The following is a 57671-nucleotide window of genomic DNA, read 5'->3' as shown; positions in this document are numbered from 1 at the left end:
ACATGGCCCGTCCGATCACCTTGGAGGCCACGGCAGTCCGGAAAATGGCCTCCCCACGGAATGCCGCTCGCACTGCATCCACCAAATCTTCCGGAGCGGCATCTTTGAGCAAATAACCAGCCGCACCGGATCGGATTCCTTCATAGACATAGTCCTCTTGATCAAAGGTAGTTAAGATAACAACTTTGCACTCCGGATCAATCTCCAAAATACGGGGTGTTGCTTCGATTCCGCTGCCACCTGGCATCTGAACATCCATCAGCACTACATCAGGTCGGATATGCTGAATCAGTTCCACGGCCTCTGGCCCACTCTCCGCTTCGCCCGCCACCTCCATATCCTCCTGCGCATTAATAATGTATCGCATGCCGTGACGAACCAACTGCTGGTCGTCAACCAGCATGACTCGAATCATTGATTCCGTCATCGTCTCTCTTCCTCTCTGCCTTGCTCTTCACCCAGCGGCACTGTAACTATCAGTCTCATCCCGTGCGGCTGAACCCCTTCTATCTGCAGCATGCCGCCCGCACGCACACAGCGGGCCTCCATACTGGCTAGACCAAAGCCGGGCTGCGTCGCAGCGGTAGGCTGCCAGATCCCGTTATCTGCAACAGTCAGGATCAGTTCTCTGCTATGGCTAGTAATAACCACTTCAACATGAGAAGCGTGCGCATGTCGGATCACATTCGTAAGTGCCTCCTGCAGCACCCGATACAACAGCTCGGAAATCTCTGTTCCCCATTCCTGATCATCCCCGTCAACGGACATTCTGATGATAAGTCCAGCCTGCTCTTGCACCTGCTTGACAAGACTTTGCAAAGCCACAAGGCCAAGCCGGTCCTCATCCGTCGCCATCTGCCGGACGACAGATCGGACATCCTGCAAACATCGACGGGCGACGTCAAGAACCGTCCGCAGCGCCTTTTCACCTTCAGCAACATCACTTTTCATCATAAAGGGCAACGCCTGAAGCTGCACGATCACGGAAGTCAGACCGTGGCCGATACTATCGTGAAGATCACGGGAAATGCGGGTTCGCTCCTCCAGAACAGCATAACGAAGCAGTTGGACCGTTGCCTCCTCCAACTCCTGGTGAGTATGTTGCAACTGATGATGCGCTTGCTCCAGCTCCGCATGAACCGCCTGCAATTGCTCATAATGGAGCATACTGGACCGGGTAGCTTCCCTGCGGACCCGCACTCCCCAAAATATAATGTACGTACCCATGTGGAGAACAGAAGCGACTAAAATATCATTCTTCTGCACCCCGTACAGAAAGAAAATGAGAGCATCACCTGATATCATCAATACGCCCAGCAGGATCGAAAAAAACAACGGAAGCCGCAGCGTAGCATAGCCTATAAGATAGAAAACAAAGACAATCAGCGGTGCCGGGGTACTGAACATCTGGCAATAGAGCAATGTCAGCAGCCAGCTAAGCAGCACCATAATGCCACGCCAGGAGGCCTTGACGCTCGACCCTGGCAACCACAAAAGGACCAAATAAATCAGCACCGCCAGTATTCCCACAGCCGGGCCTGCTGCGGGGAATCTGGACGAAGGCACTATGATTTGGGGAACAACATTTAGCGTATATAACAGTATAAGACTAAGGACGATCTTTCGCTGGTGGGTCAGGAGAAAGCCTGCCAATGGACCGAGCTTTGGTTTGATTTTCATAATAGAATCCTTGCCATTTGGAATGATATCTCATTATAACACCTTTATCTCAATCTGCCGGAATATCCTGCCAACTGTTTGTATTTCAGATATACAAAATAGCGGCGAGCAAAGACGTTAGCAATCGAAACAAATAGCAATCCGGTGCTTATAGACAACACAGCATGATGCGCACCCCAGTACTGCGCAAGATGGCGAATCAGCATCACGGCCAGAAAAATCACAATGCCGGCTACCGAGCCCTGCGACGTGATTTTGCCCGTATCAGGATTCACCCGCACCTTCTGAAGCTTGCCTCTCCAGGCGCCCAGAGCAAGACCTAAGACGATGCAGATCAGGTAGACCAGCAAACTGCCAGGAGTAAGGTCGATTGTGGTCATACTGGACAACATCAAATATGCAAAAAGAATCGGGGTAATCCATAAACGGGAGGGTCTGATTTCTTTTTCCCGCAGATTTAAAATTACAACAAGGATCACCACAATCACATAGTTGGTCATACTCATTTGAATTCCTCTTTTCTGTGGCAATTTGTAAGGCATGGCATAATTGTACCGAAATTACGGTTCTATGGAGTCCACCCACAGGTTGATGCTCACGCTCCACCCGGAGATGGATCTTGGGAAAGAGTCCGAAATGCCTGATGCAGGCATTTTGCCCTCTCGGCCCTGCATTAATACCTATAGAACGTCCCGCCTTATGGGACAAAGAAAAAAGACACAGCCTGTTAAGGCTATGTCTTCATGGAAGCTCGTCTTAGTTATTTTCGGGAATAGAGAGCCAGGCCCGCTGATTTTGCCAACTCACCTGAACCGGGGTTTCAAAGAAAGAGGTCAGGTTGGCGCTGGTCAAAACCTCTTGTGAATGACCTTTAGAGTATACTTCGCCCCGCCGAATCAGCAAGGTCTGGTTAAATACAGGCAGGATCTCTTCGATATGATGGGTAACGAATAATAGCGTTGGAGCATCCGGCTCCTGAGCCAACTCACTGATGCTTGCAAGCAGCGCTTCTCTGGACAGGAAATCAAGTCCGTTCGTAGCTTCATCCAGAATAAGCAGTCTTGGCGAAGCCATCAGTGCCCGGGCAATCAGAATCTTCTGCTTCTCTCCCTGTGAACAGGATTGATAAGCGCGATCCAGCAAATGAAGGCAGGACAAACGCTCCATCAGCTTCCGGGCCTGTTCATAATCTTCCTCACTCGGCTCGGCGTATAATCCGATGGAGGCATGTTTTCCGCTGATCACCACATTCTGGGTCTTGTCATTGGCATGCAATCTCTCCTGTAATGAGGAGCTGACCCAGCCGATGGACTTGCGCAGCTCCCGAAGGTCCACATCCCCGAATCTGTGCCCAAGCACAGATACCTGACCCTTGGTCGGCCAGATATAACCGTTGATGACGTTTAACAGCGTCGTTTTGCCCGAGCCATTAAGTCCCAGGATCGCCCAATGTTCTCCTTTGGTCACGGTCCAGTCAATTTGCTCCAGGATCGTCTTGTTGTCCCGGTTCCAGCTTACATTGTTCACTTCGATCACATTCGTCATCTGCTTAATCACTCCTTGAAGGAAAATGGGCGATATTCATCATATCATCTGATGTTTGACTTCAAAAAAATTTAATCCTGATTCAGAAATTTCTTGAGTTGCCCCACGGTGCCGTTCAAATTTTGCAGTGTCCAGTGCTCGGCCGCAGCCACATCCTTGTCCCGGATCGCCAGATACAGATTCTCATGAAAAAGATGATGCGGGTCATGTACTTCCTGATCTTTGGCCAGCGTATGCTGCGAGTCTAGCAGCACGGACGAGAACGTTCTGTACAAATCAGCAGCAATGCTGTTATGACTCGCTACCGCCACTGCCAGGTGAAAAGCGATATCCGCATTCAGGTAGGCGGTCGTATCGTCGTTGTCCAGTGCCTGCACCCTCTGATCCAGTGCGGTCCGCATATGCTCTAGGTCCTTCTCGCTCCGCCGCTGTGCAGCCAGCCGGGAAATATCCAGCTCCAGCATCTTCCTTACTTCGTATACCTCCAGTAATTCAGCTCTCCGCAGCCGGTGAACCAGCGGTTCATGAATAATAGGGTCGGCTGTCAAAAACGTGCCAAAGCCCTGCCGCTTCTCCAGCAGACCTGCATGCACCAGCACCCTGACCGCCTCGCGGATCGTCGAGCGTCCAACGCCGAACTGCTCCATCAGCTCTGGTTCCGTGGGGATTTTATCACCGTGCTTGAGCTCTCCGTCGGAAATTTTCTTCTGCAGTTGATTGACCACATCATCCACCAGCTTGGGACGATTCAATGCCTTGAATGAAACTTTAGAATTCATCAGATCATCTCCTGTTTATTGGATAATATCACGGTGCGGTTATGGGGGCAACCTCTTTTTTTCCAAATTCGCATGTAGAAAAACCCGGTGATAGCGTCTTTTCAAGGCCTCACCAGGTTTAGGATTAGAACAAATTAACTCTGTTTGGGACCCACGATTCCTTGCATAAGCCCGCCTCCCGCCATAGCATGACATTACCGCGGTGTTTCTTAATCCTTTTCAGAAATTGCTCGGCGACGTTCCCTCCAGCCTTTTCCTGACGAATCCACCAATATGATCTATCGCCTGTTGTGCTTCGGGTAGCATATGAGCCAGGAATTGAAACACGCTCCACATATTCTCCCAGATTTCCAGTTCCACCTTAACGCCGGCCGCATCGGCCCGTTCCTGCAATCGGATTGCATCGCTTAGCAGCACCTCATGATCTCCCACTTGTATCCATAAATGAGGTAAACCGTGTAGATCCATCCTTAGCGGAGAAAGTAACGGGTGCTCTGCTTCCTTGATACTTGCATAGTCTTCCAGTATCCTCTCATTGGCGGCCCGACTCCCTGTTGGATCAAGTGCTGCACGACTGCTGTACGATTCTCCATCCAGATGAACCAGATCTGTGTGCGGGGATAGCAAAAAAGCTCCGGCCGGCAGCTCCTCGCCTTGATCCCGCAATGATAATAGGGTCATCAGGACAAGCGTGCCTCCTACAGAATCTCCCCCCAGTATAATATCTCCGGCAGCATAACCTTGATTCCTTAACCAGCGGTATGTGTTCAGACAATCGTCATTGGCGGCGGGAAAAGGGTGTTCAGGGGCCAGTCGGTATTCCACAGCGAGTATCTTAATCCCGCTGGACTTTGCGATTCTAGTACATAGATCCCGGTAAAAATCGCAAGTTCCAGCAACAAAGCCTCCTCCGTGGAAATACAGAATCGCCTTGTTCTCCATATCAGGAACCAGGTTGCCAGGAATAGCCCATTCGCCCCGCAGCGATCCGATGCTTTCTGTCCGGTAAGTTATCTCATCGTGCCTCGGCATTCCCGCTGCCGAATTTGCCATGCTCCGCCTTATCTCTGCCACCGTCTGACTCGCATAATTATTGTTTTGCCGCAAATAGTCTTTAATAGCCTCTAGCTGCTCTACACTGGTCCTTAACATATTAACGCCCTCCTACTGGTCTTGTTACAATTACTTTAAGACCTGTAGTTAGGTACAGGGTCAACTAGGAATCCATATTGAGGATTTGCAGTGTCGCCTGCACGCCAGGATGTCTATCCGTGGCCTGTAAGTTGCTTTTCAACTGAGTCAGCGCCAGCAGTGTGTCCTCTTTTTTCGAGATCTCGGATCTGATCTTCTCCTGTTTTCGATCTATGGTCATTATGAAATCATTAATGTTTATTTCACTATTTCTTGATTTGGTTAAGGCCTTTCTTATTTCCTTCAGCGTGAATCCGCAGGTTTTGGCGTTATGGATAAATGTCAGTCGGTCCAGCACCTCTTCTGAATAGATACGGTAGCCGGATTCTGACCGCTGTAGCGGAGGCAACAACCCTTGTTTCTCGTAATATCTTAACGTTTCCATATTCACATTAGCTATTTTCGCTACCTGTCCACGTAAGTATCCCGTCATCACCGTGACTCCTCTCACCATCCATCTGCTCTTATTCTAGCAAAAAAATTCCAAGACCTGAACATCAGGCCTTGGAATCATGCGAAGTCTCTCTCACTCTGTCAAATATAAATCTCCGAAGGCGTCGATATCCTTGGCAGTCCCTATGCCACTGTTGTATTCTACCCAGCCTCTGCGCCCGTCTCCGTCGTTGTCATTGACCAGGATTGAGAATTTCAGCTTCAGGCCCTTCTTCACCAGTGCGGTATCACGGCTTAACTCTTCCCATGGAATCGCCATCTCATAGGTGGTTTTTGAATCTTCCCGTTTGATGACGTATTTAAGATCTATGGCATCGCCCACTGAAAAGCCGCTTGGTGCGATCCAGCGCCACTTGTACAACGTTCCGTCGTCACCTCTCGCGGCGCCTAATTCATGATACTCTGACGGAACCGTGCCATCCGGTTTCGCTATGCCAATCCCGATCTGGATACTGTCCCCGCTCCAGATGGCATCCCCCGATGCCGTCTGAACATGCTTGTCGTCGGTAACCTCTACCCCGAGATAAAGGTTATTCGCATCCCATGAGAGTTGGCCGTTGGCACTAAGATCTTGTTCTCCCTTCCAATCTCTAATCTTAACATCCTTTACCTCAAAGCGAGCAAAGTCATTCCAGTCTGACAGGTTGCCATCGATCTTCAGCGGCTTACCGAGCTTCGGAATAAGAAGAGCATTCAAAGTATCCATCGCTGTCTGTACCAATGTACCCTGATCGTTAGTAGCCTTCAGTGTGCGCTGACCTCTTGCCAGTTCCGGGAGATCAACACCCACCTTCTCGCCTGGTTGCAGTGCCTCCACTGCAGTTGTAAAAGTGCCTGGAGTAGACCGTGCTGTCTCATAATCCACTTCCAATAACCCGCTGAATTTGTTCTTGGACCGGTTGGTGACATCCATATGCGTTCTTATCGCTTGGTGTGATGAATCATAGAAAGTCATATAATGTACCTTCAGCGGATCGGCGACATTCACATTAACGGTAAAGCCCTGGGCGGTCTCACGGACCGCTCCTTGCCACACATCAACGGATAGATTCCCTCGCTTGACGGCATCTGGAGTCTGGATCTGCAGTATGTGGTTCTCTTCTCCAATGAGCTCCCACCCATCTGGCAAAGAGACATGTAGCTGCTCTCCGGTATTACCTCTGTAAGCTTCGGGCAATTTGATGTCAAAAACATCACCGGATGCAACGGAGAGACTGGAGTTTTCCGGTAACCGATCAAGCTCGCGGGTGTTCCTGAGGTTCCATATGAAATGCGAAGTTGTCTCTACAATCTCGTCGATATACTTTGCGTTCTTGTAATCGTGGCCTACGCCCTCCATCGTAAGCAAATTATGATAAATTCCCTGCTCCTTCAATTGATTGCCCAAATCCACACTTAGCTGGTATGGAACCAGCTTGTCTATGGTCCCATGGATAATAAGAAACGGTGGAAGCTTGCTATCCGGAAGCCTTGTCAGATCCCCGCCATAAATATCCACAATGGCAAAGACAGACTTCACAAGAGCCGGATCACTGGACAATGAGAGATTGACAAAATTTATAGAAAGATGGCCACCAGCAGAATCTCCTCCGATCACAATATGATCGGCATCCAGTCCGTAAGTCACTACATTATCGTTAATCCAATGGATCACATCCCGTATATCCTCGCAAGCATCGGTAAGCGTTCGGCTGAAGTTTATAAACGGGTCTTTTTTCAACCGGTAATCCACGGACAGGACCACATATCCCCGTTTAGCCATCGCCGTTGCAAAATCTGCAGCATCTTCCTTACCTCCTCCTGAATAACCGCCTCCATGAATGAAGACGAAGACCGGCCTCAGCTTGTTGTTGTCGCCAGTGGGCTGGTACAGGTCAAGCTTCAACCCTTCCTCCGCTTCTGTCTCATTCTTCTTCGTGGCGTACAAAATATCACGTTTCACATCAACCTCATAAGCCGGGGTCAAATACTGCACCGGCTCTTGCTCGTGAATCACCTTAACGTTGAGCGGTGTTACACTGTTATTGGCAGGGTTCTCCACGGATACCACCTCCTTCTTTTGATTATCAGAAACTTTGTTATCCTCACGATCATACAGATATAACCAGGCAGCTAGAACAATAAGCAGAATCGGAATCACATAAACAAGCCTGCGCCTCACTGTGACAACCTCCTAGAATGATTTTAGCTGTATGATCCATACCCCGCGCTGACTCGCAGAATTAGCCGGCAGTAAGATAATACCAAATCTAATTTCATTCTAGATTTCCAATCAGCATTTAACAATCCTGCATTCTTCGTAAAACAAGTGTAATATTACGTATTTAGCTTCAAAAAACACACTATCGCCACCAATATCTGTCTACAAATAGCCAAGCTTAGATTCCCACTTCAAAGTTAGAGCCTTATTCTTTAATGGAACCTAACATAACCCCTTTGACAAAATATCGCTGTAGGAATGGGTAGAGCAGCAGGATCGGTACTGTCGCAACAATGATCGTTGCATATTTGATCGTCTCCTGAATCAGACCTTTGTCAACGTCCGCCACGGTACTCATCATGGAGTCTGTGCTGTTCGTGATCAGAATTCCCTGCAGAACAAGCTGCAGCGGGTACAAATCCTTGTCGCGCAAGTAAATCAGCGCATCCATATAGGCATTCCAATGCCCCACACCGTAGAAAAGGGTCATTACAGCCATAATCGGCAGCGAAACCGGGATGAAAATCTGGAACAGGATACGAAAATCATTAGCCCCGTCGATCCGCGCCGATTCCTCCAGCGCTGCGGGAATACCTGCAAAGGAGGTACGCATGACCAGCAGGTTCCAGGTGCTGATCGCAGATGGCAGAATCATCGCCCACCGCGTATCAAGCAACCCCAGATGTTTCATATTGAGATAGGTGGGAATTAGCCCCCCTGAGAAGAACATCGTGAATACGATGGCAAACATAATGGGTCCGACGAATCGAACACCCTTGCGAGATAGTGCATAGGCAGCGAAGCTAGTAAGCGTCAGATTCAGCGTCGTACCGACGACGACATAAATCAGAGTATTAAGATATCCGATAGAAATCATTGGATTCTGGAATACCAGCTTATAGGATTCAAGACTGAAGCCCGTTGGCATCAACAGCAGACCCTGATGCCGAATCAGATTGGTAGGGTTGCTGAGAGAAGCGAACAGCACATACAAAAATGGATACAGGGTAACAGCCATCAGCACCACCATAAAGACATTGATGCAGATATCAAACAGCCGTTCACCCCAGGAAATAGAAGCTTTCAAGGATAATACACCCCCTGGAATGGACTACCACAGACTTGTTTCATTGATCTTCCGGCTAATCTTGTTGGCCGAGACGAGCAACAGGAAGTTAATTACATTGTTGAACAGGCCGATTGCTGCCGAAAAACCATAGTCCATCTGAAGCAATCCTCGCCGGTAGACGAACGTGGAGATAACATCCGCCGTTTCATAGGTTGTCGAGTTGTACAACAAAAGAATCTTTTCCAGACTGCCCCCAGCCATAAGCGTACCAAATCGCAAGATCAGCATAATGATGATCGTCGGCATAATTCCTGGGAGTGTGACATGCAGAATTTGTTTGAAACGTCCAGCGCCATCCGTCTTGGCAGCTTCGTAAAGACTGGGATCAATCCCTGTAATCGCCGCCAAATAAATAATCGAGCCCCAGCCTACGCCTTGCCAGATCCCGGAAGAGACATAAATGGTCCGGAACCATTCAGGTACAATAAGGAAAGAAACGGAAGGAATACCGAACAAGCCAGTCAACTGATTGATCAGACCGTTCCCGGACAGAAAGTCGACCATCATTCCCGCCACTACGACAATAGAGATAAAGTGTGGGAGATACGTAATGGACTGCACCACATTTTTAAATACACTGCTTCGGATTTCATTAAGTAGCAGCGCCAGAATGATGGGAGCTGGAAAGCCGAAAATCAATTCATAGAAGCTAATCAGCAGTGTATTGCGAATCAAGCGCCAGAAATAATAACTGTCATAAAAAGCTATGAAATGCTTGAACCCGACCCAATCGCTGCCCAAAATTCCTTTGACGGGTGAGAAATCCTTGAAGGCAATCTGCAAACCATACATCGGAAAATAAAGGAACACCAGATAGTAGAGCACAACGGGAAGCAGCATGATATAGATGTATTTATGACGGGACCAGTCTCGTAGCAGCTTCAACACATAGACCTCCTTCATATACAGAGTAAAAAACAGCGGGTCCCAGGCCGGCGCAGGTAGCGCGACGATACCATTAGGAACCCGCTCAAATCAGCGTTACCGTTTCAAATATCGCTCGTAAGCCGCTTGCTGAATATCAATAGCCTCTTGAATGCCCATGCTTTCAATGGTTTTTACAAAGGTATCGAAATTATCGATTGGCTCCACTCCCATAACGAACCTGTCGAACATCTCATCACGATAAGTAGTCACGTCCGTCATAATCGCAGCCAATCGTGCCGATTCGTCATTGGTCAGCGACAGCGTCGGAAGCCAGTTGCTATTTTCCACATCCATCCAGGTACTGAGTGCTTCCTTCTGCTGAGGCAACGCAACATTCTGCTCTTGATAGCGTTTATCCTGTACAAACGGGCCACCGAACGGAATAGCATATTGGCCGAGCGCAGTAGCGAAAGCCATACCATCCGGATTCTTCATAATTTCATTGGTATAGGTAGGATAACCATCCTTCATCTCATAGCTCTTACCCTCAACACCAAAGTTGAACAGCATGCTTCCCTCTTCACCGTACTTGAAATCCAACCATTTCACTGTCTCTTCAATATGCTTATTGCTGCTAGTAATAGCCGCCCCCACACTGTTGAAGATTGGGGTGATTTGACCCAGAACCGGCTTGTCGCCTTTCTTGAGCGTTGGATAAGGGGCACCTACCAGGTTAAATTGGGGCTCTTTCTCAGACATCGCGGTCATATATTTTCCGATTCCGCCGCCAACCGCCATTTCAGATGCAGCTAGCAGTCCACCGGTCCATTTGGCGTCCTTCTGCTTGTCGTCTGTCGCTGCGTAATCGCGGTCAATGAGGCCTTCTGCATACCAGTTACGCATCGTGTTCAGGAACTCTTTATATTCCGGCTGAACTGGACCGTAAGCCACTTTTCCGTCCTTCAAAAAGTATTGGCTGTTAATTCCCCAGGCATTGAGGAATACGTTACTGAAATTCAGCATCGTGTCCTTTTTAATCAGGAGTGGAATTTCATCGGCTTTGCCGTTTCCATTGGGATCTCCTTCCTTAAGCGCTTTCAACACAGTGTGCCATTCATCAATAGTTGTTGGTACCTGAAGTCCTAGCTTATCGAGCCAGTCCTTACGGATGCCAAGGCCAAAGTACGTACGCAAGAATGGATCAGCCCGCAGGAAAGGAAATGCATAAATCCGTCCGTCATCCGTAGAAACCTCTTTCTTGATCTCCGGATGGTCTGCCAGCAGTTTGGACAGGTTTGGAGCATATTTTTCAATGTAATCATTAAGTGGAATGATCACACCGCTGTTCATGGCCCCTACACCGCCGCCCGGATAATCATTCCAGCCCCATTCGATAACATCTGGATAAGAGCCTGAGCTCATCAGCAGATTGAACTGGTTCTTCTCCTGACCGGTAGTTGGGCTCTGGAATTCAATATGAATTCCTGTCTTCTTCTCTGTCTCTTGGAAAGCAGCAATATCATTCTGAGTCTTAATCCCCGGCGCCGCACTGCCCAAACCTTGGATGTAGTAAGTTAATGTAAGCGGGCTGGACACGATCTTTCCATCCTTTGGCTCTTCCACATTCCCGGTTCCCGGCGCCTGCGAATTCGTCGGTTCTTCTGCTTGATTTCCATTTCCCCCTGAACAGGCCGATAAGGAGACGGTCAGCGCTGTTACAGCCGCCAGCATGGTGATCATGCCCTTTTTTCCATAACTCATGAATCTAATCCCCCTTTTAGTTGATGAATGGCGTGCGTCTACTCGCAGCCTCGACATCATCATACTTCTGGCACTCAGCATCTGAATATGGTCTGGATGTTACATCTCCATCCCAATTGATAGATCCGGGACTACATATCTCTAAGATCGATGTTCCGTTTGTTTGTTCGTGCGATATTGACCAGGGGTAATTCCCTCATGCTTCTTGAAAAAACGTATAAAACCAATGTCGTTAGAATATCCGACCGCACGTGCCACATGGGCAACGGTACAATCCGTATCCGCCAGCAGTCGCTTGGCCTCCTTCAGCCGGGTCTCCGCAATAAATTCAAGAATTGTATGCCCGGTAACCTTTTTGAAAAAAGAAGATAGATACGGTTGAGTGATTCCCAATTCATCCGCAATAAGGTTCACACTTAACATGTTCTCGTTGTAACGTTCATTAACAATTCGTTTGATGGTCTCCAGCATTCGGCTGCCCTGATCGCTTCGCCCTTCCCGCCAGAGTCGGCAGACGGTCTGAAACTCCCCTTTTAGCTGCTGGAATGTGTGGTGAGTATCCCCGCTGCGATCGGACTGACTCTGCAGTAGCCGCATGGCAAGCTCCGCATCCGCATTCGGCGTATTCTGGACAATCCGGAACAGCGTTGAGGATAGATGCAGCAGAAAATAAGAGCCGATTAGCGGATTATTGCCGTCAGCACTGTAATGATCGGAATACAAGGCATTCAAGAGCTGCTCTGTTTTCTCTTCCTCGCCTGATTTCACATAATTGGACAGCTGCTGTTCGATATCCAGCGGATAATAATACACCGGAGGTCGCTCCCGCAATTGATCAACTGCATAATCTTTGGCCTGCCGCTTGGCGTCCTCATCGAGCCGCTTAAGAGCATCGCGGAAGGCTTCGCCGATCGATTTTATTTCCCGCGCAATGAAGCTGGACCCTACAGCCACTTTTAGGCGGAATCGCTTACACAACATATGTTCCAATTGCTCTGTGATCGCCGCCAGTTCTGCTCTGCATGCCGCCTCTTCGCCTTCACTGAAATTAATCAGAAGAGCAATTCTGCCCTGATCCAGCTCAGTAGTGTAGGCGGTATGGCGTTCTCCCGCCAAATCGGTGGCAATATTCGAAATGACGAAATTGATAAAGAGCCATTCTTTAGGATCATTTTCACTAGAAAAAGCACTCATATCCTCAACATCGATCAACAGGATCGCAAACATATCGGAAATGAAGACAATATCCATGAATTCCAAGGCTTCCGGCTGCAGTTCATGAGGATCTGCGTAACCCTTGATCAGCCGGTTCAGGAAATGATGGCGGATAATAGGTGTCTGCTGCGACAAGCGGCCCCTGAGTTCAGTTTCTGTTATTCGGGCTGACTGAATCGATGTATGTATGAATTGATATTCCAGCGGTCCCTCTTTGCCCGGCAAGGCGGTACTGTTGCCTGTTACAACCGACAGCAGATCACGTAGTGGGCGGAAGTTGCGATAGGAAAGGTAGACCGATACTGCCGCCCCTGAAAGCGCTGCTAAAACCAGCAGCAACAAGGCCCAACTCCGTACCTCGTTCACTTCCTTCAGAAAAACAACGCGGGGAACTTCCAGCACATATTTCCACCCGAAGACACTTGAAGTTACATAGGATACAATCATCTCTTTCCCCTCACGCCGGGTCTCCAGCTTGCCCTGCTCGCCTTGCATGTCTCCATATGTAAAAGATAACGGAACTTTACTGGCAGCCGTTGTGCTGATCATCCGGTTACTGCTGTCCACAATGTAGATGCTACCTTGTCCGGCATCCGCCAGGCCCTGGAACATCTTGCGTATCTCATCCTCATTAATCATGATAAACAGTGTTGCTAATCCATTGGAACGGTTGCCTAGCGGAAGGGTCTGCATATATGCAAGAATGTCGCTCGACTCCCCGATACTGCTTCTCGCATGCAGCGATGGCTCGAACAGACGGAAATGGTATCCGCTTTCAAATTTCTGCACCCACTCAGCGGCACTCAATCCGTCAAAACGAACCGCCTGATCAAACAAAATCTCTGGTGTTGTCTTCACGCCTGGTCCCAGCATGGTTCCGGTTTTGGGCAGATATATATAGTAATCATTAATGAATGGTGTCAATTGCTTGTAGCGCTTCAAATCTTCGGATAGTCCAATCATCTCGTACTGCTCCTTATCAGACAGGGGCGCCCTACTACTCATTAGCTGCAGCAGCTTGGGATGATTGGCGATCTGCTGTTCCAATTGCTCGATCATTTGTAATTGCCCATCAGCGAGTTCCCGCAGCTGCCCCAGCATAGCCGAATTGCTGCGCTCCACGGATTTCACCACCACTTCCCTGGCGCTCCAATAAAGTATGCTGCCGAGAACAAGCAACAGCAGAAGTATTGAGATATAGGACCAGAACAACGCAGGCCACGCGCCTTTGAACCTAAACCACTTCCAGCTTTTCATACCCTTCATCCCCATCGGCTCTCCTCCGCCTCCGCTCTATTGTTGTGACCTTGAGCTCCATGCTCACTCTACAATCAGGCTTTAGTATACCATCATTATAAGTGGGCAGGACCTAACCATTCGTTCACTGGAGTATCCATTTGTATGATCTGTAAGGAGATACCACATATATTCAATTGTAAAAATCATGAAAAACCCATCCTCCAATGAGTTACGGAGAATGGGTCTGGATCTAAAAGTGGTACTGGGGTACAACGGTGACAGGCAACTCCATGGATCTATTCCATTAAAAACACCTGATACTGCCTGCGGTACTCCCCTGGCGTGAGCGAAGTTTGACGTTTAAATAAGCGTGTAAAATAGTTACTATCCTGCAGGCCACACAACTCCCCGATCCGTTTCAGTGACAGCTCGGAATGCGCCAGCAACCGCTTAGCCTTCTCAATCTGAAGATGGTGCCTGTATTGCAACGGGCTCATCCCCGTGTACTGCTTCAGACAACGGGCCAGATAATCAAAATGATAGAGCAGATCACGCTCCATTTGCACGGAATCAAAGGGCTGCTCTAAATGCTGATTCAAGTAAGCTGCCACCTTCTCGCTGAGGAAATAAGAACGCGCCTGTGGACTGCTGCGCCGCATCCCGCTCTGCAGTTGCAGAAGAAATTGGCCGAGCAGGATATTCAATTCGAACGAACGCTGTAAGGTCAGCACATGGTGCAGCTCAAGCATCTCAGTCAATAGGGGCTGAAGCGAGTGCAGATCCACAGTAGAGAATTTCGGAATCTCAATGACTCCCGGAGGAGCCTCCGTATCTTGATCACTCCGCTGGAGCAGAGGCTGCTGCCAATGAGTCTTCTCCTTCAACATTGGATGGGTAGACACTGGGAACTGGAAATGAATCCAGTAGACCTCGGTCTCTACCTCGGTCGGCCGTAAACCGCGATGGGTTTTGCCAGGCTCCAGAACCAGCATCATACCTTCGGCTACCTCGTAAGCAATACCATCCTCCTCCATGTGTAGCAACCCTTTGGCGCATATAATGAGGTCGAACACCTCAAACTGGCGCTGAGCATGCTGCACGCCGGGCTGCCATAGTGTGTGACCGATTGCCGCCAGCAATGGAAAGGGTGGGACCGGTATTTCAAGCACAAGCATGTAACGTCCTCCTGATTAAAACATACAGAAATTGTACTATACAAAGTCGGAATTGTCGGCTGTATATCATCTAATATTCCATTAGAGTGGTAGATATAATATGATTCTATCATTTAATGACCAGGGGGACGCAAGCATGAAATTTCGTCAGGTTCATCTCGATTTCCATACATCCGAAGCTATTGAAGGCATTGGCCAGGACTTTTCCAAACAACAATTCCAAGAGATGCTCAAGACCGGGCATGTCGATTCCATCACCATCTTCTCCAAATGCCATCATGGCTGGGCTTATCATCCAACAACCGCCAATGAAATGCATCCACATCTGGACTTTGACCTTCTGGGCGCCCAGATTGAGGCTGCTCATGAAATCGGTGTGAAGACACCGGTCTATCTGTCCGCCGGACTGGATGAGCGACTCGCCCGCAAGCATCCACAATGGCTAATTCGCAATCAGCAGGAGGTTATCAGTTGGACAGGTAACTTCATGACGCCAGGATATCATCAATTCTGTATGAATACCCCTTACCTTGACGTTCTGGCCCAACAGGTCGAGGAAGTCGTGAAGAATTACGATGCGGACGGCATCTTCCTGGATATCGTTGGCGTCCGGGAATGCTACTGTCAATACTGTGTGGCGGAGATCCGGGAGCGGGGCTCAGACCCGCGTAACCTGCAGGACATGCGGAAGCTATGGGAAGAGACCTATGCCCGGTATGCCAAAAGAATGAATGATACTGTCCACGCGGTGAAGCCCGGACTGCCAGTGTTCCACAACAGCAGCCACGTTGACCGCGGGCGGCGTGACCTCGCCCATGTCAATACCCATCTGGAATTGGAGTCACTGCCGACAGGTGGTTGGGGCTATGACCACTTCCCTCTCTCCGCGCGTTATGCGCAGACACTGGGCATGGACTTCCTTGGGATGACCGGAAAGTTCCATACCTCCTGGGGCGAGTTCGGCGGATACAAGCATCCGAATGCACTGCGCTATGAAGCCGGGCTGAGCCTTGCCAATGGAGCACGCTGCTCCATCGGGGATCAGCTGCATCCCGGTGGCCGCATGGATCTCGCCACCTACACGCTGATCGGCGAGGCTTACCGCGAGGTAGAAGTTAAGGAAGAGTGGTGCCGGGATACCACTGGCATAGCTGATATCGCCCTTTTATCGCTCGAGGCTGCATCATGGGCTGCTGGCAATGGTCCCATCCCTCAGCACAACAAGCATGATACGGGAGCTGTGCGGATTTTGCTTGAGGGCAACTATCTATTTGATGTCGTGGATTTGGAGGCCAATCTGGCACCATACAAAGTTCTGATTCTCCCGGACGAGATCCTGATCACAACGCAACTTAAGGCTAAACTAGATGAATTTATTGCTGGCGGCGGCAAAATCCTGGCTACCGGACGTTCCGGCCTGTCGGTGGACGGAAGCGGCTTTGCACTGGATTTGGGCGTTGCATGGCAGGGGGTATCAGCGTTCCGCCCTTCGTATTTACGACCGTCTTTCGAGCTTCCTTCCCTGCGCACAGCCTCCTTTGTCATTTATACCGAAGGTCAGGATACAGTGCTGACACCGAACGGTACTCTGCTCGGCAGCAAGGAGAATTCATACTTTAACCGTGACTTGTTCACCTTCTGCTCGCACCAGCATACACCTTCCGATCTACAAGAGGCAGGAGCGGGCATCGCAGAAGGCCAGGACGGTATCTATGTAGCTTGGCATGTGTTTGAGGATTATGCAGTGAAAGGCAGCCTACCAGTGAAAGAAATCATCTGCTACGTGCTGGATCGCCTGCTAGGAACTCATAAATCACTGACGACCAACCTGCCTGCGCAAGGCGTCACCACCTTACAGGCACAGCCAGCCTCCAATCGCTGGGTGAATCATCTGTTATATGCTTCTCCGGTCCGCAGAGGGGAAGGTGTAGAGATTATCGAGGATCTGCTGCCACTCATGAATACAGAGGTCACCCTTGCAGCAGCACCGCAAGTTAAGGATGTATATCTGGCACCTCAGAATGAGAGTCTTCCATTCAGCCAAGTAGACGGTAACTTGAGCTATACCGTACCGCTCTGGTCCTGTCATCAAATGGTTGTAATTCAGTTCTAGTGCGGATGTCTAGAAAATAGTGCGTTTTTATACAGAGTATCCCTGCGCCCATGCTGGTAGCGGGGATACTCTTTTTTAAGGAGAACTTATGTTAGTAACGTAAGGCTCAGTTGTCGCTACGGTGAGGGTTGAGACTTACGATCCTTTTAGCAGTAAAATCCTCAGAAAACTCCTGCTTACGGGTGCGAGCTTTCCTGAGGAAAGCTTGCAGGCGATCGCTACGCGCCTACAGTTCTAAATCCCCCCGTTCCTTCTCGCTCTATGCTTTCTACTTTACAATTGAACGTACATCCGCTATATTTTCATTGGATATACTTTCCAAGTTGGGAGTGGTTGCGTAGTGACAGAAAAAGTCAAAGCGAAAATTGAAAATTCCCTTACTGTTTTGTTAGTTTCAGATTTAGAAAAGTCAATGAAATATTATGAAGAGGCTTTGGGATGTAAGGTCAACGAACACTGGGCAAGTCGAGATCAGTTCGCTTTGGGTTTTAAATTAATTCAAACAAAAAGTGTTGTTAAAATCAAATGGTGCGAGGATTGTATCCGAACCAAAGATATCCGAATTTGACTGGGGAGCCTGGAAAGATTTTTCTGTTAGAGACTTGGATGGATACGTAATAGGTTTCGGTTCGGGAAATAAAAACAGCTGATGAACGAAGCTGCCGAGAACGATAGCTCAAATAGCAGATTGCACATGCAATCTGCTTTCTTCATTAAAGTACTGAGCAGCATACCTCCACTGCAGGCCTTGAGTTCAGGCCCGCTACGTGAACGGACATGCCCCAATCTACTCCTGGATCAGCGCCATGCCCAGCGCCCATATCTTCTCTATGTTCTGCTCCTCCGCAGCATAAGCGGGATAGCTGTGTAGTCCAAAGATGTTCCTCAATTGTGCAAGTCCTGTCTCCTTTGTCGCTGGTTGCATAATCCCTCGCCTGTGGTTAATTAGGCGCCCGCTAACAGACTTGAATTCGGCAGAGGTGCAGATATAAAAGTAATTGTCAGCCATGCCGGATGGCGCGGGATTGCTCAGATTTTGGACTCGTGCCAGCACTCTCCACATAGGGCTCATTTTATTAATCGTCGCTGGGGATAGCTTCACCCGATTAATCTGCAGGGCATTGACACTAATCCCTCGGCTTTTATACTCTTCGGCCAGCTTGAAGCTCAACAGCAATAAGGCCATTTTGGAATCTCCATACCGCTTGTACATGTTGAACGGCCGGCTGTCACGGAACTCACCGCGCAGATTGTCGAACTCAATCGTCCGCTTAGGTTCAAAGAAATGCTTGATGTTGGTTGTGCAGGCATGCAGAATCCGCGGGTCTGGCGCTTGTTCAAGCAGGCCACTCAGCAAATGAGACATTAGCAAAGGCCCAAATGTGTTGGTCGCAAAGGTCAGCTCGACATGCTCGGGGCTGAGCTTATACTCTTTTTCACCATGATTCAGGTAAGCTGCGTTATGGATGAGGATATCTAGACGGGGGTACTTAGCTGTAAAAGCTGTACAAAATGCACGGATAGATGCAAAAGAAGATATATCGAGCTCCATGAGATCGACGTTAGCATTACTGGTGAGACGTTTGATTTCCTCCTGAACAATCCTGCTGCGCTGCAAGCTACGACAGGCCATCACCACATGATAGCCCTCACCCGCGAACTTCAGCGCGGCCGCTCTGCCGATACCCGAATTTGCCCCAGTAATGATCACAATTCGCTCTTTCATACCCGGCCTCCCTGACACTTTAATTTTGCCTTGGACTGCTAGCCTTAGATTACCCAATTCTTTCTATCAAGTTTATAGTGATTATAGCTTTCGTTATCCAGCTCAATAATCCTTTGCAATTGAAATCCGGATTTTTGAATGACTCTATTGGACGGCAAATTAATTAATAGTGCAACAGCATTCAGCACCTCAACGTTCGTATGTTCGAATAAGTACTTGACCATCCCTTGTACAGCTTGTGTTGCATATCCTTTACCCCGATAATCCCTGGATATTGCGTACATGATTTCCCGGTTTGTTGGCGGCAATTCGTCCTTGATCCCTGAGGCGCACCATCCGATTAACTCTCCCGTCTCTTTCAAAACAATACCCAGTCGAAGACGGAGTTCACCAATATCTCCACCCTCCGCTACATCCTTCAGGAACTGCCCGTTTTCTGGAATTTCGTAGTGTATGAGCCATTCTTCCCGTTGCTCCTTCGATACGTTCCAGCCTGGCAAAAATACATGTATTTCAGGTTGCCAGGTAAGCGAATGAAATGTATCTAAATCATGGGCTATGTATTCTCTTAAAATGATGTCCTTACATTCAATCCGAAATGTGTTGTCTCCTGCATGATAATGAGTATAGGTGTCCATGAACTATCTCCTTCTGGAAAAAATGTCCTTTTTACTCATCTTAATGATTTATTAGATTCTATGACTTGGATAAAATAATTATAGCTAAACTATACTATCCATGTAAGCAGAGGATGCTAAAGCTTTTTCTTTAACATTACTTCATCATCCTTCACATAGCCGCTTAGTTCATAGGTCTTAATGGCTGGATTGTTGTCTCTTCCCGTTAAAATCTTAACCGTTTTGACGCCACGGGTATGAAGTTGGTCTTCCAGAAAAGAAATCAAGGAAGTAGCTACTCCGTTCCGCCGAGCAGATTCCTGAACATACATTTCAGTAATTTCGCCGTAAGCTTCATTGTAACAAAACGATTGCATACTTTGAGCACAGGCAAAGCCGACCACTTCGTCCATTATCGTAGCCACGGCTACCAATTCATTGTTGCTATTCAGACACTTAATGATATCTGACACAGAACGCTGGTCTCCACCGTTGAACTCATGATTTAGTCTAGACAATGACTCTGCATCGTGAAGCGTCGCCAACCTTACATTCGTAGACACTCATCTCACCCATTTCTAGAATTTTTATTAGCCTAAAATCAATCCAATAGCTTGTTCTTAATAATCTCCACAAATTTTGTCGATGCTGGCGATAAGGATACACTTTTCAAAAAAGAGATGCCGATACTTCGCTTGGGTATTTCCTCGGTTAGTGAAACTTGATGTAATACTCCATTATTCAAATACTTCTGGGAGAATTCCTTTGTCACACAAGCTACGCCTAAATTGATCTTGGCAAATTCCAATAACAAATGATGTGAACCCAGTTCAAATTCGGGAGAAATTTTAATCCCTTTAGACAGCATATAGTCTTCCACATACTTTCTGGAGTTGGACTTCGACTCAAGGAAGATTAACGGCAATTTGACAACCTGATCCAGGGTGACCATTCCGGATAAGTGACTCTTAAATTTCTCGCCATATACAAAAATATCATGAATATCAATGCAGGGAATTAAGGCTAGTGCCGGATCTTCCAGTGGAAAATTACAAATACCAATATCTACACTGCCTGATTTAATTAGCGCACAAATCTCAAGGGTAGTACCATTCACCATCTTGAACTTAATATTGGGGTAACGATTATGAAACTCTTCTAGGTAAGGAAGTAAAAAATACTTGGAAATCGTATCACCTACTCCTATCTTCAGCTCGCCTGTCGTTAAATTTTTCAATTCGAGTAATTTTTCTTCCCCGACGTTAATTAAATTCATGGCCGAATTGGCATAATCAAATAAGAGGCGGCCTTCATCCGTTAAAAATACACCTTTTGATGTTCTAGTGAATAATCGAGTATCGAGTTCTCTTTCTAATTGCATAATCCCCTGGCTGACAGCCGGCTGTGTCATGTAAAGCTCTTGAGCCGCTTTGGAAAAGCTTGTGCTCTGAGCCACCGTACAAAACACTTTATATAAATCTAACTTGCTCACTGCTATAAGCACCTCTTATATCCCATATTCAATATATTAATTTCATTTATACCACTAGATGGGTGTATATTACAAATAGGAATCCAAATCATGCAAGGAGCGATTATATTGGAAAGAGTCGTCGGAACAGTTGTAAGAGGCCTCCGTTGCCCTATCATTAATCAAGGGGACAGCATCGAAGACATCGTTGTAGATAGCGTTCTAAAAGCTTCCGAAGTGGAAGGCTTCAGCATTCAGGATAAAGACATCATTACCGTTACGGAATCCATCGTTGCACGCGCCCAAGGCAACTATGCTACCATTGACCATATTGCACAAGATGTAAACTCCAAATTTGGAGAAGATACAATCGGCGTTATTTTCCCAATTTTAAGCCGGAACCGCTTTGCCATCTGTCTGCGTGGCATTGCTAAAGGTGCTAAAAAAATTGTGCTCATGCTCAGTTATCCGTCGGATGAAGTGGGCAACCACTTAGTGGATCTGGACGAGCTTGATGAAAAAGGAGTTAATCCTTGGACAGATGTATTGACAGAGCAACAGTTCCGCGAGCTGTTCGGATATAAGAAGCATACCTTCACCGGCATCGATTATATCGATTACTATAAATCATTGATTGAAGAATACGGCGTGGAATGTGAAGTTATTTTCTCCAATAATCCAAAGACTATTCTGCAATATACTAAACATGTACTGACTTGTGATATACATACAAGATTCAGAACGAAGAGAATTTTGAAAGCCAATGGCGGAGAAAAAGTATATAGCCTGGATGACATTTTGGCTGCATCGGTGGATGGCAGTGGATGTAATGAAAGCTATGGTCTGCTTGGTTCTAATAAATCAACAGAAAATAGCATCAAGTTATTCCCACGCAATTGCCAACCTATCGTGGATAATATTCAACATAGAATCAAGGAAAAAACGGGCAAGACCGTCGAAGTGATGATCTACGGGGATGGAGCTTTCAAAGATCCTGTCGGAAAAATCTGGGAACTGGCTGATCCGGTTGTATCGCCTGCTTATACAGCGGGACTTGATGGCACACCAAACGAAGTAAAATTGAAATACCTTGCTGATAACAACTTCGCTGATTTGAAAGGTGAGGAATTGCAGCAGGCTATCTCTCAATACATTAACAATAAAGAAACTGATCTAGTAGGTGCCATGGAAGCACAAGGTACGACACCTAGAAGATTAACCGATCTGATCGGCTCTTTATCAGACCTTACTTCCGGAAGTGGAGATAAGGGCACGCCAATTATCTTTATTCAAGGATATTTTGATAACTATACGAATTAGAGTTTTTTGGGGGCCTGCTCCCATCATAAAAGACTATTCGCAAAAAAGCTGGACACCTCTACAGGTGCCCAGCTTTACTTCATTTATGGGATATGACACAGTGATTTCACTGAAAGTCATCGCTTGAAGGTTTATTCTATGCCAAGGGCAAATGCTGTTAACTTACCGTCAGCTGCTCACTATTTGCTTGTACAAGCGCTACAACTTCCTGCGAGGTTGCACAGTTCAGCGCCTTCTCCGCCAATTGCTGAGCCGATTGGAAAGACAGCTTCGTCAATTGACTTTTGGCTGGAAGAATCGAGCTTGCGCTCATACTAAACTCATCCAATCCCAGACCGAGCAATAACGGGATTGCTACTACATCCCCTGCCATCTCTCCACACATACCAACCCATTTGCCTTCTGCATGCGCAGCGTCAATCACCATTTTGATTAGTCGCAGTATGGAAGGATTGTATGGCTGATACAAGTAGGAGACCCCTTCATTCATGCGATCAACGGCAAGTGTATACTGAATCAGATCATTGGTGCCGATACTGAAGAAATCAACCTCCTTGGCGAACAGATTCGCCAGGACAGCTGTCGAAGGAATTTCCACCATAATGCCTAGTTGAGTATCCTCCGCAACCGGAATACCTTCACGCACCAGTGCGTCCTTCTCTTCCAATAAGATATCTTTCGCTTGTCTGAACTCATCCAGCGTAGCGATCATCGGGAACATAATACGCAATTTGCCACTAACACTGGCCCGAAGAAGTGCTCGAAGCTGTGTTCGGAATATATCCTCCCGGTCCAGGCATAGGCGGATGGCCCGCAAGCCTAGAAACGGATTCATTTCCTTGGGAAGCTGAAGGTAAGGCAGCTCCTTGTCTCCGCCGATATCCAGCGTCCGAACGACAACGGGCTTATCCCCCATTTTCTCAAGGATTGTTTTGTACACATGGTATTGCTCGTTTTCCGAAGGCATAGTGTCTCTGCCCATATACAAAAACTCTGTCCGGAACAATCCTACCGCTTCTCCGCCGTTCGCTAGAACTCCCTCTACATCAGATAGAGAACCAATATTCGCTGCCAGCTCTACCCCATGACCATCAGCCGTTACGCTTGGCTCATGCAGCAGCCGTTTCCATTCCAGCTTCTGCGCTTCGTATGCAGCCTGCTTGTCACAATACAAAGCAACCGTTTCCTGATCGGGATTGACAAACACGCTTCCTGTTAATCCATCCAAAATCAACAGGTCACCATCCTGCACCTGGTCAATAATGTGCTTGGTTCCGACAACAGCAGGGATTTCCATAGATCTCGCCATAATGGCAGAGTGAGAAGTTCTCCCTCCGATATTCGTCGTAAAGCCTTTTACATAATTCCTGTTCAGTTGTGCGGTGTCAGACGGGGTTAAGTCTTCTGCAACAAGAATGACATCTTCATGAATAGAACTGAGATCTGTCGACTTGGCATACAATAAATGGTTCAATACACGCTTGGTCACATCTCGCATATCTGCTGCCCGCTCTTGCAGATAAGTGCTCTTCATATCTTCAAACATTTTAATGAACATATTAGAAGTTTCTTGCAGTGCAAACTCGGCATTGCAGTGGCCGCTGCGAATCTGCGCTTCTACCGGCTCGATCAGTTCAGGATCACTCATGATATGCAGATGTGCTTCAAAAATTTTAGCTTTTTCCTCGCCTAGCTCCTGAAGTGTCCGCTCTTTCAGAGCTTTCAGTTCGTCCCTAGAGACGGCCAGTGCCTGATGAAAACGAGCGACTTCCGCTTCCGGATCTGGAACAGCCCGCAGTTCAATTGTTAGCTCAAGCTCTTTAATAACAAAGGCTTTAGCAATTGCTATTCCTGCGGCGGCAGCTATCCCGGATATGTTATTCATGAACTGTGCCCAGCCCTTCCTGCTCAAATACCGCTTCAATAGCAGAGATCACAGCTGGCGCATCTTCTCCTGTAGCCTGAAAGGAAACATATTCTCCTGGCCCGACACCTAGTGAAAGCACGCCAAGGATCGATTTAAGCGACACATTACGACCATTAGAAGCAACAGTTACCTCTGATTGAAATTTCTGTGCTACGTTTACAAGAGCAGTAGCGGGGCGCGCATGAATGCCTTCCTTACTTGTAATAATAAATGTCTTGTTCATCCGGCTTCACTCCATCTTTATAAATTCAATAATGCCTTAGCCTGTGCAACTACATGTTCCACTGTAAATCCAAACTCTTTCATTAAGCGGTCTCCCGGTGCAGATGCACCGAAAGTCGAAATCCCAAGAATAGCACCTTCTGTTCCCGTAAACTGTTCCCAGCCAAACGGAAGTGCCATTTCGATTGCAAGTCGTGCGTGAACTTCCGGATGCAATATAGCATCGCGATAAGCCTGATCTTGTTGTTTGAACAGTTCCCAACTCGGTAAACTTATGACGCGTGCCAGGATGCCTTCTTCAGCAAGCACTGCCTGCGCCTGAACGGCAAGCTGTACCTCCGAGCCTGTGGCAATTAGCTGCACATGCGGCTTCCCTGTAGATACATCCGATACGATATACCCGCCCCGATTCACACCTTCAGAGACTTGTGCCAGGCTCTGCTTCAGAATCGGCAAATTTTGTCTTGTCAAAATCAATGCGGTCGGTCCTTCTTGCTTGTTAACCGCAAGCGCCCAGGCTGCAGATGTTTCATTGCCGTCGGCAGGCCGAATCACCGTCAGACCAGGAATAATCCGTAAAGAAGCCACTTGCTCAATCGGCTCATGTGTTGGCCCATCTTCACCCACAGCGATACTATCATGTGTGAACACATAGGTAACCGGGAGCTTCATTAGTGCCGCCAGTCGAATGGCCGGACGTAAATAGTCAGCGAATACGAGGAACGTTCCCCCAAATACCTTTAACCCGCCATGCAAAGCTATACCGTTCATCACAGCAGCCATGGCAAATTCACGTACGCCAAAGTAAATATTCCGGCCCTCATAGCTGGAAGGAGTGAACATGGCTTGACCCTTCAGGTGCGTCATCGTCGAGCTCTCCAAATCAGCAGACCCGCCTAATAGGAAAGGAATTGCCTGTGCCAAGCTATTTAACGCATGACCTGACGCTACTCGCGTAGATACAGCAGCATCCCCTTGTTCATACACTGGCAGTAGTTGCTCCCAGCCCTCAGGCAACCCTCCCGACACCGCCGTTTCAAGCTGGTCAGCCAGCTTTGGATAAGCCTCCTTATACGCCATAAGCAGCTGCTCCCATGCCTGGTATGCTTCGATGCCACGCTGCTTCACTTGTTCAAAGTGTTCCCGGACTTTATCCGGTATATGGAAAGGCTCTTCAAACTCCCATTGATAGAAATCCTTCGTTAACTTGGTTTCCTCCTGACCAAGCGGAGAACCATGCGGTCCTCCATGTCCGCCTTTGCCCTGCTTGTTCGGGCTGCCATATCCAATCACCGTCTTGACTTCGATTAAAGTTGGGCGCTCGCTGTCCTGCTGTGCCTCTTCTATGGCAGCAGTTATACCTTTCAAATCATTCCCGTCTTCTACGAGTATGGTTTGCCAGCCATAAGCTTGGAATCTGTCCCGAACCTTCTCTGAGAAGGAAAGTCCCAACTCGCCGTCAAGCGAAATATCATTGGAATCATACAGCACGATCAGCTTACCCAGCTTCAAATGGCCTGCAAGCGATGCAGCCTCAGAGGCCACACCCTCCATCAAATCACCATCGCCGCAAATCGCGTATGTGAAGTGATCGATAATCGGGAATTGTTCTTTATTATACGTCGCGGCCATATGCGCCTCGGCTGCAGCCATGCCGACAGCCATACCAATCCCCTGACCGAGGGGACCTGTCGTTGCATCAACCCCAGGTGTGTGTCCATACTCCGGATGACCCGGAGTTTTGCTGCCCCATTGCCGGAACTGCTTAATCTCGCTAAGCGGAAGATCATAACCGCATAAATGCAGCAGACTGTACAACAGCATTGATCCATGTCCTGCTGATAGTACGAAGCGATCACGATTCAACCAACCCGGCTGACCTGGATGATGCTTCATAGTGTTGGCGAATAACTGATAACCCATAGGTGCTGCCCCCATCGGCATACCCGGGTGCCCTGAATTAGCCTTCTCTATCGCATCGATCGCTATCGTGCGGATGGTTGCAATCGAAAGATCGTCTATTGTCTTATATTGACTCATGCATTTCGCCCGTCCTCTTCTCAAAATATATATCAAGTGGCTTACGCTGTAGTTCCTTTATTCTTCTCAATTGTCTCAAGCAGTTCTCTTAAATTTGGATCATCAATATAATTGCTGATCGTCACAATGTTCTTGCCTTTATGTCTGAGCAACGCTCTTTCATACAAGTCCTTATGAACAACAATAATATCGGAATCATCCGGTACGTCTTCGATTCTGAAATGCTTAACCTCAATACCGGTAATGCTTTTCTTTTGCAGTCTCTTTCTAAAAGTGGTAGCTCCTAAAGCACTGCTTCCTGCTCCGGCATCACATGCAAAAGATATCTTGTTAATTTCTGTTGTAGCAGGTGTATCCGTTATAATCTCATTAAGCAGTTCCTTACCTTCAGCTTTCATTGCTTTGGATTTTTCCTGAGAGCTGCTGAAGCTTTCCTCATCATCAGACTTATTGTCCAGCTTCAAAATAATAGAGGTGATCACAAAAGAAACGATTGTCGCAGCAAGCACGCCCAGAAACATGCCGAGGAAGCTTCCTTTTGGCGTTAACGCCAAATATGAAATAAAAGAGCCTGGGCTTGGTCCTGCTACCAGACCGGCATGAAACAGATTAAAGACTGTAATGCCTGTCATGCCGCCTGCAATCATTGCAATAATCGTCAGAGGTTTCATTAATACATAAGGGAAGTACAATTCATGAATCCCGCCGAAGAAGTGAATAATAATAGCGCCCGGCGCTGTTTTCTTCGCTGCTTTTTTCCCAAAGAATGAAAATGCAAGCAGAAGGCCAAGACCTGGTCCCGGGTTGGAGGCAACTGTAAAGAAAATGGATTTGCCTGAGCTTAACGTATCCTGCATACCAAGTGGATAATAAATGCCTTGATCGATAACATTATTCAGGAATAATACTTTGGCCGGTTCATTAATGAGAGACAGCAACGGCAAGTAGCCGCCTGCAACCATGGCTTTAATCGATGTTGTGACAAAGGCATTCGCTCCCTCGATCACCGGACCAATTACATAGTAAGAGAACACCATTAAGATAAAGCCCAATATTCCGATAGAGAAATTGTTAATGATCATTTCAAAACCAGCTGGCATTCTGTTCTCCAGGCTCTTATCGAATTTCTTAATGACCCATCCGCCCAGAGGACCAATAATCATAGCCCCCAAAAACATGGGTATATCGGATCCGACAATCAGACCAATCGCCCCGATTGCACCCATTACCGCACCCCGATTGCCTGCTACCATTCTTCCGCCGGTAGATGCAAGCAGTAAAGGCAGTAAATACGTGATGGCCGGACCGACGATTTCCGCCAATTTTTCATTTGGGAACCAGCCCGTGGGAATAAATAGAGCGGTCAAAATCCCCCAAGCAATAAACGCACCAATATTAGGCATAACCATGTTGGTCAAAAAACCGCCTACAACTTGAATCCGTGCACGTATTGATGATTTCTGCTTTGCAACACTGGACATTGGAATCGTCCCCTTAGTTCAAATTTTCTGCTGCTCAACACCACTTGCAGGTGTTATTCCACTTCTTCGATGAGGGATATTAATTCTGTCTCACTGCTCACTTGCAGCAGCTTCACCATTACATCCTCGTCTATAAGCATAGAGGAGAGGTCTGTAATAAGCTCCAAATGTCCGGTACTATCCTCAGCTGCAAGCACAAACAGTATGCTCACTTCCTTGCCTTCCGGGAATATCACTGGTGTTTCCAGCTTCAAAAAGGACATTCCTGTGGCATTAATATTTCCTGTATTCTTAGCATGCGGCATAGCAATACCCGGTACGATTACGATGTACGGACCATTCTTATCCACATTATCTATCATGGCCTGGACATAAGCCGTTGTAATGGCGCCTTGATCCAGTAATGGCTGGGCCGCTATTTGAATGGATTCCTCCCAGCTAGGAACCGATTGAAGGAATTTGGTGTTATTTTTCAAAAATTGACTTAACATGATGTTAGCCCCTCTTCATTCATTTGGATACTGCTATCAATGCAGAAACATGCTGTCTAATGACTTCCTGTACTTCCGGCTCGGTAATGTGTGAAAAAGCTGCCAAAGCGCTTATCAAACCTTGTTCTGCGATATAGTCTTGCAGCTCAACCGCCTCTTCATCCCTCGTATTACGGAATAAATAACCGGCGGCAATTACTTTGGCAAGCTGGCTGTAAGGAAGACCTCGCTTATACAACTCAGTTGCTGGTTTTACAAGCCGCTCATCCACACCAAGCTTCCGAATCGGGGACCTGCCAACCCGAAAAATATCATCGCTCACCTGTTCGTTTCTGAAGCGTTTACATGTTGTCTCGATAAAACTTTTTAACTCTTCGGCAGACTTACCATAGGCTGCTTCAAAATAACGGGCCACCTCATACATCGCCCCCTGTACCGTAGCTTCGATGTCGGGATGAGTAAGCGCACGCTGAATAGTCGGCTCGTCAAACAGGAAGCCCAGGTAGGCTGCAGCGGCATGACCCATATTTACAATAAATAGCTTTCTCTCAATATAGGGCGTCAAATCATCTACATAAATGACTTTATCCAATAAAGGCAAAGAATGATTCAGCATCTCCGAACGATTAATGATCCATTCAAAAAATGGCTCAACCTGAACCAAATCCCCCTCGCTAGTTCTTCGGGATAATGCAAGCCGGTCGACTGCCGCATTAGGAAAGCCTGCAATCGAAAGGATCGTTGCCATTTCTTCTGCAGAGGCGAGCCTTTCAATTTCCTGACGCAATGTAGTCGATGCGTTGATTGCATTTTCGTTAGCAATGATATCTATTGAGTCCTTGCGAAGTTCTGCTCTGGCCAGCAGAGCCTTGAGTAGAATATTGGCAACCTTAGACAGGTTGGGAACACCTACAGATAGCGTAATAAGGTCGGCTGCTCCGATATTCGCAATGACCTCTTCCTCTTGTGTCATGCTGTTGAGCGCTGACACCGGCGAGATGACTTCAATCGTATGATCCGCATCGAGAAGTTCAACCTTATAGCTATTCGTTTTGTTGATGGTGTCGATCATCTCTTGATTGACATCAACAAAACATACCTCAAACCCGGCTTTGCTAAGCACATTCCCTATGAAACCTCGGCCGATATTACCGGCACCAAAATGAACCGCTTTCATCGTAAGCCCCCTTCTACCTCTTATTCCAGGTTGGCATGATACTGCCACAGAGCGTGCATATCGACATTGTTTTCTTTGACAATCATTAGTGAAATCGTATCGCCGAGCAACAACAGACTTTGCTCAAACAGGCTGGTCATCGGTTGGATCGACGGGATTTCACCCGGTAAATTCAGCTTTGTGCTAACTGGAATTCGTACAAATACATCAGCATACTCCCTCATAGAGCTCTGCGGGTTAGCTCCGATATGTGCAACAGTAGCTTTGAATTGCTTCGCCTTCTTGGCAATGATAAGCGGGAAGGCCGTCTCTCCGCTGCCAGATCCCACAATAAGCAGATCTTTTTCCGTAATCGCCGGCTCCGTAATTTGACCAACTACGTAGGTGTTCACACCGAGATGTGCTAATCGTTTGGCAATTGACTTTAGGGACAACAGTACTCTGCCAACACCTACAAAGAAAACCTTATCCGCCTTTTTGATCGCTGCTGCCAACGCTTCAACCTGCTGGGGCTCGATACTGTTCAATGTCTCAGAAAGCTCGTTAGCAATGGCCTTGGATACCTCATTGAATGGACTCATTTACTTCACCCCCGCTTGAAGCCCTTGATCAATTGCTTCCTCAACCAATACTTTGTTGTCAGCCAAGCTGCGGTGTGGGATAAACAAACTGGTTGAGCCCGCGACCAAAATGTCAGCCCCTGCCTCTACAAGTGCAGGAATCGTATCCAGGGATACCCGACCATCCACTTCAATTTTTGTGTTCAACTGCTTCGCTTGGATCAGTTGCTGCAACTCCTCTACCTTCTTCACAGCATAAGGCACTTGCTTCTCATTCTTATCTGTTGCAAAGCCTGGATTAATAAGCATGAGCAGCACTACATCACATTCCGGCAGGATATGATCCAGCACAGACAACGGCGTAGAAGGATTTAAGGCTACCCCTGCTTTAATGCCACTTTTTTTAATAAGCTGGAGGCAACGATCAACATGTATACCGCTTTCAACATGAAAAGTAATTTGTTGTACCCCGATATTGATCATCTCTTGGATAAAAAATTCGTTATTATTCGACATAATATGAACATCAAAATTCATATTTGTAATTTTGCGGAGTTGCTTGATTGTATCGATTCCCAGCGGCATGCTTGGGCTGAAGCTTCCATCAATAACATCAACATGCAAGGTATCCAGTCCGACCTGCTCGATTTCTTTAATTCCTCTTTCCAGATTGCAAAGATCCGCACACATGATAGATGGTGCAATTGTGATTGCTCTGTTGCTCATGTTTATGTCTCCTTTTATGCGTTTATATGCTTCTTTGTACGAGTATAAAACAAAAAATATGCATAGTAAAGCGTTTATTTCTGCATTAACCAAAATAACAATTATAAACGCGCATAAAAAAGGCATTACATTTATCATTCCATGCATATAAACTGCATCAAAAACGGCAAATTACGCGAATAATTTAGGCATAATAATGATAAACATGCAAAACAAGGACCTGTTTATTGCAGTTTTTTTGAAAATTGTGCTACACTAAAAAGAAAAGAAGGGTACGGACTACATGTTAAAAGAAGAACGTCAGCAAAAAATCGTGCAGATTTTAAACACTGAGCACAAGGTCATCGCCAGCGATTTAAGTAAACGCTTAAACGTATCTGAGGATACCATCCGCAGAGATTTGAAGGATCTTGACATACAGGGGCTTGTCAAACGAGTTCATAGCGGTGCACTCCGCATAGGCCCACCTGTTGAGGATTTTTCCACGAGGCAAAATGTGTCCAGTGACTTGAAGACGAAGCTGGCACTCAAAGCGCTGGATTATATCAAAGACAATATGGTCATTCTTATTGATGGAGGCACGACCAACCTGTATCTTGTGAAGCAGCTTCCATTAACATTAAAAGCTACTATTATTACCAACAGTCCTCCTATCGCGATGGCCTTGTCCAACCATAATTCAGTAGAGGTCATTATGATCGGCGGCACCTTGTTCAAGGAGTCTATGGTCAATTTAGGCATTGATACCGTGGAAACACTTAACACCATGCGCAGCGACTTATACATTATGGGCATCTACAACATTGATCCGTATATTGGCATAAGTGTTCCGAGTCTGACAGAGGCGTTGGTCAAACGCAAAATGATATCTATTTCCACCGAGGTGCTGGGAATGGTAACCTCTAATAAACTTAATACGATTTCTAATCATATTGTATGTCCGTCCAACCAACTGACTTATCTCGTTACAGAGCATGTGCATCCCGAAATTACAGGGTTGTACGCTAATCAAGGTATCATTGTAACGGAATAGCCGCCCTCCGATATACTCCCCCTAAATTGCACCTGATTGTATTAACCTGTAATTGAGCATACAAAGACCTCCTTATACGAAGATAACTTTCTTTGTATAAGGGGGTTTTTACGTGTTGACCAGAAGAACTTATCCTTTAAAAGTACCTACATAAATAACACAAACAGGACCACCTCATTCGGGAGTCCTGTCTGCATGCAAATGCTGCAGCTATTTTATTCCTCTTTCTCCACAACGTAATCTAGTAGACGTCCATTATCATTCCATTGACCGTACATTTTATTTTCTCTAGTATTTGTTATGAATTTGTTTAATCTGCTCTGAAATAACTCTGGCTGATACTTATTGCTTTGTATCGTGTCGATCCGAACTCTTTTATAAAGATCTGGAAAGGCCATGTAATTTTTATATAGTTGCCTTTCCTCTTTGAGCCTTTCCTCTATAACTTCATCTATTCTGAAAGAATCGTAATCCATATCAGGAAGAACCTTTCTTCCTTCGTCTGTCATGAGTCCCAACTTTTCGAGGCGGCGGACACGTTCTTTATTCAATTCAGTCCATGAGCTTTTTTTGCTTCGGGGAGACAGTCTCTGAGCCAGCTCCGTTTCAGATATTTTCTTCTTGACTCCATCGATCCATCCAAAGCACAAAGCTTCCTCGACCGCGTCCAAATATAAGAGCGTATCCGGTTTGGGCGTCATACTGACCAAGACCCAACAAAATTTTTTAGTCCCACTATTTCCCTGTAGCCAGAACCTAAGCTCTTCTCTCGATTTTACGGGAATCAAATTATCTATTTCCATAGAAAGATACATTATCCTTTCTTCATTGATTCATTTACGTTATCAAGAAACTGATCTGCGTCACTATTAAATTTCCAGTGTACCCCAAACTTATCAACCAGCGTTCCAAAGCACGAAGACCAAGGATAATTGGATAACGGCATGGTGACATGTCCGCCAAGGGACAAACCATTAAAGTATTGCTCCAGTTTTTGCTTATCGTCAATGACCAGACTAATCAGAATATTATTCCCTTGCACCAGCTCACCTGTTACCACCTTCATGGAAGGCAGAATGTCCGACATCATGATCTTCCCGCCTGCGAATTCGATGGAAGACTCCATGATCATATTTAACTCATTTTCCGGCATTGGGTAGTTTGGATCTTGCGGAATATCCCCAAATTTCACTTTCTTTACTTCAATTGCGCTTAAAGCCTCCGCGTAAAATTCAATCACTTCTTCTGTGATTCCATCAAAATTCAAATATGCGATAGTTGACATAAAGTAATCCCTCCTTCTTGTGATAAATGTAGTATAATCTACAAAAGGTGACAACTATATGTCACCGTTCTCAGATGATGTAGAGAAATAAGAGGAGGAAATATGGACAAGGTTGAGCGACTTATTTCTATAATAATGATTTTGCTGAAAAAAAATATCGTTTCGACTAGTGAATTCGCGCAATTATTTAATGTTTCCAAAAGAACGATTCTTCGTGATATGGAAACACTGAGTCTATCAAACATCCCGATCTATGCTACCCATGGAGTTAATGGCGGCTACGGTATTATGGATGAATACAAGGTTGATAAACGTCTTTTAAGCAACTCCGACTTAGAGAATATATTAACTGCGCTCGGCGGGTTGGAACAAATTCTAATTAGCGAGGAAGTTGAAATTACTATAAAAAAAATAGAAGCGATGGTTAGCCCCTTATCTCTGAAAAGTTCAATTCAACTGTCATTTTATGATTGGGAGGGGCGGTCTGAGATCCTTCAAACCTTGAGGACATGTCAAGAAGCCATATTAATGAGAAGGTTAGTTTCATTTGATTATATAGATAAAGATGGCGCTACTTCGAATAGAATTGTCGAGCCCTATCAGCTTCATTTTAGCGAAAGAAGTTGGTATCTGAAAGGATTCTGTTTAGATCGTATGGGATATAGAACGTTTAAATTATCTCGAATCGATAAGCTTACTATGGATGAAAAAACATTTAGCCCTAGAGAATATTTATTAGAACAAGAACGTGAAGCAAGTTATCAACCACAATTAGTCGCTATTAAGGCATTGATTTCGCCTAGCATAAAAGATCAATTCATTGAACGGTACGGTCGGAAGAGTATTGAAAACTATAGTGCTGAATACTTATTAGCAACCATTTATGTCCCTCAAAACAGTACGGGATTTGATTTTTTAGCAAGTTTCGGCACAAATCTAACCATCATAGAGCCCAAAGCATATGTTGAAGACTTTCGAAATTATTTAAATAAAATGATGGGTAATTATTCTGGCTGATAGCAGAGAGGATAAATTCTATTTCAACCGTTGCATCTACGATGATCTTCTCACAAAACGACCATAAACCAATGACTTTACTGGCGATGCTTGGCGAAGCTTTTAACAAACAGAGGATGGCGCAGCAGCTTATTGTGCAATATGAGCAGAAAGCTGAGAGTCACAGAACTGAATTACGAAGATTTATATCCAAAGAAGAAACGGTATCTGTTATCGAAATCCGCACCGATTCCATTTATGTCTTCGGCAACTTCTGGTGCCGTGGAGCTTATAATTTATACGATGGACTGGGCATGACAGCCCCTCCCATTATTGAGCAAGAGATGCTTAACCGTGAGGCTTATCGCCTGATTACGGAGGAGCAACTTTCCCTATACGCAGGCGACCGGTTATTTGTGAGCATTATTGATCCGGTTCGATTCATAGTGCTGGAGAAAACTTTCTCCTGGAAGCAGTTAAAGGCTGTGCAAAATAATCGTGTCTATTCCATAGATCCGGAGCATTTCGCTGTCAGCGACCCCATCACTATGCACAGCCAAATGGACGTGCAGATGAAGCTGCTGCTTGATCGGTAGTTAGGAAACAATCTGGCTAAAGATTCTCTCTACTCTATAAAACGAAACCAAGATCATGCTAAAAAGCCAGCTATAATAGCTGACCTAATTTGTATTGTGAGGATATAGGTTAGAGCCATAGATTTATAACGTAGACTGGATGAACACCGTAAACGTAAAATAGTCCCCACCTAACGATCAGATGGAGACTACTTCACACTTACTAGGTAAAACCCTTCTGCTTTGCGCCAATGGCGGTTGTGCCTATCCGAAGCCCGACCGTCCCTGTTGCGCCGACTACGGTGGCCGAGTTAGTTCGTGTGTGCGACGGCACTTATTTCAACCAATTGCTCAGGGGACGCAAGATAGGTCACGCCAATGAGACTGCCGGGGTATTTTCACTAGCTATGAGAGGCGGATACTCAGAATGATAAGTTCAATAGTGTCCTTGTTTTGCTCGTAAACGTCCTTCGTCATGTGGATGTTCCCGCCTAAAGCTCTTGCATTGTATCCATGATTACTTAATTGATTCTGATCAAAGACATAATAAATGGAGATCGTATCTTGATCCTCACTGGTATATTTCTTACCTTTTAATCCGGTTTGCGTGACAAAGTCTTCTACAACAGCATTACCTGCGGGGTCCCAAGACAGTGGTCCTTCTTGGCCATACAAAGATATTTTTTGTTCAGGATCGTTCCCGGCATTTATAACAATTCCTGCATCGGGTATGGCTTCTCTCGTTGCGGTAGCTTTGTAATTTTCAGTTCCTTCAACTCTGTAATCCCAATTACCGGGAAAATCCACACTAAAGTTAAAACGCGAACATGCACTTACCTTTGCACCAAATAAAGCATTGAGCAGGGACATGGTAGTGACCATTCTCGGACGATTGGCAGAAATGGATGCTGCAGCTTATACGTACGACCAGGGCGAACTATGTTCCGAAACGTTAGTAACGAGTGTAGCAATGGACCCGGCGACGTGAAAAAGCCGTCCGGTGCCGGACGAGCTTCGTCATATTTTCGGCTAGATCCAGCCAACGCAAAAAGCTTTTCAATACGAGCCACGTTGCTGGTCCGTTTCGGAAAGCTTTTTGCGTTCAATAAGTGATCTTCCCAAATAGATTGAAATTTCCAAATCATAATTTCCGGTAGTCCCTTGGAACTTTTATGCATCCATTGCGACTCGAAAACCACAATGACCGCTTGAGCTATCCGGTGTATTCGAGCTTCGAGCAGCAACCCTGTAGCGATTACAGTAGGAACGGTGACAAAGGTAAGATCCTCCTCTCATCGATTTATGTCCTGTATCGATGTTAAATATCGGATTCACATTTTGCGTCTGTTGGTGATAAGCCGGGCTGAACCAGTCTGCGCACCACTCCCATACGTTTCCTGCCATCTGATATAAACCATAGCCATTCGGTTCGAATGTATGAACCGGAGCCGTATCGATATAACCGTCGCTTGCATGGTTTTTAACAGGAAACTTTCCTTGCCAAATGTTGCACATGTGCTGGTAGTCAAGCTTCAGTTTGTCTCCCCACGGGTATCTTTTCCCTTTCAATCCACCACGTGCTGCGTATTCCCACTCCGCTTCGCTTGGCAGCCTTGTCCCTGACCATTTGCAGAATGCTATTGCATCATTCCAAGTGACATGAACGACCGGATGATCCATTCGATCCGTGATGCCACTCTCTATTCCTTCCGGCCTTCTCCAATTTGCTCCTTCTACCGCCAACCACCAGGGCGCCTGTTGCGAGGAACCCTTCACTTTGCTCCTTGTCTCTTCGGACACCAGAAGATGAAATACATAAGACCAACCGAATTTCTCCGCTTCCGTTATGTAACCCGTAGCCTCAACAAAAGCTTGATATTGCGCATTTGTGACTGTGTATGCCGAAATGTAAAACGGATTAATCTCAATCTTTCGAGCTGGCCCTTCCCCATCGTCCGGAAAGCCTTCCGAGTCATTCGTTCCCATCTCGAACGTACCGCCTGTTAAACTTACCCAGTCGAATCGGAGACTAGACGGAGCACCGAGAGTGCATGGAGTCGCAACCGGTTCTGCTGCTTGTATAAGTTTATCATTCGTATGCTGTCTGCTCACCGAGCAGCATGCTTTGGGAATTGGATGGTTCATCTTTATCTCTCCTGTCGCAGTATTCAAATATGCAAAAGTTCCCTGGCCGAACTAACGGACAGGGAGCTTAAACTTAACTGTTGTATAGCCGGTACACTTGGGCACTGTTCAGCGCAGTATTGTATAGCTGGAAATCATCTACGCTGCCGTTCCAATAATCGTTGGCATCGGTAGGCGATTTATGGGTCCCGATGCGGAACGGGGACGTTTGCGATTCGATGGTGCGTGTTGCCGATCCGACCGGTTGTCCATTCACATAAAGCGTGACGGCTCCGCCCCGATTTACAACCGCTACATGCGTCCATTCTCCTGTAGGAATTCTCTCAGATGAGAGCAATGCGCTTCCGCCAAGAAAAGTACCGAGTTGGCCGGTCGAAGTTACTCGGTATAGTAATGTGCGCCCCAAAACGCCCTCCTGTTGAAAAATAACTTGGTTAACACCAGCCGCAGTATCCAGCTTGACCCATCCCGCAACGGTAAAATTGCCTGAGCCCGGATTCAGTACGGCCGGCACGCTCACGTAATCGCCGCTGCCGTTCAGCTTGAGCGAACCGCCGACTTTGCCGTTGTTGTTCCAGACCGGGTTGCCCATCAAACTGCCGTTATTCGTACCTGCTGCATCAGCGGCCGTGACGCCGCTTCCGTCATCGAGCTTGAAATGAGCAAGCGGACTAACGAATGCAGGTGCAAGTCCTGGCCCTTGATATGCTCCGATACTCGGCGCTGTCGTAGAAGAAACAGCATTACCAAAATAATCTCGGCCTCCGTTTGCAGGGATCACAGCCCCTACATTCAGTGCCACCGAGCCGGCTCCCAGCTTGTAACCCGCCTGGTCGAGACTGCCGGGGCCGTTCAGCCAAGGGTCAGTTGTTAACGTATTAGTCGCCCATGCTGGAACCGGCACTCCGAAAAACGCGTTATTGTCGATAACGAAATTCAAATCATCCAGCGTCCATGTAACCTGACCGCCACCCTCTTTGTATATGAGGTTGTTCCGGAACTGGATTGCCTGCCGCTGATTCGTCGTCTCTTGATAAATAACGGGCGCAAGGCCGGAACCTATATACATTGTATTATTGTAAATATGGCTTGAAACCACCTCGCCGCCGCAGCTTTGGAACATACGCGCCCGGTCGTTGACCGAAATATTGTATCGGATCACGAAGTTGACCGCCTTACTGTTTCCCTGGGCACAAATCAGAAAAAATCCGCCTTCGTTTCCATGGGAATAGTTGTATTGGAATGTGATATTGCTTGTGGAATGATCGATGTCATATGCCATACCATCCTTAGTCGTTTTGCCGCCGGACGTGTCGTTGAATTGAAAGGTGACATTGTTTGCGTTCGCCGTCCACATACCTGCGTTCGGCGAGTCGGATCGCATATTGAAACCGGTTAAGGTGTTGGATTCGACCAGCGCCCCGTCAACCGTCATTGGTGCGATTCCGTCCCCGCCGATATCCGAGAGCGTATTACCGCTAATGTAGAGGTCGGTCATCGGCTTCCACGACCCGTTGCACAAACTCCCCCAAAACTCCACCAGTCCCGGTCGTTGGCAATAATTAGACCAAACATAAATCCCTTGACGGTCTACGCTTGCAATCTGATTGTTCAACACTTGCACCTGATGAAAAGCGGTCGGCACCGCTGTGCCAAGCACCTCAATAACGATGCCGCCTGAAGCATTCGCGTATTTGCCTGTGCCGTGATAGTTGCCGCTGACCGTTGAAGGCATGTAGCCGCGGACATCGTGAATATATAAGTTTCGCAACGTAATGCCGTATAAGTCGCCTGCGTCTTCGCCAAGAACGTGTACCCCCCGTCTAGCCATCTTATTATCGCCGGAAGCTGTCAGTTCGAGATCGCTTAACTCTATATATTGCAAATTACGCAGCAAAATAGCGTCGGTCTGACCATTCCCGTTAATAACGGGTCTTGCCAAGCCCGGACCGTAGGCAGCAATCGTGACAGGTGCGGCGAAACTCCCGCTTCCTACCGGCGCAAAAGTGCCGGAGCAGATCGACCCGCGTTTGAACAGAACGGAATCACCGGGGGTAAGATGAACCGCATTAATTTCCGCCAAATTGTAAAATGGAGCGGCCTCGGTTCCCGTGCCGGCTTTCTCAGCAGCACAATCCACATAATAGGAAATGCCGGCCGCGAAAACGGAAGGTACGCGCTCTATCGTGCCAAAGACGGGAATTAACAACGCTAATAGAACCAGTAATCGGACTAGTTGACGAATCATTTTGGAAAACAGCTCCTTCGTTCAGTGTAGGTTTAATCGCACTGCGGCACTCTTTGCAAGGCAAGCAAGGGAATTGTACCGCAGTTGCGGGCTTCACCGGCAGGTAGCGGAAGTCGCGCCCGTCACGGAAGGAGACCAGTACTGGAAATTAAGATCAAGCGATGTGAAAAGCGATCCGGCAAGAAGGGCAGCAGCCCTTTCCGTTGTCAGCTCCGCGCTTCCTGCAACGAAACATGACGCTGGCCTCCCGGCACGGCCGGCGCCGGCCGGATGATCGGCACGCTCTCCCCCGCGGCCGCCATGCGATGCTGCAGACGGGCTTGCAGGATATCCGCAGCCTCACGATGAGAGTCCAGACCAATCAGGTTCGTTAGTTCATACGGATCAGCATCAAGGTCGTACAAATAAGCCTCGATATACTCCTCCGAGCCGGCCTGCGCGTTACCGTCCTTGCCCTCGGCGACGACACAATATTTCCATTTTCGCGTGCGGATCGCTCGAGCGATGCTGCTTTCGCTGATTTGCACGAACACCTCCTCCTGCCAAGGCTGAGAAGAGCCCGCACCGTTCAAGAGCGGCATTATCGAGTTCCCTTGCATCTGGGCAGGCACCTTAATTCCTGCGGCATCCAGCAGTGTAGGCGGCAGGTCGATCAGACTGACAAGCTGCCGCAGCTTGCGGCCTTCGCTAAATCCAGGGCCGCTAAAAGCTGTAGGGACGCGAATCGAGCTGTCATGGCAAGAACGCTTGTATTCCTCGTTCCGCGTCTTGAAATGGTTGCCGTGATCAGAGGTAAACAGTACAATTGTTTGCTCGTCCAGCTCCAAGCTTTTAAGAGCGTCGAGCACCCGGCCGAGCGCTTCGTCTAGCCGTTTAACCATGCCATAATAACCGCCGATATGCTGATGGACGGTGCCTCCTAGTGCCGCGAGATCGGGCGGAATCCAGCGGCCGCCATATTGCTCGCGGTAGCCAACTGGGGCAGGATAGTCGTCAATATGATTCTGATGATGAGGCTCCAAATACGATACAAACAGAAAGAATGGATTTTCTCGATGGTTGTCGATGTATCGAATTGCAGCATCGGTAAGCGCATCAACCCGGTATCCCGGCAGCCGTACCGGATTGCTGTCATTATCGTACATAACCGTTCGGTAGCTGTCCGACGAAAACTCGAGCACGTTCGAGGCAAGCCAATAATCATAGCCACCACGTTTGGCCGCAGGCACCGGCTCCTCGTCTGCCAGATGCCATTTCCCAATATAGCCGGTCTGATAGCCAGCCTGCCCGAAATATTGTCCGAGCGTTCCTAAATGCTCCGGCAATGGAATACCGTTTTTGTAGCAGCCGGATGTAGTGCCGTAAACACCGGTTTGCAGGCTGGAGCGCGCTGGACCGCATACGGGCTGGCAAGTGAAGGAATGCTCCAAATGCGTACCGTATGCAGCCATTCGGTCGAAATTAGGCGTCAGCCCCAGTGGATTGCCATGGATGCCCGTAGTGTCCCAGCGCTGTTGATCGGTGAAAAAAATGAGAACATTCGGTTTGCTGACGGTTGTCATACTTCTTCTCCTTTCAAGCATTTTGCTTATTCTTTAACTCCTCCTGCGGTTAAACCTTCCACCATATACCGCTGCAAAAACAGAAACAAGACGAGCAGCGGGGCTGTAGCCGTGACAGCTGCTGCAGCCGCCCCGGACCAGTTGGTGCTTAATTCGCCAAGGAAGGTAAGGGATAGCCCCGGACTGAGAGTCCGCATATTGAGATCGCGAACAAGCGTCATGCCAAACAGAAAATCGTCCCACGCTACGAGAAAACAATAGATTGTTACCGCCATGATCCCTGGCTTGGTCAACGGCAAAACGATATGGATAAGCGCCTTTAGGCGTGTCGCGCCGTCGACCTCCGCGGCCTCTTCCAACTCGCCGGCGATCCCGTCCATGAATGTTTTCATCATCATAATAGAGAAAGGCAGCGCTGTCGTTGTTGCGGCTAACATCAACGCAAGCAGGGTGTTGAGCAAATGAAGCTTGCTGTAAAGCGTGTACAGTCCGATCAATAACGTCACGGCGGGGAACATTTGCGACGATAGAAAGAAGACGAGCAGTAGATGGCTGCCCCGGAACCGGAAGCGCGAGAGGCCGTATCCGGCGAGAATCGAAACGGCAATTGAAAGTGCTGTTGATCCGGACGCGACAATCGCGGTGTTTTTGTAAAAAGTAAGAAAGTTCGCCGAGAGCAGGACACCCTTATAGCTTTGCATCGTCAGCTTGAACGGAACCCATTGGGGTGGAAACTGAAACAGATCGCCGTTCGTCTGCAGTGAGACCGATACCAACCAGTAAACCGGAAATAGAAACAACAAGAGAATAACCGCAAGCAGGACATAAACACCGATATTGCTGCGGTTCAGCAGATGACGTCGAACAGTGGGAAGCCGATATAACCTCTTCATGACATACTCCGATGCGCCACACGGTTAAGTGGAACAGCGATGAGCAGCAGCAACAGCATCCATATTACGCCGATTGCCGAGCCCTTACCTAGATCGTAGGCCTGGAACGCCGTTTCGTACGTGTAAATAGCCAATGATTGAGTCGCGTCCGCCGGTCCGCCTCCGGTAAGAGCATAAAATAACGTGAACATTTGAAAGTTGGCAACGACCATCAACAGCGTCACATTAGCGAGTACAGGTTTCAAAGCGGGAAGAGTAATATACAAGAATGTTTTTAATTTGCTTGCACCGTCAATTGTTGCAGCTTCATACCAGTCGCGCGGGACGCCCTGCAGCCCGGCAAGCGTCATTACGGCGGCCAACGGCGTCTGGCGCCAAATCGCAACGCCCATGATGCCATACAACGCCAAGTTTAAATCATTCAGAACGTTCAGCTTCTTGTCCGTTAATCCGCTCTGGATAAGCAAGCCATTCAACACTCCATAATCAGCCTGATAAATCAGTAGGAAGACAAGCGCTGCGACAAGCGTTGGGATCGCCCACGGGATGAGCAAAATGCTGCGGAAGAACGCCCGAAATCGGATTCGGCTGTTCAGCAGCAAAGCGCTCGCGAGTCCAAGAATAATCTCAATGCCGACAGTGCATGCAACATACCGAAGCGTAATGGAGAGCGCATGATAAAATTCTTGTCCCGACAACAACGCCTTATAATTGGCCAGACCAATAAAGGGCTGTTCAGCCGAAAGCAACGAAGCGCCCCGGAAGCTCGTCGAAATGGAACGAGCCAACGGGATTAGAATCGTCACAGACAACAGCAGGGTCGCGGGCGCGACAAGCAGCATGCCGAACGCCTGATTTTTAAGGGTGCGAGACCATTTGATTGACATAGACTGCCTCCCCCCTTAGCTTATAAGTGTTTGAAATAAAGATTTGCCATTGCCTACTTCGCAGCATACAGTTCTTGAAGCTTCGGCAGTATCTTGGCGATAATAGCTGGAATATCCTCGGATGTTGTTGTTGCGAGCACAGTCAAGTTGGACGTTTCTTTCATAGCCTGTTCGAACGCAGGGTTGCCCGTCGGGAATGGGCTGGCCGTTTTCATCTGCTCATTGAATACCTTGGTGTAATCGTCCTCGTTCAGCTCAGGCAATGATGCAACTGAAGCGCGGGAGGACATGACTCCGTTAAGTTTGTGGTACAAAATCATGGCATCCTTAGATACCAGATACTTCACGAACTCAGCGGCTGCTTCGGCATGTTTGGTCGACGATGAGATAAGCAATTGATGCTCGGTGAAGACGGTCTCGGAACGTCCGGTCGCGCCGACAGGCACGGTTGTCACGCCCCACTCCTTATCAAAAACTTCCCCTTTGCCGCTAGTGGTTCGGAACGTGTTTCGGCCGAAGTCGCCGTCGACGAGCATGCCCAGCGAACCCGTCCCGAACATGGCGCGCAAATCCTTGATCTCGGCGCCAACCGGGGCAACATTCTTATTGGCGATGTCGCGCAGGTATTGCAGCGATTCTACGAGCGCCGAGCCTTGGTTGACGATCAGCTTGCCCTGATCGTCAACGAACTTACCGCCATGAGAGAGCGTTATACGGAGCAGCATTTGGCCGGTGTAAGCGCCGGTTTTATTTGCTTCGCCGATACCGTAGATTGGGTTGCCTTTATCGTCTTGTTTAAGCGCTGCGACTGCCTCCGCATATTTCAGAAGCTCGTCCCACGTCTTTGGCGGCGCATTGGGGTCGAGACCCGCTTTGGCGAACAGCGTCTTGTTCCAGAACAGCGCATTAGGATGCGGCGCCCACGGCATAGCGATCACTTTGCCGTTAAAGGTGACTCCTGCTTTGCTCGAAGGTAAAATATCGTCGATGATGTCACGGCCAAGTATTGTTTCTAGCGGCTGTACGATGTTTGCATTGCCGAATGCCGGCGTGAAGCTCTGGTTTGCCATCAGCACATCCGGCGTATTGCCTCCGGTAGAGGCAATGAGTACCTGATCTTTGTATTCGTTGAACGGGATGCCGAGTGACTTGATCTTGATGTTCGGATGGGCGTTTTCAAAACCTTCTACTAACTGGTTGTAGGCATCCTTTGTCGCATCCTCCGTTGAAATCCAGTTAGCAAACGTTAGTTCGATATTTTCTTCCGATGAGGCTGGTTGTTGTTGTTGATTATCTTTTGAAACGTTGCCTGCCTGATTGACCGGCTTTGCGCCGTTATTACTGCTGCCCGAGCAGGCCGTTACGATGGTTAGTATTGCGATGACGAGAGATAAAGTTACTATTTTCCATAATTTCATGACATTCCATCTCCTTTGAATTTGTTAACGGCTGAGCAATATCTCATGGGTGTAACGTTCTGGATTGCAATAAGACAAGGAATATTGCAAAGGCTGATCGCGGTTGTTGAACAACAGCGTCTGTATGACTAGCAATGCGGTGCCTTCGGGAACTTCGAGCAGTCTGGCGATGCGGGCGTCGGCATTGACTGCTGAGTAGCCTTGCGAGCCTTTCTTGACATTCATTCCGCTCTGTTCCAGCAGATCGAAGACAGTTGAGCGCCCAAGCCGCTCTTCCGTTATGACCCCGGATAAATTGATGTTGAAATAGTTCTCATCCACTATCACATGACCGCTGGATACCGCAATTCGTCTAACCGTACGGATCATCTGCGTAGATGCCGGAATGCCGAGTGCCTGTGATACGGCGGCCGGCGCTTCGCAGTGTCCGAATTCCACGATTTCAATGGTCGGGTATAATCCCTGGCTGCGAAGCTGCTCGACTAGTCCGACCAGCTTCGTCGTGACAGCGGCGGAAGTACGCTGTGCAACGAAAGTGCCTTTTCCATGTTTGCGTTCAAGCCATCCCTCCGCAACAAGTTCTCCAAGGGCCTGACGGATGGGCGTACGGCTCAATCCCAACAGTTTCTCCAGTTCCCGCTCGCTTGGAATCGCGATACCTGGCTGCCATTGGCCGCTTTCGATTTGTTGTTTGATATACGTTTTGAGCTGGTGATACAACGGTACCACCTCTTGCAACAGTTCCAAGAATATTCCCCCTTTTGGTCTCTCTCTCGATCAAGTGGTAATCTGGTAATTACCAGTAAACGAAAAAGAGACAATTATTCGTAAAAACGAATAATTGCCTCCAGTGGACTGGTCAACAATGTAATGCGTATAAATCGAACCCGATTAGTTGGAATTATACGGGGCAAGTGTGCGAGATGTCAATATTTTTAATATGGTTTTTGGCTGAAAACCAAAATCAGAACCGGCAATACCTCCTTTAGTTAAGTGATCTTCCTTCTCTAGATTTAGCGTCGCAATGTCTACCTTTAGTTCGACTCTCCGCTTTACCACTATTTGTGATACGGTTCACCGCGCGTCTGTAAAGGCAAGCTTTTTAGGCCATCCATTGAGGATGGCCTTCCTTTGATTTCGCTTTATTCAACTATCATCTTCGTTGGAATGCAATACATTCACTCGAGTAAAAGATTATTTTTTCTTCACCGGAATCCAAATCTCCCCAGTAACATACTCTCCCGTTCCATAATACATCTCGAAACTAGGGCCTTCAACCTGTTCGTATTCCGATGTCGGGAACCATTCGGAATAAATCCGTCCCCATAACTTAATTAAATCACATTGTGGTTCCGGGAAAATCGCCCACGTTAGTTCCGGGACAGAAAGTTTTGTAAATCTCTCCGGAATCTCAAGCCCTTTTGGTAAAAAATAACTCACCATGTATTTAAAAGATGTTCCAGTATGATCATATAAGGCAGCGTGCAAGATCGTGTTACTAAAGCGTCCCAGTAATCCGTTCATCCCTTCAACACTGCCATCTACATCACATTGTTGACGGAATTGAGCAACTTCATCATATACTTTTTGGGGATCGGAATTGACCAGACCATAAGCTCCAAACATCTCAAAAGGCCCTTTTGATTCAATGCGGTAATTCATTTCGATATCTCCTTTAATTGAAATGTGAAAGGACATTCGAGGATAGGCTTTTAGAGAAACGCCTTTATCGCGCGCAGATATCGGCATGATCCCATGAAGATTCTTAAACGCCCGTGCAAACGCCTCTGGCGAATCATATCCATATTTCATAGCTATATCAATAACCTTTGCATCTGTTGTTTGCAGTTCAAATGCTGCCAATGTCAACCGTCGACGCCGAATGTACTCAGATAACGATACTCCAGTAATAAACGGAAACATTCGTTGAAAATGGTAAGTAGAGCAACAAGCTCTCTGCGCTATTTCATCATATAAGATATTGTCCGCTAGGTTTGTTTCGATATATTCCATGGCGCTATTCATCCTGTCCAACCAATCCATCGTTTTCCCTCCTTTCTAGATAAATTTTATGATAGATACAAAATGAATACCTTGCATTTTCTGCACGAAAAAGTCAGTATGTCGAGACACAAGCACATCTTACCCTTCACGATCGTGATCTAAGGCATCTCTTTCTGCTAAGCGAAAGTACCATCAGAAGCGCATTCACTGCCAGCATCGACACTTCTAACACTTTTCCCAGCCTGTAACGGCAAGTTTAAAGGCCAGCCTTAGATGCCTCCAAGAAGGCCGTCGAGTTGCTCCCAACGTTTCGCGGTTTGAACCATTTCCTCAGCAAAACGGACAGGGACCACGCTGGAAGATTCGAGCGACGGCTGGATCCACCAAAATGATTCAATACACCAGACGTACTTGATAGCCCTCAATAGCGAGCCCGGTGGCAGCAGCCGCACACTACGGTAGCCTTCAGTGAAAGCGGCCACAGCATCCTTGTCGAACCCGCGCTCACTGAGCGTGCCGGAAAGGACAGCCCGTCCGAGGTCCATTGCAGGAAACGAATAGCGTGCTCGGTCGAAATCAACGATGGCTGCCAACGTGTCTCCTTCGAAAAGCAGGTTGTCTGCCCACAGATCGAGATGAGCCCAGCCCGGAGTCAGAGGCGTAAAATCATTGTCTTCAAGTGAATCAATTATCGCTTTCTGTAATTGCGTTGCGTTTCGGACACGCACAGACGAGTTACGAGCCGCTTCCCAACTTACCTCCCAGGTGCGCTCCATCTCCTCGCGAGACAACCGCCAAATTGGTTCCTCCGGCGGCACTGCTGCTTGAAGCCCTAATATCACCGCGGAATCCCAGAAGGCATGCATATCCGCAGCAGCTCGTCCGAGTGAGTGCATTTTACGCTCACCGATTATGCCAGCAGGCACCATAGCGCCCGGACAGCACGTCATAACGGTCATGTACCTTCCGCACGGTAAGATGTTCATACAGCGCCCTTCCAACGTCAACGGCTCAGGACACAGTCCACCCGACTGATAAAAAAGAAGCTGCAGCTGCAGCGCATTTTCAATCTTGCCGCGAAACTCCGGATCATGCATTTTAAATCGCCCGGGGTGATAGCTTTTGGCGAACATCCAACCCTTGTTCGTCTCGACAATCCACTTTTCGTTCTTTAGCCCACGCCTTACACGCTTGGCAGACAGCACCTCAATCGAAAAATACTTTTTCAGCCAGCTCGCGATTTCGTCCACTAATTGGCCCTCAGTCGTTAACGGCATTTAAAACCAACCTTTCTAGTTGAAAATCCTGTTCAAGAGGAATGCATATGAGCGTAAATAAGCTTCTGCATTAAAATTCCATATCTCTTTAGAAAATCCTCCCAATCACTCACCATTAACTTACTCTTACTTATGTAATGTTCACCGTACTGGCTGTAACGGCAAGTTCTAAGGTCATCCTTAACAGGACTCACAACCCCTTGGCTCATAAATATGGACGAATATCCACTTATGCTGCTCACTAATTTGACTTAGAATTACCGTAGAAGATTGAAAAAGGCTGTGATTCCAATGTTAATGAAAAGAGACAAATGGTTGCAGTATCGCATCCTTCGCAATGGTTCCTCTCTCGCCGGACGGTTGCCTGAAACACAGTTGTTCACGAAAGACGCTTTAACGAAGATGCTGCTTCAATATCAAAGCGTCGTATTAAAACCTCGCGATGGGCGTTACGGAAGGGATATCGTGTTCATTAAACGGAGCGGTGCGAAGTCTATCGTATTCATAACGAAAAGAATGCGGTCACTATGAAAGATACCGATAAATTACTCCAATGGCTTCGTAAAACAAACAGTGATCGTGGATATATTGTCCAAAGGCGTCTGCAACTGGCTCAAATTGGGCACAAGCCGTTCGACATGCGGATAATGGTTCAGCGAAAAAAAGGCTCTTCATCCACCTGGAATGTGACAGGCTCATACGCGAAAGTTGCAGCAAAGGGATATCTAGTCACGAATGTGGCTAGCCGCACCATTCCAGTCCTTGAGGCGCTCAAATTAGCCCGAATCAGAGATCGGAGCTTGCTTGTCAAAGCAGAACGGATCGCACTATTGGCTGCCACGCGACTGGGCGAGCGTTACCCCAAAGTTAGAAAAGTCGGGTAAGGCGATTATCAACCGGACTTGCGCCCTTTCCGAATTTTAAAAGATTCCTCGATGCACCGCAGAATATTATGATATAAGGAACATTAATGTAAAAAAAGACGACAAGCCTATTATTTTGGGCCTGTCGTCTTTTTATTTTTGATACCTATTCTTATGTTTGTCTGGCGGTTGCGAGATCAATAGATTGCCTTCTCTGCTGATGTACCGATACAGATAGCCTTTTAATACATTGAATCAAGGACCACTCCGCTCTAAGATGATGAAGACAATCATCATATAGAAGAAGGTAGGGATTGAACGATGAAACGATTAAACTACATGCTGCTCTTAGGCATCGGCCTGATCTGGGGTTCCCAATTCTTCTTTGTGGACCTGGTTATTAGCAACATTACGCCGATTATACTGGCTGCCAGCAAAGCTGTGCTGGGCACCATTACCCTTGCTGTACTGTATCTATTCACAGGTAAAAAGGAACGTACACCCCTGCCAACCGGCACCTGGAAGTCCTTTATCCTGATCGGTTTGTTTGAAGCCGTGGTTCCCTTCATCTTGATTGGCTGGGGGCAGCAATATCTCAACAGCAGCACCGCTTCGATTTTGTTAGGTTCCATACCGATCTTTACCATTGTTTTTGTGAAAATCTTTGCACCCAGCGAGAAGGTATCCTGGCAAAAATGGCTGAGTGTACTGATCGGCTTCGCAGGCCTCTGCCTGCTGTTCGCTCCGGATCTGTCGTCGACGTCCTTGGCTGGAAAAGGAAGCTTTATCGGTTATGCCGCACTGCTCGGTGCTGCAATCAGCTTCGCAGCTTCCCTGCTGCTGATTAAGCGCCTTCCGCCCATATCGTCAATTCTCGCGATGCGCAACGTTTTGCTCGTGGCATCGGTTGTCCTTGTGCCGTTGGCCTTTATCTTTGAGCATCCGCTGCAGTTGCACTTGAGCGGGCAGCAGATTATATATGTCATCATCCTTGGGGTTTTCCATGCCGGGCTAGTCTACATGCTGTACAACACACTGGTCAGACGAACCGGCGCCGCCTTCACAGCGTTAACCAACTATCTGGTTCCGTTGTTCGGTATCCTGCTCGGCACGTTGATCTTAGGTGATCACTTGGCCTGGACCTCTATCGCTGCACTTGTTGTTATTCTGGCCTCTTTGGCGATAGGTGAACTATCCGGCCCGGCGAAAACCAAGCAATCCGGCTGAATCCTTAACATATAACAGCTATAGCAACAGATGTAGTTGATAGCAGAAGGTACAAGCTTTAGCAATAGACACAGCCGTTAGCGATAGACTCAGCGTTTGCGACAGACTCAGCGTTTGCGATAGACACAGCAAAGAACCGGGAAGCGTGCAATCACACGCCTCCCGGTTCTTTTAATTGTCATCAGAGTCAGCCTCGACAAAATCTTTAAGGGCCAATAACTTATTGGACCAATAGTGCTCAAAGAATGCCAGCCATTCCTGCAGCTCCGCCAAAGGCTCCGGCTGAAGTCTGTACCGGGTCTCCCGTCCGACCTTCTGGCTGCTGACAAGCTGTGCATCGGATAGAACCTGCAAATGCTTATTAACAGCCGTTCGGCTGATCGGGTAGCAATCGGTAATAGATGCAATGGACATTTCCTTATCCGCCAATAGCTTTAACAAACTGCGGCGGGTAGGATCTGCGATGGCTTGAAAGACATCATGACCAGATTCCGCAACAGGCATATTAAGCCTCGAGGTAGGCAGGAAGCTTCTCCTGCACGATTTTCTCCCAGCCGCTGTTCATGAAGCCACGGACAATTGGATGTGGTTGACCAAATTCGGTCATCTTGTTCGGGTCCCAGCCGGAATGAATCAAGGTGAATTCTGTTTTGCCATCGATCTCTTTCAATTCAAAGGTCAGATGCCAATCCTTACCCCAGTCGAAACCAACCCGGTTCGGTGGGTCAAGCTCTGTTAGTTTACAAGGAGAATCTCCATATGGCCCGGCGTGAAGGATAAATTCATGTCCTAATATGGGTTCAAATGTACTTGGCATCCACCATGCGGCCATTCCCTCTGCCGTGGCAACAGCCTTCCATACTTTTTCAATCGGCGCATTAAGAACAATAGTCTGACGGATTTCTGGTAATGATTCTTGAGTTGACATAACTGGCCTCCAGGTTTAAATGTAACACCATTTGGGTTCACATCTAATTATAACACCTTTAGGTGTTATGTCAAACCTCTATTGTTCCAGAGCAACCTCCGCTTTCCCTGCTTCACGCAGCATCAGTAAACCAATGAACAAAGCCGCAGCACCAATAATAATTAGTAGTGCTCCGATCTCCAGACTGTAAGCGGTCAGGGAGCCCCCGCGGAACCCCATTCCGCGAATAAGACGGTTAAGCCAATTCATTGGCAAAGCCCAAGCGGAAATTTGAAAAGCTTTCGGGAACGCAAGCGGACTCAACTGAATACCCGTCACCAAAAAGGAAGGGTACAATACGATACTGGTCCGGGAACCAACCTTGGAAATATCTTTTGCAGAATACCCTAAAAGCATTCCCAAAATTGATAAAGCAAATGAATAGACCAGTAACGGAATCAAGAATAGAAAAGGTGATGCCTCAAAGCGCATACTACCTAACTGTTTAAGGAGTCCGTAGCTCAAGAATAAGGAAAGTGCACTCAATACAGCGTACGGAACGCTGCGAAGCCACAGCTGTGCCGGATTGCCACCACCTGCGAACAGCTTACCTTCGCGTCTGAGCCGGGGGGCAACGGAGCCCGCCGCGGTAGTAGTAATCATTAAGACGACGATATTTACGAAGCCCAGAACCATAAAGCTAACATAGCTAGTAGTCGGGTTGAACAGCATTCGTTGTTGAAGGGCTAACGGAGACACCAGTCCCTTGGAAGAGTCGGCATCCATTCCGCTCCGGCCCAGCCGGGTCAGGGAGATTGTCGTATTTTCCGTCTGGATGACCTCAGAAATCGCGGTTCGAACGCCGGTTAACCCGGAAGGCATAGAATTATCCATTAGTATTCCGATATTTGAAGATTTCCCCTGAAGCTGGCGCAGCTCTAACTGGCTTGGCAGCATAATGACTGCTACTGCTTTTTCATTAGCCAGCAAGGTGTCAGGGTCCATTCGATTAGGAAAAACATTCGTGACCTTCATATATTGGGATGCATTTAATTTGTTAATCAGTGACCGGGAATAGGAACTGTGATCCTCGTCAATCACTACAACGGGTGACTTGTTAATCTGATTGTGAGAGAACATTAAACCAAAGAACAGGGCCGCAATCAGCGGAGCGATAAAAATCGTCCGAACATACTTACTGCCCGCTACGAATTTCCACTCGTCAATTAGCGAGTTCATCAAGATCGACCTCCGCTGTCATGCCGGGAAGCAGTTCAGCCTTGGCATCCATAGATATTCTGACCAGGAACATGCTTAAATCCGCTTGCCCTTTCTCACGCGTCATCCGCAGGCTGGCGAATTGAGGTGCAGCTGCAATGGAAGCCACCGCGCCCTCGACCTCAACTGGCTCATCCAAATTACGAAAATGAACAGCAACATTCTGATTAAGCTTAAGCTTTTGAATAACCTCTTCCTGGACATAAAGATCGGTATAATACGTATTCTTTTGCAAGACAGCTACCGGCATTCCCGGCTGCAGCTTATCTCCTGGCTTGACTACTACTCTATTAAGCAGCCCATCTCCCGGCGCCAAAATATCCGATTCCGTGCCATCAGCCGCTTGAACGGTGAACAGACTCTGTCCTTGCTTCACGGAATCGCCTTCGGCACCGTTAACCTTCACAATAGCCCCCGGACTTTTATCATAAAGGACCGGTGTCTGCTCTGCCTCAAGAATCCCCTGTTTTCTATGCTCTGCCTGAGTGACAGCATCATTGCCTTTAACAGTTAGAAGTACACCGCCTGCGATCAATATGACCGCTAAACCAATAGATAGACCTGCTTTGAATTTCATTCTTATGACTCCCCTTTAATCTGATAATTTCTATGCGTGGATCTTAACTTTCTTGGCAGCACTTTCGGCAGCCTCCATAATCACTTCTCCCAAAGTAGGATGGGGATGAATGGTCATGGCAAGATCCAGGGCAGTAGCCCCCATCTCAATAGCCAGTCCCAGCTCCGAAATAAGGGTGGACGCCTCTACACCAACGATTTGCGCACCCACTACAATCCCCGAATTCCCATCCGCAATGATTTTCACAAAACCATCCACTGCCTTCAGGGCCAACGCTCTACCATTAATAGAAAATGGTGACTTACCGATGACCACGGATATCCCTTTCGCCCGGGCCTCCGTCTCACTCAAACCAACGCTTGTTAACTCCGGCTCGGAAAAAACGACCAGCGGCAGAGCTTTGTAATCAACTATAGACGCTGTATGTCCTGCGATGGCCTCGGCGGCAATTTTCGCTTCATAAGAAGCCTTATGTGCAAGCGCTGGGCCAGCGGTAATGTCTCCAATTGCAAAAATGTGCGGGATAGCCGTCCGGCATTGTGCGTCGGTCTCAATCAAACCTCTATTCGTAACCTGCAAGCCAATGCGGTCCAGGCCCAGATTGCCGTCTGTATTCGGCTTTCTGCCAACGGTAATCAGCGCGTATTCTACGGTCAACTGATGCTGCTCCTGATCTTTTGAATAATGCAGTGTAATGTTGTCTTCACCCTGGTCAGCCTTAGAAGCAATTGCCCCGGTGATGATCTGGATACCGTCAGCCTTCAGCTGTTTGATCACAGGTGCCGCAAGCTCCGCTTCGAATCCTGGCAGCACTTGTCCTCCTCCTTCGAGAATCGTGACCTTTGTACCGAATTTGGCATACATTTGACCAAGCTCTACGCCGATGTATCCTCCCCCGATGATGGCCAGACTCTGCGGAATTTCGGAGAGCGACAACGCCTCGGTGGAAGACAGGATACGCCCGCCAAATGGCAGTGATGGCAGCTCAATCGGACGGGAACCTGTTGCCAGAATGGCATTTTTAAATGTAACGACCTGTTCTTGCCCATCCTTAGTAATACGCGCCGTATGCTCATCCAGCAGGCTCGCTTCGCCTTCCAGAACGGTCACTCCGGCAGATTTCATCAAATAACCTACGCCACTCGACTGCTTATTCACAACCGCCTGCTTGAATGCCTGGGCATTTCCAAAAGAAGCTGATGAATCCACGGTTGTCAACTCTCTGAATGCACTGAAGCGATGTGATTCCGCAATTAATGCTTTGGAGGGAATACAACCCACATGGGTGCAGACGCCACCAAGACGATCACGTTCGACAACTGCCGTCTTCAATCCGAGCTGGGCGGAACGCTGGGCTGCTACATATCCCCCTGGACCTGATCCAATAACTAATGTATCTATCACTTCAACCTGACTCATGTTTTGTTACCTCCGATCCTTTATTTTTAAAATATTATGAGCGTAATATATTATTATCATCATATTTTAGAATCGTCAATAGCCTACTTTATTCATTTCTCATGAAAGACAGACCGGTAAAGTGAATTTGACACTCTTTTTTATGATGATTATAATATTTTAAGAATTCATCTATATACAATAACGGAGTGATGGATATGCCTTATCCCGAAGGACATAAGTTAAAGGTTCGCGGCAAAATCATCGAAAGTGCAGCCCAGGCTTTTCGCACCCATGGCATCCGTGAGATCAGCGTTCCCTTCATTATGAAAGGGGCAGGACTGACCCATGGAGGGTTCTACTCACACTTTGAAAATAAAGAACAGCTGGTAGCCGAAGTCTGTCGGTATGCCATCAGTGACACCATTGCACTTCTGCAAAAAGCCGCCGATGAGGAAACACAAAGCCCTAAGATTCATGCAGTGATTCATTACTATTTGAGCCAGCATCACCGCGATCAGACCGAAATGGGCTGCATCCTGCCCGCACTCTCCAGCGAAATCTCCCGCGCCTCGGAGGAAGTTAGGCACATCTTCACCCAAGAGTTGGAGCGAATGATTGACTTTATCTCAAATATCGCAGAGGTGGACAAGTCCGTCGGCAGTGCGCTACTCAGTACCATGGTGGGCACAGTTATACTGGCCCGCTCTGTCAACGATGCTAGCCTGAGTGACAACCTGCTTGCAGCAGGCAAAGAGCAGGCGAAAGCGCTGCTTGTCGCGTAAGTGGTTGACCGACTGTTGGGGAATGTGCTACTTGTTGCGTTAGCGGTGGGCTGACTGGTGGGGATCGCGCTACTTGCTGCGTTAGCGGTGGGCTGACTGGTGGGGATCGCACTACTTGCTGCGTTAGCGGTGGGCTGACTGGTGGGGACCGCGCTACTTGCTGCGTTAGCGACAGGCTTTCTGATGGGGAAAGTGCTGCTTGCTGCGTAAGTGGTTGACTAACTGATAGTGGTAACGTTGCTTGTTACGTAAGCGGTTGGCTAACTGTTCGTGGTAACGTGCTTGTTGCGTATACAGTTGGCTTTTTGATGGGGAATGCGCTGTTTGCTGCATGAGTACCAAACTTGCTGCGTAAACGGTTGGCTAACTGTTCGTGGTAACGTCGCTTGTAGCGTAAGTGTGCGGGAAATTGTGCAAAAATCTAACTGTTGAACGATCCCCCGAGCATAAGCGCCCTGGGGGATTGTTCAATTGAGACAAATCTGTGTTTTTATTTGGATGTATAGATGTAAATAGGAAATAGAAGCAAAAATGCACCTTAATTCCTCGTATATTTTCGCAAAACGGTAATTAAGGGAAAAAATGCATCTTAATTCTTCAACATTGGTTGAAAAGAGGCTATTTCTGCGAAAATAAGGTGCATTTTTGCACTTATTTCCCCAATAAGCCGATTTTGCGTAAAATTAAGGTACCAAATTGCTCTTATTTCGTTTCGATGCGCCAGTTGACTGAATTATGCTCCCAGTCAGCAGATGTTCAGGCTTTTGAGACACCCTCTTCTTTCACTCGAACACTTCCTTCGCAACCTGTAGCGCCAAAGCAGCCCGCGGCCAGCCTGCATAAAAGGCAAGATGGGTCATCGCTTCGACCAGTTCAGCCTCAGTGAGACCATTATCCCGGGCCAGCCGGAGATGATAAGGCAACTGCTCCGATTGTCCTCCGGCAATCAAGGCAGCTATGGTAATCAGACTGCGCTCACGAAGCGACAGCTCTGTCCTTCTCCATACATCCCCGAAGAGAACATCCTCGGAATATTGGACAAAAGCGGGGGCGATCTCTCCAAAAGAATCTCGCGCACTCGACCGGATAAGGGGATGCTTCATACCAAACCACCCTCCTTCTGGCTATCCGGGGTTTGAATCATCTGCGCGATGCCGTTCCCAAACGTCCAATCCTCAAACTCCGTTTCAACTAATATTGCAAATACATCATCTTGTCTAATGTTCACCTTGCTCGCCAAGTTTTCTGCCAAGCTTTTATAAAAACCCGTCTTCTGCGCAATGCTTCTGCCCGACTTCAAAGTGACCTGAATATACAACAGCCGATCACTCCGCTCGACATTCAGATAATTCCGATTGTAGTAAAATTCGTAAGGCTTATGGGCATGAAATACCTGAAAACAGTCATCTTCCGGCACATTAAAATGTTCAATCAGACCTTCCATAATCACCTCGCTGATCAAAGGCAACTCCTCCGGCTTGTACTGACCTTCCTGGTAGCTTACACGAATAAATGGCATGTAGTTTTTCGCTCCTTTTGTGGGATGTCTCCATTGTACGCCTTCTATCTTCATCTATATAATTGAATAAAATGATACTCTTGTTCTAAAATATAGATGGAGGTGCCCACCATGGACCTAAGAGAACTCACTGCTTTTCACACTATTATTCAAGAGGGAACGTTCGCCAAAGCCGCGACAAAATTGAACTACGCACAATCCACCATTACGAATCAGATTCAGCGCTTGGAGAAAGAATTAGGTATCCAGCTCTTTAAACGAGGGTGGGAAGCGGAGTTAACGGATGCAGGAGTCATATTTGCGTCAGAGGTCGCCAAGTTGATCCAGCACTGGAATTATGTCGCCGAGCAAGCCAGAGCCTTGCAAGAAGACGAGATTGGGACCTTAACCATCGGTGGGCTAGAAACCTTAGCTGGTCATGTGCTTCCTGGTGCACTGCGCCAATTCAGGGAGCGTAAGCCCCGGATCGCGTGCAACATTATCTTAGGGAACACCGATTTCCTGTCACAGGCGCTGCTGCATAAGGAGCTGGATTTTGCCATTTGCGGCGAACCAGCAGACTTGTCCTCTTTTCGCTTTGAACCATTGTATGAAGAAAAGATCGCGTTTATCGTTCCTGCCAACCACCTATTAGCTCAAGAAGTGAATCTATCGTTCGCAGACCTGCTGAGTTTCCCACTTATAGCTGGTGGGCACACCTGCTTATATTCTTTGCGATTATCCAGAGAGTTATCCCGGTTCGACAAAGCGCCATTTCTCAATACCGTAAGCCAAATTTCCGCCATTCCAGGCTTCGTACGGGAGTTAGATGTTGTTGGTGTTGTTCTAGAGTCGACTAACTTGCCTAAGGGGTTGGTTAAAATAGAGGTCGATATGAATGATTCTACGATTCCGGTTGGCCTGCTTCAGCTCCGAAAAGAAGAGTATCTTCCAGCTTCGAGATCGCTAATGATAGATTTGATAAGGGAACATGTACGACGGTAAATAGCAATATACAACCCTAAAAGAGCTACTATGTTACAATCTTTCTATACTCTGCAATGGAAGGTGATTATGTGGAAGGTACAGTGAATATATTAGGGGTGCCCTTCTCCAAGTTAACTCTTAATGAAACTACACAACAACTAACGAGACACATCCAAAAGGAACAGCCTCATTTGTATCATCTAATTACAGCCAATCCCGAAATCACAATAACCCATCAAACAGACACTGAACTTCAAACCATCGTAAGAGAGGCTGATTTAATTACTCCCGATGGGATTGGGATTGTACTTGCCTCCAAAAGAAAAGGGCAGCCTATCTCTGAAAGGGTAACCGGTTATGATCTGCTCCTTCAGCTCTTGGAACAAGGGAATGAATTGGCTTGGAGCTTCTTTTTTCTGGGGACGGACGAGGAGACAAACCGTGAAGCTGTAGAGGAAATCAGCAGACGCTATCCAAATGTTAAAATTGCCGGCCGGCATAATGGCTTTTTCAATAAAGAAGAAGAAGCTGGCATTCTGGAGAATATACAGCATACCCAGCCGGATATACTCATTTTAGCAATGGGGGCACCTTATTCCGACAAATGGATTTATAAATACAAGCAAGAACTAAGCCGAGTAAAGTTAGTTTTTGGTGTAGGCGGAAGCCTGGACGTTATTGCGGGAAAAGTAAACCCTACTCCAACAATTTGGAAGAAGCTCA

At 47.5% G+C, this 57671-nt stretch carries 54 protein-coding genes and 1 pseudogene (2 of these 55 only partly in view); 11 read left to right on the top strand and 44 right to left on the bottom strand.

Features of this window, described 5'->3' with window-relative positions; translation table 11 throughout:
* The 13 genes from AC3Y23_RS13605 to AC3Y23_RS13545 form a co-directional block, all read right to left on the bottom strand.
* Positions 1 to 427 carry the 5' portion of a response regulator gene (locus AC3Y23_RS13605; protein ID WP_379199695.1) on the bottom strand. 251 nt of this gene lie to the left of the window's left edge, so only the first 427 of its 678 coding nucleotides appear in the window; the start codon lies at positions 425 to 427; its stop codon lies off the left edge, out of view.
* The gene (locus tag AC3Y23_RS13600) at positions 424 to 1680 is read right to left on the bottom strand and encodes a sensor histidine kinase (RefSeq protein WP_379199693.1); all 1257 of its coding nucleotides are present in this window, start codon (positions 1678 to 1680) and stop codon (positions 424 to 426) included. The genes AC3Y23_RS13605 and AC3Y23_RS13600 overlap by 4 nt, the downstream gene beginning before the upstream one ends.
* Positions 1681 to 1724: 44 nt before the next feature.
* Positions 1725 to 2186 (bottom strand): CcdC protein domain-containing protein, encoded by a 462-nt coding sequence (locus AC3Y23_RS13595; protein WP_379199690.1) that lies wholly within the window; start codon positions 2184 to 2186, stop codon positions 1725 to 1727.
* A gap of 250 nt (positions 2187 to 2436) precedes the next feature.
* On the bottom strand, positions 2437 to 3225 hold the full coding sequence (locus AC3Y23_RS13590) for an ABC transporter ATP-binding protein (protein ID WP_379199688.1): 789 nt from the start codon (positions 3223 to 3225) through the stop codon (positions 2437 to 2439).
* A gap of 71 nt (positions 3226 to 3296) precedes the next feature.
* Positions 3297 to 4004, bottom strand: coding sequence for a FadR/GntR family transcriptional regulator (locus AC3Y23_RS13585; protein WP_379199686.1), 708 nt, complete (start codon positions 4002 to 4004; stop codon positions 3297 to 3299).
* Positions 4005 to 4223: 219 nt separating this feature from the next.
* A complete protein-coding gene (locus AC3Y23_RS13580) occupies positions 4224 to 5156 on the bottom strand; it encodes an alpha/beta hydrolase (RefSeq protein ID WP_379199684.1) in 933 nt (310 codons plus the stop codon).
* A gap of 64 nt (positions 5157 to 5220) precedes the next feature.
* Positions 5221 to 5628, bottom strand: a complete 408-nt coding sequence (locus tag AC3Y23_RS13575; protein WP_379199682.1) for a MerR family transcriptional regulator — start codon at positions 5626 to 5628, stop codon at positions 5221 to 5223.
* 93 nt (positions 5629 to 5721) lie between these two features.
* The gene (locus AC3Y23_RS13570; protein ID WP_379199680.1) at positions 5722 to 7809 is read right to left on the bottom strand and encodes an alpha/beta hydrolase fold domain-containing protein; all 2088 of its coding nucleotides are present in this window, start codon (positions 7807 to 7809) and stop codon (positions 5722 to 5724) included.
* Between the two features lie 244 nt (positions 7810 to 8053).
* Entirely contained in the window at positions 8054 to 8935 is an 882-nt protein-coding gene (locus AC3Y23_RS13565; protein ID WP_379199678.1) for a carbohydrate ABC transporter permease, read from the bottom strand.
* Between the two features lie 24 nt (positions 8936 to 8959).
* Entirely contained in the window at positions 8960 to 9880 is a 921-nt protein-coding gene (locus AC3Y23_RS13560) for an ABC transporter permease (RefSeq protein WP_379199676.1), read from the bottom strand.
* Between the two features lie 78 nt (positions 9881 to 9958).
* Positions 9959 to 11605, bottom strand: a complete 1647-nt coding sequence (locus AC3Y23_RS13555; RefSeq protein ID WP_379199673.1) for an extracellular solute-binding protein — start codon at positions 11603 to 11605, stop codon at positions 9959 to 9961.
* A gap of 141 nt (positions 11606 to 11746) precedes the next feature.
* Entirely contained in the window at positions 11747 to 14086 is a 2340-nt protein-coding gene (locus tag AC3Y23_RS13550) for an AraC family transcriptional regulator (protein WP_379199671.1), read from the bottom strand.
* Between the two features lie 269 nt (positions 14087 to 14355).
* Positions 14356 to 15234 (bottom strand): AraC family transcriptional regulator, encoded by an 879-nt coding sequence (locus AC3Y23_RS13545; RefSeq protein WP_379199669.1) that lies wholly within the window; start codon positions 15232 to 15234, stop codon positions 14356 to 14358.
* 136 nt (positions 15235 to 15370) lie between these two features.
* Here AC3Y23_RS13545 and AC3Y23_RS13540 point away from each other — a divergent pair, with 136 nt between their 5' ends.
* Both AC3Y23_RS13540 and AC3Y23_RS13535 read left to right on the top strand, forming a co-directional pair.
* Complete coding sequence (locus AC3Y23_RS13540; protein WP_379199667.1) at positions 15371 to 17347, top strand: beta-galactosidase trimerization domain-containing protein; 1977 nt, start codon at positions 15371 to 15373, stop codon at positions 17345 to 17347.
* 340 nt (positions 17348 to 17687) lie between these two features.
* On the top strand, positions 17688 to 17915 hold the full coding sequence (locus tag AC3Y23_RS13535; RefSeq protein ID WP_379199664.1) for a VOC family protein: 228 nt from the start codon (positions 17688 to 17690) through the stop codon (positions 17913 to 17915).
* A 219-nt stretch (positions 17916 to 18134) separates the two neighbouring features.
* Here AC3Y23_RS13535 and AC3Y23_RS13530 read toward each other — a convergent pair whose 3' ends face one another.
* The 4 genes from AC3Y23_RS13530 to AC3Y23_RS13515 form a co-directional block, all read right to left on the bottom strand.
* Positions 18135 to 19073, bottom strand: coding sequence for an SDR family NAD(P)-dependent oxidoreductase (locus AC3Y23_RS13530; protein WP_379199662.1), 939 nt, complete (start codon positions 19071 to 19073; stop codon positions 18135 to 18137).
* A gap of 44 nt (positions 19074 to 19117) precedes the next feature.
* Positions 19118 to 19711, bottom strand: coding sequence for a GNAT family N-acetyltransferase (locus AC3Y23_RS13525; RefSeq protein WP_379199659.1), 594 nt, complete (start codon positions 19709 to 19711; stop codon positions 19118 to 19120).
* 116 nt (positions 19712 to 19827) lie between these two features.
* Complete coding sequence (locus AC3Y23_RS13520) at positions 19828 to 20253, bottom strand: GNAT family N-acetyltransferase (protein WP_379199657.1); 426 nt, start codon at positions 20251 to 20253, stop codon at positions 19828 to 19830.
* A gap of 38 nt (positions 20254 to 20291) precedes the next feature.
* Positions 20292 to 21182, bottom strand: a complete 891-nt coding sequence (locus tag AC3Y23_RS13515; RefSeq protein WP_379199654.1) for a LysR family transcriptional regulator — start codon at positions 21180 to 21182, stop codon at positions 20292 to 20294.
* Between the two features lie 108 nt (positions 21183 to 21290).
* On the opposite strand from AC3Y23_RS13515, the gene AC3Y23_RS13510 reads away from it, so the two are divergent.
* Positions 21291 to 22481, top strand: coding sequence for a coenzyme F420-0:L-glutamate ligase (locus AC3Y23_RS13510; protein ID WP_379199652.1), 1191 nt, complete (start codon positions 21291 to 21293; stop codon positions 22479 to 22481).
* A 157-nt stretch (positions 22482 to 22638) separates the two neighbouring features.
* On the opposite strand, the gene ptsP is transcribed toward AC3Y23_RS13510, so the two are convergent.
* The 8 genes from ptsP to AC3Y23_RS13470 are packed head-to-tail and all read right to left on the bottom strand — an operon-like array spanning position 22639 to position 31105.
* Positions 22639 to 24366 carry a phosphoenolpyruvate--protein phosphotransferase gene (gene ptsP / locus AC3Y23_RS13505; protein WP_379199650.1) on the bottom strand — a complete coding sequence of 576 codons (1728 nt, stop codon included), beginning with the start codon at positions 24364 to 24366 and terminating at the stop codon, positions 22639 to 22641.
* The gene (locus tag AC3Y23_RS13500) at positions 24359 to 24631 is read right to left on the bottom strand and encodes an HPr family phosphocarrier protein (protein ID WP_379199648.1); all 273 of its coding nucleotides are present in this window, start codon (positions 24629 to 24631) and stop codon (positions 24359 to 24361) included. Before AC3Y23_RS13500 ends, ptsP begins: the two co-directional genes overlap by 8 nt.
* Positions 24632 to 24648: 17 nt before the next feature.
* Positions 24649 to 26670 (bottom strand): transketolase, encoded by a 2022-nt coding sequence (tkt, locus tag AC3Y23_RS13495; RefSeq protein ID WP_379199646.1) that lies wholly within the window; start codon positions 26668 to 26670, stop codon positions 24649 to 24651.
* A gap of 41 nt (positions 26671 to 26711) precedes the next feature.
* Positions 26712 to 28151 (bottom strand): PTS mannitol transporter subunit IIBC, encoded by a 1440-nt coding sequence (locus AC3Y23_RS13490; RefSeq protein ID WP_379199644.1) that lies wholly within the window; start codon positions 28149 to 28151, stop codon positions 26712 to 26714.
* A gap of 53 nt (positions 28152 to 28204) precedes the next feature.
* Entirely contained in the window at positions 28205 to 28642 is a 438-nt protein-coding gene (locus tag AC3Y23_RS13485; protein ID WP_379199642.1) for a PTS sugar transporter subunit IIA, read from the bottom strand.
* Positions 28643 to 28661: 19 nt separating this feature from the next.
* Complete coding sequence (locus AC3Y23_RS13480; protein ID WP_379199640.1) at positions 28662 to 29819, bottom strand: mannitol-1-phosphate 5-dehydrogenase; 1158 nt, start codon at positions 29817 to 29819, stop codon at positions 28662 to 28664.
* 20 nt (positions 29820 to 29839) lie between these two features.
* The gene (gene hxlB, locus AC3Y23_RS13475) at positions 29840 to 30400 is read right to left on the bottom strand and encodes a 6-phospho-3-hexuloisomerase (RefSeq protein ID WP_379199638.1); all 561 of its coding nucleotides are present in this window, start codon (positions 30398 to 30400) and stop codon (positions 29840 to 29842) included.
* On the bottom strand, positions 30401 to 31105 hold the full coding sequence (locus AC3Y23_RS13470) for a ribulose-phosphate 3-epimerase (RefSeq protein WP_379199636.1): 705 nt from the start codon (positions 31103 to 31105) through the stop codon (positions 30401 to 30403).
* 283 nt (positions 31106 to 31388) lie between these two features.
* Here AC3Y23_RS13470 and AC3Y23_RS13465 point away from each other — a divergent pair, with 283 nt between their 5' ends.
* The gene (locus AC3Y23_RS13465) at positions 31389 to 32138 is read left to right on the top strand and encodes a DeoR/GlpR family DNA-binding transcription regulator (RefSeq protein WP_379199634.1); all 750 of its coding nucleotides are present in this window, start codon (positions 31389 to 31391) and stop codon (positions 32136 to 32138) included.
* Between the two features lie 215 nt (positions 32139 to 32353).
* Here AC3Y23_RS13465 and AC3Y23_RS13460 read toward each other — a convergent pair whose 3' ends face one another.
* Both AC3Y23_RS13460 and AC3Y23_RS13455 read right to left on the bottom strand, forming a co-directional pair.
* Positions 32354 to 32941: a YdeI/OmpD-associated family protein gene (locus AC3Y23_RS13460; protein WP_379199632.1), complete on the bottom strand. Its 588-nt coding sequence runs from the start codon at positions 32939 to 32941 to the stop codon at positions 32354 to 32356.
* Positions 32942 to 32952: 11 nt separating this feature from the next.
* Positions 32953 to 33423, bottom strand: a complete 471-nt coding sequence (locus AC3Y23_RS13455) for a VOC family protein (protein ID WP_379199630.1) — start codon at positions 33421 to 33423, stop codon at positions 32953 to 32955.
* Positions 33424 to 33525: 102 nt separating this feature from the next.
* On the opposite strand from AC3Y23_RS13455, the gene AC3Y23_RS13450 reads away from it, so the two are divergent.
* Entirely contained in the window at positions 33526 to 34440 is a 915-nt protein-coding gene (locus AC3Y23_RS13450; RefSeq protein WP_379199628.1) for a helix-turn-helix transcriptional regulator, read from the top strand.
* Entirely contained in the window at positions 34437 to 35015 is a 579-nt protein-coding gene (locus AC3Y23_RS13445) for an ABC transporter substrate-binding protein (protein ID WP_379199989.1), read from the top strand. Before AC3Y23_RS13450 ends, AC3Y23_RS13445 begins: the two co-directional genes overlap by 4 nt.
* Before the next feature lie 384 nt (positions 35016 to 35399).
* Here AC3Y23_RS13445 and AC3Y23_RS13440 read toward each other — a convergent pair whose 3' ends face one another.
* The 10 genes from AC3Y23_RS13440 to AC3Y23_RS13395 form a co-directional block, all read right to left on the bottom strand.
* Complete coding sequence (locus tag AC3Y23_RS13440) at positions 35400 to 35864, bottom strand: hypothetical protein (RefSeq protein WP_379199626.1); 465 nt, start codon at positions 35862 to 35864, stop codon at positions 35400 to 35402.
* 300 nt (positions 35865 to 36164) lie between these two features.
* Positions 36165 to 37139, bottom strand: coding sequence for a formylglycine-generating enzyme family protein (locus AC3Y23_RS13435; protein WP_379199624.1), 975 nt, complete (start codon positions 37137 to 37139; stop codon positions 36165 to 36167).
* A gap of 73 nt (positions 37140 to 37212) precedes the next feature.
* On the bottom strand, positions 37213 to 39387 hold the full coding sequence (locus tag AC3Y23_RS13430) for a LamG-like jellyroll fold domain-containing protein (RefSeq protein ID WP_379199622.1): 2175 nt from the start codon (positions 39385 to 39387) through the stop codon (positions 37213 to 37215).
* 206 nt (positions 39388 to 39593) lie between these two features.
* Complete coding sequence (locus AC3Y23_RS13425; RefSeq protein WP_175371265.1) at positions 39594 to 40949, bottom strand: sulfatase family protein; 1356 nt, start codon at positions 40947 to 40949, stop codon at positions 39594 to 39596.
* A gap of 26 nt (positions 40950 to 40975) precedes the next feature.
* Positions 40976 to 41842, bottom strand: a complete 867-nt coding sequence (locus AC3Y23_RS13420) for a carbohydrate ABC transporter permease (protein ID WP_379199619.1) — start codon at positions 41840 to 41842, stop codon at positions 40976 to 40978.
* Entirely contained in the window at positions 41839 to 42729 is an 891-nt protein-coding gene (locus tag AC3Y23_RS13415; RefSeq protein ID WP_379199617.1) for a carbohydrate ABC transporter permease, read from the bottom strand. The genes AC3Y23_RS13420 and AC3Y23_RS13415 overlap by 4 nt, the downstream gene beginning before the upstream one ends.
* Before the next feature lie 53 nt (positions 42730 to 42782).
* A complete protein-coding gene (locus AC3Y23_RS13410) occupies positions 42783 to 44147 on the bottom strand; it encodes an ABC transporter substrate-binding protein (protein WP_379199615.1) in 1365 nt (454 codons plus the stop codon).
* Between the two features lie 24 nt (positions 44148 to 44171).
* On the bottom strand, positions 44172 to 44894 hold the full coding sequence (locus AC3Y23_RS13405; protein ID WP_379199613.1) for a GntR family transcriptional regulator: 723 nt from the start codon (positions 44892 to 44894) through the stop codon (positions 44172 to 44174).
* A 447-nt stretch (positions 44895 to 45341) separates the two neighbouring features.
* A complete protein-coding gene (locus AC3Y23_RS13400; RefSeq protein ID WP_379199611.1) occupies positions 45342 to 46190 on the bottom strand; it encodes an AraC family transcriptional regulator in 849 nt (282 codons plus the stop codon).
* A gap of 230 nt (positions 46191 to 46420) precedes the next feature.
* On the bottom strand, positions 46421 to 47401 hold the full coding sequence (locus tag AC3Y23_RS13395) for a phosphotransferase (protein ID WP_379199609.1): 981 nt from the start codon (positions 47399 to 47401) through the stop codon (positions 46421 to 46423).
* 318 nt (positions 47402 to 47719) lie between these two features.
* On the opposite strand from AC3Y23_RS13395, the pseudogene AC3Y23_RS13390 reads away from it, so the two are divergent.
* A pseudogene (locus AC3Y23_RS13390) lies at positions 47720 to 48312 on the top strand (YheC/YheD family protein).
* Between the two features lie 300 nt (positions 48313 to 48612).
* Positions 48613 to 49518, top strand: coding sequence for a DMT family transporter (locus AC3Y23_RS13385; RefSeq protein ID WP_379199607.1), 906 nt, complete (start codon positions 48613 to 48615; stop codon positions 49516 to 49518).
* Positions 49519 to 49689: 171 nt separating this feature from the next.
* Here the strand turns inward: AC3Y23_RS13385 and AC3Y23_RS13380 are convergent, their stop codons facing one another.
* The 5 genes from AC3Y23_RS13380 to lpdA form a co-directional block, all read right to left on the bottom strand.
* Entirely contained in the window at positions 49690 to 50022 is a 333-nt protein-coding gene (locus AC3Y23_RS13380) for an ArsR/SmtB family transcription factor (protein ID WP_379199605.1), read from the bottom strand.
* A 1-nt stretch (position 50023) separates the two neighbouring features.
* Entirely contained in the window at positions 50024 to 50446 is a 423-nt protein-coding gene (locus AC3Y23_RS13375) for an SRPBCC family protein (RefSeq protein WP_379199603.1), read from the bottom strand.
* A gap of 78 nt (positions 50447 to 50524) precedes the next feature.
* A complete protein-coding gene (locus AC3Y23_RS13370; protein WP_379199601.1) occupies positions 50525 to 51664 on the bottom strand; it encodes an ABC transporter permease in 1140 nt (379 codons plus the stop codon).
* On the bottom strand, positions 51648 to 52280 hold the full coding sequence (locus AC3Y23_RS13365; protein ID WP_379199599.1) for a biotin/lipoyl-containing protein: 633 nt from the start codon (positions 52278 to 52280) through the stop codon (positions 51648 to 51650). The genes AC3Y23_RS13370 and AC3Y23_RS13365 overlap by 17 nt, the downstream gene beginning before the upstream one ends.
* A 30-nt stretch (positions 52281 to 52310) precedes the next feature.
* The gene (gene lpdA / locus AC3Y23_RS13360; RefSeq protein ID WP_379199597.1) at positions 52311 to 53699 is read right to left on the bottom strand and encodes a dihydrolipoyl dehydrogenase; all 1389 of its coding nucleotides are present in this window, start codon (positions 53697 to 53699) and stop codon (positions 52311 to 52313) included.
* A gap of 197 nt (positions 53700 to 53896) precedes the next feature.
* Here lpdA and AC3Y23_RS13355 point away from each other — a divergent pair, with 197 nt between their 5' ends.
* On the top strand, positions 53897 to 54463 hold the full coding sequence (locus AC3Y23_RS13355) for a TetR/AcrR family transcriptional regulator (RefSeq protein ID WP_379199595.1): 567 nt from the start codon (positions 53897 to 53899) through the stop codon (positions 54461 to 54463).
* 782 nt (positions 54464 to 55245) lie between these two features.
* Here AC3Y23_RS13355 and AC3Y23_RS13350 read toward each other — a convergent pair.
* Complete coding sequence (locus AC3Y23_RS13350; RefSeq protein WP_379199593.1) at positions 55246 to 55566, bottom strand: carboxymuconolactone decarboxylase family protein; 321 nt, start codon at positions 55564 to 55566, stop codon at positions 55246 to 55248.
* Complete coding sequence (locus AC3Y23_RS13345) at positions 55563 to 55982, bottom strand: tautomerase family protein (RefSeq protein ID WP_379199591.1); 420 nt, start codon at positions 55980 to 55982, stop codon at positions 55563 to 55565. The genes AC3Y23_RS13350 and AC3Y23_RS13345 overlap by 4 nt, the downstream gene beginning before the upstream one ends.
* A 111-nt stretch (positions 55983 to 56093) precedes the next feature.
* Here AC3Y23_RS13345 and AC3Y23_RS13340 point away from each other — a divergent pair, with 111 nt between their 5' ends.
* Positions 56094 to 56966: a LysR family transcriptional regulator gene (locus AC3Y23_RS13340; protein ID WP_379199589.1), complete on the top strand. Its 873-nt coding sequence runs from the start codon at positions 56094 to 56096 to the stop codon at positions 56964 to 56966.
* A 56-nt stretch (positions 56967 to 57022) separates the two neighbouring features.
* Positions 57023 to 57671: the 5' portion of a WecB/TagA/CpsF family glycosyltransferase gene (locus tag AC3Y23_RS13335; protein ID WP_379199587.1), read on the top strand. The gene runs 116 nt beyond the window's last position; only the first 649 of its 765 coding nucleotides appear in the window; the start codon lies at positions 57023 to 57025; its stop codon lies beyond the right edge, outside the window.

It is taken from the genome of Paenibacillus sp. MAHUQ-45 (genome assembly GCF_058133325.1).
The sequence above is the reverse complement of the archived record's forward strand: the minus strand, read 5'-3'. Positions and strand labels throughout refer to the sequence as shown.

What these genes read in the sequence shown, in the direction of transcription:
- AC3Y23_RS13525 (WP_379199659.1), bottom strand. Translation starts at nt 19,711, where the DNA reads ATGGACACCTATACTCATTATCATGCAGGAGACAACACATTTCGGATT.
- lpdA (WP_379199597.1), bottom strand. Translation starts at nt 53,699, where the DNA reads ATGAGTCAGGTTGAAGTGATAGATACATTAGTTATTGGATCAGGTCCA.
- AC3Y23_RS13560 (WP_379199676.1), bottom strand. Translation starts at nt 9,880, where the DNA reads ATGAAGGAGGTCTATGTGTTGAAGCTGCTACGAGACTGGTCCCGTCAT.
- AC3Y23_RS13355 (WP_379199595.1), top strand. Translation starts at nt 53,897, where the DNA reads ATGCCTTATCCCGAAGGACATAAGTTAAAGGTTCGCGGCAAAATCATC.
- AC3Y23_RS13365 (WP_379199599.1), bottom strand. Translation starts at nt 52,280, where the DNA reads ATGAAATTCAAAGCAGGTCTATCTATTGGTTTAGCGGTCATATTGATC.
- ptsP (WP_379199650.1), bottom strand. Translation starts at nt 24,366, where the DNA reads ATGAATAACATATCCGGGATAGCTGCCGCCGCAGGAATAGCAATTGCT.
- AC3Y23_RS13540 (WP_379199667.1), top strand. Translation starts at nt 15,371, where the DNA reads ATGAAATTTCGTCAGGTTCATCTCGATTTCCATACATCCGAAGCTATT.
- AC3Y23_RS13350 (WP_379199593.1), bottom strand. Translation starts at nt 55,566, where the DNA reads ATGAAGCATCCCCTTATCCGGTCGAGTGCGCGAGATTCTTTTGGAGAG.
- AC3Y23_RS13420 (WP_379199619.1), bottom strand. Translation starts at nt 41,842, where the DNA reads ATGAAGAGGTTATATCGGCTTCCCACTGTTCGACGTCATCTGCTGAAC.
- AC3Y23_RS13380 (WP_379199605.1), bottom strand. Translation starts at nt 50,022, where the DNA reads ATGCCTGTTGCGGAATCTGGTCATGATGTCTTTCAAGCCATCGCAGAT.
- AC3Y23_RS13370 (WP_379199601.1), bottom strand. Translation starts at nt 51,664, where the DNA reads ATGAACTCGCTAATTGACGAGTGGAAATTCGTAGCGGGCAGTAAGTAT.
- AC3Y23_RS13500 (WP_379199648.1), bottom strand. Translation starts at nt 24,631, where the DNA reads ATGAACAAGACATTTATTATTACAAGTAAGGAAGGCATTCATGCGCGC.
- AC3Y23_RS13460 (WP_379199632.1), bottom strand. Translation starts at nt 32,941, where the DNA reads ATGGAAATAGATAATTTGATTCCCGTAAAATCGAGAGAAGAGCTTAGG.
- AC3Y23_RS13450 (WP_379199628.1), top strand. Translation starts at nt 33,526, where the DNA reads ATGGACAAGGTTGAGCGACTTATTTCTATAATAATGATTTTGCTGAAA.
- AC3Y23_RS13530 (WP_379199662.1), bottom strand. Translation starts at nt 19,073, where the DNA reads ATGAAAGAGCGAATTGTGATCATTACTGGGGCAAATTCGGGTATCGGC.
- hxlB (WP_379199638.1), bottom strand. Translation starts at nt 30,400, where the DNA reads ATGAGTCCATTCAATGAGGTATCCAAGGCCATTGCTAACGAGCTTTCT.
- AC3Y23_RS13385 (WP_379199607.1), top strand. Translation starts at nt 48,613, where the DNA reads ATGAAACGATTAAACTACATGCTGCTCTTAGGCATCGGCCTGATCTGG.
- AC3Y23_RS13340 (WP_379199589.1), top strand. Translation starts at nt 56,094, where the DNA reads ATGGACCTAAGAGAACTCACTGCTTTTCACACTATTATTCAAGAGGGA.
- AC3Y23_RS13580 (WP_379199684.1), bottom strand. Translation starts at nt 5,156, where the DNA reads ATGTTAAGGACCAGTGTAGAGCAGCTAGAGGCTATTAAAGACTATTTG.
- AC3Y23_RS13435 (WP_379199624.1), bottom strand. Translation starts at nt 37,139, where the DNA reads ATGAACCATCCAATTCCCAAAGCATGCTGCTCGGTGAGCAGACAGCAT.
- AC3Y23_RS13400 (WP_379199611.1), bottom strand. Translation starts at nt 46,190, where the DNA reads ATGGATTGGTTGGACAGGATGAATAGCGCCATGGAATATATCGAAACA.
- AC3Y23_RS13575 (WP_379199682.1), bottom strand. Translation starts at nt 5,628, where the DNA reads ATGACGGGATACTTACGTGGACAGGTAGCGAAAATAGCTAATGTGAAT.
- AC3Y23_RS13465 (WP_379199634.1), top strand. Translation starts at nt 31,389, where the DNA reads ATGTTAAAAGAAGAACGTCAGCAAAAAATCGTGCAGATTTTAAACACT.
- AC3Y23_RS13545 (WP_379199669.1), bottom strand. Translation starts at nt 15,234, where the DNA reads ATGCTTGTGCTTGAAATACCGGTCCCACCCTTTCCATTGCTGGCGGCA.
- AC3Y23_RS13345 (WP_379199591.1), bottom strand. Translation starts at nt 55,982, where the DNA reads ATGCCATTTATTCGTGTAAGCTACCAGGAAGGTCAGTACAAGCCGGAG.
- AC3Y23_RS13470 (WP_379199636.1), bottom strand. Translation starts at nt 31,105, where the DNA reads ATGAGCAACAGAGCAATCACAATTGCACCATCTATCATGTGTGCGGAT.
- AC3Y23_RS13375 (WP_379199603.1), bottom strand. Translation starts at nt 50,446, where the DNA reads ATGTCAACTCAAGAATCATTACCAGAAATCCGTCAGACTATTGTTCTT.
- AC3Y23_RS13440 (WP_379199626.1), bottom strand. Translation starts at nt 35,864, where the DNA reads ATGTCCCTGCTCAATGCTTTATTTGGTGCAAAGGTAAGTGCATGTTCG.
- AC3Y23_RS13595 (WP_379199690.1), bottom strand. Translation starts at nt 2,186, where the DNA reads ATGAGTATGACCAACTATGTGATTGTGGTGATCCTTGTTGTAATTTTA.
- AC3Y23_RS13590 (WP_379199688.1), bottom strand. Translation starts at nt 3,225, where the DNA reads ATGACGAATGTGATCGAAGTGAACAATGTAAGCTGGAACCGGGACAAC.
- tkt (WP_379199646.1), bottom strand. Translation starts at nt 26,670, where the DNA reads ATGAGTCAATATAAGACAATAGACGATCTTTCGATTGCAACCATCCGC.
- AC3Y23_RS13455 (WP_379199630.1), bottom strand. Translation starts at nt 33,423, where the DNA reads ATGTCAACTATCGCATATTTGAATTTTGATGGAATCACAGAAGAAGTG.
- AC3Y23_RS13415 (WP_379199617.1), bottom strand. Translation starts at nt 42,729, where the DNA reads ATGTCAATCAAATGGTCTCGCACCCTTAAAAATCAGGCGTTCGGCATG.
- AC3Y23_RS13425 (WP_175371265.1), bottom strand. Translation starts at nt 40,949, where the DNA reads ATGACAACCGTCAGCAAACCGAATGTTCTCATTTTTTTCACCGATCAA.
- AC3Y23_RS13490 (WP_379199644.1), bottom strand. Translation starts at nt 28,151, where the DNA reads ATGTCCAGTGTTGCAAAGCAGAAATCATCAATACGTGCACGGATTCAA.
- AC3Y23_RS13585 (WP_379199686.1), bottom strand. Translation starts at nt 4,004, where the DNA reads ATGAATTCTAAAGTTTCATTCAAGGCATTGAATCGTCCCAAGCTGGTG.
- AC3Y23_RS13430 (WP_379199622.1), bottom strand. Translation starts at nt 39,387, where the DNA reads ATGATTCGTCAACTAGTCCGATTACTGGTTCTATTAGCGTTGTTAATT.
- AC3Y23_RS13410 (WP_379199615.1), bottom strand. Translation starts at nt 44,147, where the DNA reads ATGAAATTATGGAAAATAGTAACTTTATCTCTCGTCATCGCAATACTA.
- AC3Y23_RS13480 (WP_379199640.1), bottom strand. Translation starts at nt 29,819, where the DNA reads ATGAAAGCGGTTCATTTTGGTGCCGGTAATATCGGCCGAGGTTTCATA.
- AC3Y23_RS13550 (WP_379199671.1), bottom strand. Translation starts at nt 14,086, where the DNA reads ATGAAGGGTATGAAAAGCTGGAAGTGGTTTAGGTTCAAAGGCGCGTGG.
- AC3Y23_RS13555 (WP_379199673.1), bottom strand. Translation starts at nt 11,605, where the DNA reads ATGAGTTATGGAAAAAAGGGCATGATCACCATGCTGGCGGCTGTAACA.
- AC3Y23_RS13600 (WP_379199693.1), bottom strand. Translation starts at nt 1,680, where the DNA reads ATGAAAATCAAACCAAAGCTCGGTCCATTGGCAGGCTTTCTCCTGACC.
- AC3Y23_RS13485 (WP_379199642.1), bottom strand. Translation starts at nt 28,642, where the DNA reads ATGTTAAGTCAATTTTTGAAAAATAACACCAAATTCCTTCAATCGGTT.